General features: G+C 42.3%; 71 protein-coding genes and 1 other annotated feature. Of the genes, 69 read left to right on the top strand and 2 right to left on the bottom strand.

Annotated features, from left to right (window positions below):
- Positions 1–574 precede the first annotated feature (574 nt).
- The 67 genes from secE to salA all read left to right on the top strand — a co-directional run bounded on the left by secE (position 575) and on the right by salA (position 52,629).
- A complete protein-coding gene (secE, locus tag FN960_RS19435) occupies positions 575–763 on the top strand; it encodes a preprotein translocase subunit SecE (RefSeq protein WP_143850539.1) in 189 nt (62 codons plus the stop codon).
- Positions 764–847: 84 nt separating this feature from the next.
- Entirely contained in the window at positions 848–1,381 is a 534-nt protein-coding gene (gene nusG / locus FN960_RS19430) for a transcription termination/antitermination protein NusG (protein ID WP_143850538.1), read from the top strand.
- 157 nt (positions 1,382–1,538) lie between these two features.
- Positions 1,539–1,964 carry a 50S ribosomal protein L11 gene (rplK, locus tag FN960_RS19425; protein ID WP_143850537.1) on the top strand — a complete coding sequence of 142 codons (426 nt, stop codon included), beginning with the start codon at positions 1,539–1,541 and terminating at the stop codon, positions 1,962–1,964.
- Between the two features lie 73 nt (positions 1,965–2,037).
- Entirely contained in the window at positions 2,038–2,778 is a 741-nt protein-coding gene (gene rplA, locus FN960_RS19420; RefSeq protein ID WP_308419957.1) for a 50S ribosomal protein L1, read from the top strand.
- Between the two features lie 54 nt (positions 2,779–2,832).
- Positions 2,833–2,962 (top strand) — a sequence feature (ribosomal protein L10 leader region).
- Between the two features lie 39 nt (positions 2,963–3,001).
- The gene (rplJ, locus tag FN960_RS19415; RefSeq protein ID WP_143850535.1) at positions 3,002–3,502 is read left to right on the top strand and encodes a 50S ribosomal protein L10; all 501 of its coding nucleotides are present in this window, start codon (positions 3,002–3,004) and stop codon (positions 3,500–3,502) included.
- 68 nt (positions 3,503–3,570) lie between these two features.
- On the top strand, positions 3,571–3,939 hold the full coding sequence (gene rplL / locus FN960_RS19410) for a 50S ribosomal protein L7/L12 (RefSeq protein WP_143850534.1): 369 nt from the start codon (positions 3,571–3,573) through the stop codon (positions 3,937–3,939).
- A gap of 74 nt (positions 3,940–4,013) precedes the next feature.
- Positions 4,014–4,616 (top strand): class I SAM-dependent methyltransferase, encoded by a 603-nt coding sequence (locus tag FN960_RS19405; RefSeq protein ID WP_143850533.1) that lies wholly within the window; start codon positions 4,014–4,016, stop codon positions 4,614–4,616.
- A gap of 259 nt (positions 4,617–4,875) precedes the next feature.
- Positions 4,876–8,418 carry a DNA-directed RNA polymerase subunit beta gene (gene rpoB, locus FN960_RS19400; protein WP_143850532.1) on the top strand — a complete coding sequence of 1,181 codons (3,543 nt, stop codon included), beginning with the start codon at positions 4,876–4,878 and terminating at the stop codon, positions 8,416–8,418.
- Positions 8,419–8,536: 118 nt separating this feature from the next.
- Positions 8,537–12,160: a DNA-directed RNA polymerase subunit beta' gene (rpoC, locus tag FN960_RS19395; RefSeq protein WP_143850531.1), complete on the top strand. Its 3,624-nt coding sequence runs from the start codon at positions 8,537–8,539 to the stop codon at positions 12,158–12,160.
- A gap of 87 nt (positions 12,161–12,247) precedes the next feature.
- Complete coding sequence (locus FN960_RS19390) at positions 12,248–12,496, top strand: 50S ribosomal protein L7ae-like protein (protein WP_143850530.1); 249 nt, start codon at positions 12,248–12,250, stop codon at positions 12,494–12,496.
- A 108-nt stretch (positions 12,497–12,604) separates the two neighbouring features.
- Complete coding sequence (rpsL, locus tag FN960_RS19385; protein WP_143850529.1) at positions 12,605–13,024, top strand: 30S ribosomal protein S12; 420 nt, start codon at positions 12,605–12,607, stop codon at positions 13,022–13,024.
- Between the two features lie 36 nt (positions 13,025–13,060).
- Positions 13,061–13,531 (top strand): 30S ribosomal protein S7, encoded by a 471-nt coding sequence (gene rpsG, locus FN960_RS19380; protein WP_143850528.1) that lies wholly within the window; start codon positions 13,061–13,063, stop codon positions 13,529–13,531.
- Between the two features lie 91 nt (positions 13,532–13,622).
- On the top strand, positions 13,623–15,701 hold the full coding sequence (gene fusA / locus FN960_RS19375; RefSeq protein WP_143850527.1) for an elongation factor G: 2,079 nt from the start codon (positions 13,623–13,625) through the stop codon (positions 15,699–15,701).
- A gap of 125 nt (positions 15,702–15,826) precedes the next feature.
- Positions 15,827–17,017, top strand: coding sequence for an elongation factor Tu (gene tuf / locus FN960_RS19370; protein WP_143850526.1), 1,191 nt, complete (start codon positions 15,827–15,829; stop codon positions 17,015–17,017).
- A gap of 1,028 nt (positions 17,018–18,045) precedes the next feature.
- Entirely contained in the window at positions 18,046–18,354 is a 309-nt protein-coding gene (gene rpsJ / locus FN960_RS19365; protein ID WP_143850525.1) for a 30S ribosomal protein S10, read from the top strand.
- 84 nt (positions 18,355–18,438) lie between these two features.
- Positions 18,439–19,068 carry a 50S ribosomal protein L3 gene (gene rplC, locus FN960_RS19360; protein ID WP_143850524.1) on the top strand — a complete coding sequence of 210 codons (630 nt, stop codon included), beginning with the start codon at positions 18,439–18,441 and terminating at the stop codon, positions 19,066–19,068.
- 29 nt (positions 19,069–19,097) lie between these two features.
- Positions 19,098–19,721 carry a 50S ribosomal protein L4 gene (gene rplD / locus FN960_RS19355; protein WP_143850523.1) on the top strand — a complete coding sequence of 208 codons (624 nt, stop codon included), beginning with the start codon at positions 19,098–19,100 and terminating at the stop codon, positions 19,719–19,721.
- Positions 19,721–20,008 carry a 50S ribosomal protein L23 gene (gene rplW / locus FN960_RS19350; protein ID WP_143850522.1) on the top strand — a complete coding sequence of 96 codons (288 nt, stop codon included), beginning with the start codon at positions 19,721–19,723 and terminating at the stop codon, positions 20,006–20,008. The genes rplD and rplW overlap by 1 nt, the downstream gene beginning before the upstream one ends.
- Positions 20,009–20,034: 26 nt before the next feature.
- The gene (gene rplB / locus FN960_RS19345; protein ID WP_143850521.1) at positions 20,035–20,865 is read left to right on the top strand and encodes a 50S ribosomal protein L2; all 831 of its coding nucleotides are present in this window, start codon (positions 20,035–20,037) and stop codon (positions 20,863–20,865) included.
- Positions 20,866–20,928: 63 nt separating this feature from the next.
- Positions 20,929–21,207, top strand: coding sequence for a 30S ribosomal protein S19 (gene rpsS, locus FN960_RS19340; RefSeq protein WP_143850520.1), 279 nt, complete (start codon positions 20,929–20,931; stop codon positions 21,205–21,207).
- A 25-nt stretch (positions 21,208–21,232) separates the two neighbouring features.
- On the top strand, positions 21,233–21,574 hold the full coding sequence (gene rplV, locus FN960_RS19335) for a 50S ribosomal protein L22 (protein ID WP_143850519.1): 342 nt from the start codon (positions 21,233–21,235) through the stop codon (positions 21,572–21,574).
- A gap of 3 nt (positions 21,575–21,577) precedes the next feature.
- Complete coding sequence (gene rpsC / locus FN960_RS19330) at positions 21,578–22,237, top strand: 30S ribosomal protein S3 (RefSeq protein ID WP_143850518.1); 660 nt, start codon at positions 21,578–21,580, stop codon at positions 22,235–22,237.
- 2 nt (positions 22,238–22,239) lie between these two features.
- Positions 22,240–22,674: a 50S ribosomal protein L16 gene (gene rplP, locus FN960_RS19325; protein WP_143850517.1), complete on the top strand. Its 435-nt coding sequence runs from the start codon at positions 22,240–22,242 to the stop codon at positions 22,672–22,674.
- Positions 22,664–22,867 (top strand): 50S ribosomal protein L29, encoded by a 204-nt coding sequence (gene rpmC, locus FN960_RS19320; protein WP_143850516.1) that lies wholly within the window; start codon positions 22,664–22,666, stop codon positions 22,865–22,867. Before rplP ends, rpmC begins: the two co-directional genes overlap by 11 nt.
- Positions 22,868–22,883: 16 nt before the next feature.
- Complete coding sequence (gene rpsQ, locus FN960_RS19315; protein WP_143850515.1) at positions 22,884–23,144, top strand: 30S ribosomal protein S17; 261 nt, start codon at positions 22,884–22,886, stop codon at positions 23,142–23,144.
- Positions 23,145–23,178: 34 nt separating this feature from the next.
- Positions 23,179–23,547, top strand: coding sequence for a 50S ribosomal protein L14 (gene rplN / locus FN960_RS19310; RefSeq protein ID WP_143850514.1), 369 nt, complete (start codon positions 23,179–23,181; stop codon positions 23,545–23,547).
- A gap of 45 nt (positions 23,548–23,592) precedes the next feature.
- Positions 23,593–23,904, top strand: a complete 312-nt coding sequence (gene rplX / locus FN960_RS19305) for a 50S ribosomal protein L24 (RefSeq protein ID WP_143850540.1) — start codon at positions 23,593–23,595, stop codon at positions 23,902–23,904.
- Between the two features lie 28 nt (positions 23,905–23,932).
- Positions 23,933–24,472, top strand: coding sequence for a 50S ribosomal protein L5 (gene rplE / locus FN960_RS19300; protein WP_143850513.1), 540 nt, complete (start codon positions 23,933–23,935; stop codon positions 24,470–24,472).
- Between the two features lie 30 nt (positions 24,473–24,502).
- Complete coding sequence (locus FN960_RS19295) at positions 24,503–24,688, top strand: type Z 30S ribosomal protein S14 (RefSeq protein WP_143850512.1); 186 nt, start codon at positions 24,503–24,505, stop codon at positions 24,686–24,688.
- Between the two features lie 29 nt (positions 24,689–24,717).
- Positions 24,718–25,116, top strand: coding sequence for a 30S ribosomal protein S8 (gene rpsH / locus FN960_RS19290; RefSeq protein ID WP_143850511.1), 399 nt, complete (start codon positions 24,718–24,720; stop codon positions 25,114–25,116).
- A gap of 32 nt (positions 25,117–25,148) precedes the next feature.
- On the top strand, positions 25,149–25,685 hold the full coding sequence (gene rplF / locus FN960_RS19285) for a 50S ribosomal protein L6 (RefSeq protein WP_143850510.1): 537 nt from the start codon (positions 25,149–25,151) through the stop codon (positions 25,683–25,685).
- 30 nt (positions 25,686–25,715) lie between these two features.
- Positions 25,716–26,078, top strand: coding sequence for a 50S ribosomal protein L18 (gene rplR, locus FN960_RS19280; protein WP_143850509.1), 363 nt, complete (start codon positions 25,716–25,718; stop codon positions 26,076–26,078).
- A gap of 23 nt (positions 26,079–26,101) precedes the next feature.
- The gene (gene rpsE, locus FN960_RS19275; protein ID WP_143850508.1) at positions 26,102–26,602 is read left to right on the top strand and encodes a 30S ribosomal protein S5; all 501 of its coding nucleotides are present in this window, start codon (positions 26,102–26,104) and stop codon (positions 26,600–26,602) included.
- A 14-nt stretch (positions 26,603–26,616) separates the two neighbouring features.
- Positions 26,617–26,805, top strand: coding sequence for a 50S ribosomal protein L30 (gene rpmD, locus FN960_RS19270; RefSeq protein WP_143850507.1), 189 nt, complete (start codon positions 26,617–26,619; stop codon positions 26,803–26,805).
- Between the two features lie 31 nt (positions 26,806–26,836).
- Positions 26,837–27,277, top strand: a complete 441-nt coding sequence (gene rplO, locus FN960_RS19265; protein WP_143850506.1) for a 50S ribosomal protein L15 — start codon at positions 26,837–26,839, stop codon at positions 27,275–27,277.
- Positions 27,277–28,572 carry a preprotein translocase subunit SecY gene (gene secY / locus FN960_RS19260; protein ID WP_143850505.1) on the top strand — a complete coding sequence of 432 codons (1,296 nt, stop codon included), beginning with the start codon at positions 27,277–27,279 and terminating at the stop codon, positions 28,570–28,572. The genes rplO and secY overlap by 1 nt, the downstream gene beginning before the upstream one ends.
- A 63-nt stretch (positions 28,573–28,635) precedes the next feature.
- Positions 28,636–29,286 carry an adenylate kinase gene (locus FN960_RS19255; RefSeq protein ID WP_143850504.1) on the top strand — a complete coding sequence of 217 codons (651 nt, stop codon included), beginning with the start codon at positions 28,636–28,638 and terminating at the stop codon, positions 29,284–29,286.
- Positions 29,283–30,029, top strand: coding sequence for a type I methionyl aminopeptidase (map, locus tag FN960_RS19250; RefSeq protein ID WP_143850503.1), 747 nt, complete (start codon positions 29,283–29,285; stop codon positions 30,027–30,029). The genes FN960_RS19255 and map overlap by 4 nt, the downstream gene beginning before the upstream one ends.
- 165 nt (positions 30,030–30,194) lie before the next feature.
- Positions 30,195–30,413 carry a translation initiation factor IF-1 gene (gene infA, locus FN960_RS19245; protein WP_143850502.1) on the top strand — a complete coding sequence of 73 codons (219 nt, stop codon included), beginning with the start codon at positions 30,195–30,197 and terminating at the stop codon, positions 30,411–30,413.
- 68 nt (positions 30,414–30,481) lie between these two features.
- A complete protein-coding gene (gene rpmJ / locus FN960_RS19240) occupies positions 30,482–30,595 on the top strand; it encodes a 50S ribosomal protein L36 (RefSeq protein ID WP_143850501.1) in 114 nt (37 codons plus the stop codon).
- A 22-nt stretch (positions 30,596–30,617) separates the two neighbouring features.
- Positions 30,618–30,983 carry a 30S ribosomal protein S13 gene (rpsM, locus tag FN960_RS19235; RefSeq protein ID WP_143850500.1) on the top strand — a complete coding sequence of 122 codons (366 nt, stop codon included), beginning with the start codon at positions 30,618–30,620 and terminating at the stop codon, positions 30,981–30,983.
- 22 nt (positions 30,984–31,005) lie between these two features.
- Positions 31,006–31,398, top strand: coding sequence for a 30S ribosomal protein S11 (rpsK, locus tag FN960_RS19230; RefSeq protein WP_143850499.1), 393 nt, complete (start codon positions 31,006–31,008; stop codon positions 31,396–31,398).
- A 165-nt stretch (positions 31,399–31,563) separates the two neighbouring features.
- Positions 31,564–32,508 carry a DNA-directed RNA polymerase subunit alpha gene (locus FN960_RS19225; RefSeq protein ID WP_143850498.1) on the top strand — a complete coding sequence of 315 codons (945 nt, stop codon included), beginning with the start codon at positions 31,564–31,566 and terminating at the stop codon, positions 32,506–32,508.
- A gap of 138 nt (positions 32,509–32,646) precedes the next feature.
- Positions 32,647–33,009, top strand: coding sequence for a 50S ribosomal protein L17 (gene rplQ / locus FN960_RS19220; RefSeq protein WP_143850497.1), 363 nt, complete (start codon positions 32,647–32,649; stop codon positions 33,007–33,009).
- 109 nt (positions 33,010–33,118) lie between these two features.
- Entirely contained in the window at positions 33,119–33,937 is an 819-nt protein-coding gene (locus FN960_RS19215; protein WP_143850496.1) for an energy-coupling factor transporter ATPase, read from the top strand.
- Positions 33,913–34,788: an energy-coupling factor transporter ATPase gene (locus FN960_RS19210; RefSeq protein ID WP_143850495.1), complete on the top strand. Its 876-nt coding sequence runs from the start codon at positions 33,913–33,915 to the stop codon at positions 34,786–34,788. The genes FN960_RS19215 and FN960_RS19210 overlap by 25 nt, the downstream gene beginning before the upstream one ends.
- Positions 34,788–35,582, top strand: coding sequence for an energy-coupling factor transporter transmembrane component T family protein (locus tag FN960_RS19205; RefSeq protein ID WP_260682073.1), 795 nt, complete (start codon positions 34,788–34,790; stop codon positions 35,580–35,582). The genes FN960_RS19210 and FN960_RS19205 overlap by 1 nt, the downstream gene beginning before the upstream one ends.
- 10 nt (positions 35,583–35,592) lie before the next feature.
- Complete coding sequence (gene truA / locus FN960_RS19200; RefSeq protein WP_143850493.1) at positions 35,593–36,357, top strand: tRNA pseudouridine(38-40) synthase TruA; 765 nt, start codon at positions 35,593–35,595, stop codon at positions 36,355–36,357.
- A gap of 171 nt (positions 36,358–36,528) precedes the next feature.
- A complete protein-coding gene (gene rplM, locus FN960_RS19195; RefSeq protein WP_143850492.1) occupies positions 36,529–36,966 on the top strand; it encodes a 50S ribosomal protein L13 in 438 nt (145 codons plus the stop codon).
- A gap of 20 nt (positions 36,967–36,986) precedes the next feature.
- Positions 36,987–37,379, top strand: a complete 393-nt coding sequence (gene rpsI / locus FN960_RS19190; protein ID WP_143850491.1) for a 30S ribosomal protein S9 — start codon at positions 36,987–36,989, stop codon at positions 37,377–37,379.
- Positions 37,380–37,701: 322 nt separating this feature from the next.
- Complete coding sequence (locus FN960_RS19185; protein ID WP_143850490.1) at positions 37,702–38,370, top strand: DNA alkylation repair protein; 669 nt, start codon at positions 37,702–37,704, stop codon at positions 38,368–38,370.
- A 216-nt stretch (positions 38,371–38,586) separates the two neighbouring features.
- Positions 38,587–39,480: a hypothetical protein gene (locus FN960_RS19180; protein ID WP_143850489.1), complete on the top strand. Its 894-nt coding sequence runs from the start codon at positions 38,587–38,589 to the stop codon at positions 39,478–39,480.
- A gap of 174 nt (positions 39,481–39,654) precedes the next feature.
- A complete protein-coding gene (locus FN960_RS23380; protein WP_143850488.1) occupies positions 39,655–39,822 on the top strand; it encodes an LPXTG cell wall anchor domain-containing protein in 168 nt (55 codons plus the stop codon).
- Positions 39,823–40,563: 741 nt separating this feature from the next.
- Entirely contained in the window at positions 40,564–42,057 is a 1,494-nt protein-coding gene (locus tag FN960_RS19170; protein ID WP_143850487.1) for a BglG family transcription antiterminator, read from the top strand.
- Positions 42,047–42,481 (top strand): PTS sugar transporter subunit IIA, encoded by a 435-nt coding sequence (locus tag FN960_RS19165; RefSeq protein WP_143850486.1) that lies wholly within the window; start codon positions 42,047–42,049, stop codon positions 42,479–42,481. The genes FN960_RS19170 and FN960_RS19165 overlap by 11 nt, the downstream gene beginning before the upstream one ends.
- A 12-nt stretch (positions 42,482–42,493) precedes the next feature.
- Entirely contained in the window at positions 42,494–42,811 is a 318-nt protein-coding gene (locus FN960_RS19160) for a PTS fructose transporter subunit IIB (protein WP_143850485.1), read from the top strand.
- 22 nt (positions 42,812–42,833) lie between these two features.
- Positions 42,834–43,286, top strand: a complete 453-nt coding sequence (locus FN960_RS19155) for a PTS sugar transporter subunit IIA (RefSeq protein ID WP_143850484.1) — start codon at positions 42,834–42,836, stop codon at positions 43,284–43,286.
- Between the two features lie 26 nt (positions 43,287–43,312).
- Entirely contained in the window at positions 43,313–44,416 is a 1,104-nt protein-coding gene (locus FN960_RS19150; protein WP_143850483.1) for a PTS fructose transporter subunit IIC, read from the top strand.
- 31 nt (positions 44,417–44,447) lie between these two features.
- Complete coding sequence (gene alsE / locus FN960_RS19145; RefSeq protein WP_143850482.1) at positions 44,448–45,137, top strand: D-allulose 6-phosphate 3-epimerase; 690 nt, start codon at positions 44,448–44,450, stop codon at positions 45,135–45,137.
- A 58-nt stretch (positions 45,138–45,195) separates the two neighbouring features.
- Entirely contained in the window at positions 45,196–47,190 is a 1,995-nt protein-coding gene (gene tkt / locus FN960_RS19140; protein WP_143850481.1) for a transketolase, read from the top strand.
- Positions 47,191–48,050: 860 nt separating this feature from the next.
- Positions 48,051–48,530: a DUF2975 domain-containing protein gene (locus tag FN960_RS19135; protein ID WP_143850480.1), complete on the top strand. Its 480-nt coding sequence runs from the start codon at positions 48,051–48,053 to the stop codon at positions 48,528–48,530.
- 11 nt (positions 48,531–48,541) lie between these two features.
- A complete protein-coding gene (locus FN960_RS19130; protein ID WP_143850479.1) occupies positions 48,542–48,757 on the top strand; it encodes a helix-turn-helix domain-containing protein in 216 nt (71 codons plus the stop codon).
- A gap of 19 nt (positions 48,758–48,776) precedes the next feature.
- A complete protein-coding gene (locus tag FN960_RS19125) occupies positions 48,777–49,583 on the top strand; it encodes a DUF817 domain-containing protein (protein ID WP_143850478.1) in 807 nt (268 codons plus the stop codon).
- Between the two features lie 91 nt (positions 49,584–49,674).
- A complete protein-coding gene (locus FN960_RS19120) occupies positions 49,675–50,175 on the top strand; it encodes a hypothetical protein (protein ID WP_143850477.1) in 501 nt (166 codons plus the stop codon).
- 86 nt (positions 50,176–50,261) lie between these two features.
- Complete coding sequence (locus FN960_RS19115; protein ID WP_185971113.1) at positions 50,262–50,699, top strand: DUF2521 family protein; 438 nt, start codon at positions 50,262–50,264, stop codon at positions 50,697–50,699.
- Between the two features lie 78 nt (positions 50,700–50,777).
- On the top strand, positions 50,778–51,491 hold the full coding sequence (gene cwlD / locus FN960_RS19110; RefSeq protein ID WP_143850475.1) for an N-acetylmuramoyl-L-alanine amidase CwlD: 714 nt from the start codon (positions 50,778–50,780) through the stop codon (positions 51,489–51,491).
- 82 nt (positions 51,492–51,573) lie between these two features.
- Positions 51,574–52,629, top strand: a complete 1,056-nt coding sequence (salA, locus tag FN960_RS19105) for an iron-sulfur carrier protein/transcriptional regulator SalA (RefSeq protein ID WP_143850474.1) — start codon at positions 51,574–51,576, stop codon at positions 52,627–52,629.
- 53 nt (positions 52,630–52,682) lie between these two features.
- On the opposite strand, the gene gerD is transcribed toward salA, so the two are convergent.
- A complete protein-coding gene (gene gerD, locus FN960_RS19100; protein WP_143850473.1) occupies positions 52,683–53,291 on the bottom strand; it encodes a spore germination lipoprotein GerD in 609 nt (202 codons plus the stop codon).
- A gap of 144 nt (positions 53,292–53,435) precedes the next feature.
- Between gerD and FN960_RS19095 the strand changes: the two genes are divergently transcribed.
- Positions 53,436–54,050, top strand: coding sequence for a KinB-signaling pathway activation protein (locus tag FN960_RS19095; RefSeq protein ID WP_143850472.1), 615 nt, complete (start codon positions 53,436–53,438; stop codon positions 54,048–54,050).
- Positions 54,051–54,073: 23 nt separating this feature from the next.
- On the opposite strand, the gene pdaB is transcribed toward FN960_RS19095, so the two are convergent.
- Positions 54,074–54,835 (bottom strand): polysaccharide deacetylase family sporulation protein PdaB, encoded by a 762-nt coding sequence (pdaB, locus tag FN960_RS19090; RefSeq protein WP_143850471.1) that lies wholly within the window; start codon positions 54,833–54,835, stop codon positions 54,074–54,076.
- Between the two features lie 119 nt (positions 54,836–54,954).
- Between pdaB and FN960_RS19085 the strand changes: the two genes are divergently transcribed.
- The gene (locus tag FN960_RS19085; protein WP_143850470.1) at positions 54,955–55,182 is read left to right on the top strand and encodes a hypothetical protein; all 228 of its coding nucleotides are present in this window, start codon (positions 54,955–54,957) and stop codon (positions 55,180–55,182) included.
- Positions 55,183–55,505 lie beyond the last annotated feature (323 nt).

The raw sequence follows: 55,505 nt of genomic DNA, 5'->3' as shown, positions 1-55,505 counted from the left end.
AGCGCTTTGGCTCTTAGTAAAACGGTCATGATTCTTGGTAACTCCTCGGAACGTCTTGGAGAAGCGCTTTGGCTCTTAGTAAAACAGTCATGATTTTGGTAACTCCTCGGAACATCTTGGAGAAGCGCTTTGGCTCTTGGTAAAACGGCCATGTTTCTTGGTAACCCTCTGAACCATCTTGGAAAAGCGTCTCGGCACTTAGTAAAACGGACGTGTATCTAAGTAACCCTCGAACCACCTCCGCCCATGATAAAGCAGTCGCCTTTCGTGATAACTCCCCACCCCCCTCTCAATGCTAGAGGAGATTGACACATTTTCCTTGACATGCTAGGATAAAAGAGTATGTGTACCAAAATACGTATTATTGCTAGATCTCATAGGATCTATCAGTAGAATTGCTAGATATAAGACATAGCGAATCCGCACTGAAAAAGAGTATGACGCTTGGTAAGGCGTTCGTCAGGACCATACATAAAGCGGTTCTTTTTTTGTTTGTGGATATGTAAGCATTGACAAGCTGTTGAATAGATAAGCGGTAGGATGACAATAATTGATTGGTGCTGGAGGTGTTTGTATGGCTGAGAAATCAAAGAATTTGGGTAGTTTTTTTCAAAGTGTTGGACAAGAGATGAAGCGTGTTAGCTGGCCTACTCGTAAGGAGCTTACGCGATACACTTTAGTGGTACTTGCAACCGTTGCAATTATGACGGTCTTTTTTGCCATTGTTGATCTTGGAATTTCAGAGCTAGTTCGCCTGCTGTAACAGCCTGATTTGTACAGGCGATTTTAATACCTTGCGCATGGAAGATTGAAAGGAGGCGAATAGGACTAACTAGTCCTAGCCACAATGGAGAAAAATTGGTATGTAGTCCATACGTATTCAGGATACGAAAACAAAGTGAAAGCTAATCTTGAAAAACGTGTAGAGTCCATGGACATGACAGATAAGATCTTCCGTGTACTTGTTCCTGTAGAAGAAGAAACGGAAACGAAAAATGGTAAGACAAAAACAGTAACAAGAAAGGTGTTCCCAGGCTATGTATTGGTTGAACTAATCATGACCGATGACTCATGGTATGTGGTTCGAAATACTCCGGGTGTCACTGGATTTGTTGGATCTGCTGGAGCGGGTTCTAAACCAACTGCGCTGCTTCCTGATGAAGTAGAAAGCATTTTAAAGCAAATGGGTGTAGAGCAGCCTAAGGCGGAGATTGATTTTGATATTAAAGAATCTGTGAAAGTCAAAGCAGGTCCTTTTGCGAATTTCGTTGGTACGATCGAAGAAATTCAGGGCGAGAAACAGAAGCTGAAGGTTCATGTGAACATGTTTGGTCGTGAGACGCCGGTTGAGCTTGATTTTAACCAAGTCGAAAAGATTTAATAAATGACTTGATATCTCACGTCGAAGGTGATAGAATTTTCATGTTTGATATGGTTTGATAACATGAGCCATCGGGTGCGCGAGTGCATCCGTTTTTTGAGTGGGAGGATGAAAATCATCCGGATAACCACATCACGGACTTAAGGAGGTGTGTCACGTGGCTAAAAAGGTAATTAAAATGGTTAAATTGCAAATTCCTGCTGGGAAAGCGAATCCAGCTCCGCCGGTTGGTCCTGCATTAGGTCAAGCAGGTGTGAACATTATGGGATTCTGTAAAGAATTTAATGCTCGTACTTCTGATCAAGCTGGTCTAATTATTCCTGTTGAGATTACGGTGTTTGAGGATCGTTCGTTTACGTTCATCACTAAAACTCCGCCTGCAGCAGTATTGCTTAAGAAAGCAGCTGGAATCGAGTCTGGTTCTGGAGAGCCGAACCGAAATAAAGTTGCAACTGTTAAGCGTGATAAAGTGCGCGAGATTGCTGAGACTAAGATGCCAGATCTTAACGCTGCAAGCGTTGAATCTGCAATGCTTATGGTTGAAGGAACTGCTCGTAGCATGGGAATTACGATCGAAGACTAATTGTTCCGTTTACTGGAGGTTGCGACTAGAGGTTAAGTCCTCTTACCTGTTAGACAGGGCGCAACCTTCTGTAGTGGGAGGACTATCCGTTAAAACCACAATTGAGGAGGAAATATTCATGGCTAAAAAAGGCAAAAAGTATCAAGAAGCGCTGAAGTTGGTTGATAAAGACACGTCTTATTCTCCGGCAGAGGCTATTGAACTTGTTAAGAAAACAGCAACAGCTAAATTTGACGAATCTGTTGAAGTAGCTGTACGTCTTGGAGTAGACCCGAAGAAAGCGGACCAACAAATCCGTGGAGCGGTTGTACTACCAAACGGTACAGGTAAAACACAACGTGTGCTTGTATTTGCTAAAGGTGATAAAGCGAAGGAAGCAGAAGCTGCTGGCGCTGACTATGTTGGAGAAGAGGATTTCATCAACAAGATCAACCAAGGTTGGTTCGAGTTTGACGTAATCGTTGCAACTCCAGACATGATGGCTCAAGTAGGTAAGCTTGGTCGTGTGCTTGGACCTAAAGGTCTTATGCCAAACCCGAAAACAGGTACTGTTACATTTGATGTAACGAAAGCTGTTAACGAAATCAAAGCTGGTAAAGTAGAGTACCGTGTTGAAAAATCCGGTAACGTCCACGTGCCAATTGGTAAAGTGTCATTTGAAGATGACAAGCTTGTTGAGAACTTCAAGACAATCATTGATACATTGCTAAAAGCAAAGCCTAGCGCTGCTAAAGGTACGTATATGCGTAACGTAGCCATTGCATCTACAATGGGTCCTGGAATTCGCGTGAACGTTTCATCTCTTTCTAAATAAACGTTGACAACAAGGGTGTTCATCTGTATACTTCTTGGAGTGTGCAATGAACGCACAAACAAAATGATTATACCGTAGACAGCAGGGGCTTTTGAGCTTAATATCCTGCCGAGGTAAGCGATAGATTCTTCTAAATGGAATCCATACGCCCTCATGTCTGCATGAGGGCTTTTTATATGCTTATGCGCGGTGTAAACAAACATATGATCAGGAGGTGTAATGTATGAGCAAAATCATCGATGCTAAGAAACAGGTTGTTTCTGATATCGCTACTAAGCTACGTGAAAGCCAGTCTACAGTTGTTGTTGACTATCGCGGATTAACGGTAGCTCAGGTAACGGATCTTCGTAAGCAACTGCGTGACGCTGGAGTTGAATTCAAGGTTTACAAGAACTCAATGACTCGTCGTGCAACTGCTGAGACGGAACTTACTGCTCTTGATGAGCAGCTTGTAGGTCCTACTGCAATTGCATTCAGTAAAGAAGACGTTATTGCTCCTGCTAAGATTCTTAACGAATTCGCTAAGAAAAACGAAGCGTTAGAAATCAAAGCTGGTGTAATCGAAGGTCAGGTGGCTTCTCTTGAGCAAATCAAGGCGCTTGCTGAGCTTCCATCTCGTGATGGACTTCTTTCTATGCTTCTTAGTGTGCTTCAAGCACCAGTACGTAACTTTGCACTTGCTACAAAAGCAGTTGCAGACCAAAAGGAAGAGCAAGGTGCTTAATACCGTTGCTTGCTAACCATAATTAAACAACCAAAGGTGAAAACCTATAAAACAAGGAGGATTTACAAATGACTAAAACGCATGAAGAAATCATTGGTGCAATCAAAGAAATGACAGTACTTGAACTTAACGATCTTGTAAAAGCTATTGAAGAAGAATTCGGTGTTACTGCTGCTGCTCCTGTAGCTGCTGCTGGTGCTGGTGGTGGCGAAGCTGCTGCTGAGCAAACTGAATTTGATGTTATTCTTGAATCTGCTGGTGGTTCTAAAATCAACGTAATCAAAGCAGTTCGTGAAGTAACTGGCCTTGGTCTTAAAGAAGCGAAAGCACTAGTTGACGGTGCTCCAGCTCCAATTAAAGAAGGTGTTTCTCAAGACGACGCTAACGAAATCAAAGCTAAGCTTGAAGAAGCAGGAGCTTCTGTAGAAGTTAAGTAATCTAGCTAAATAAGAAAAGGCTCGCGCCGTAGCGAGTCTTTTTTTGTCCATAGGCATAGGAATGGAGGGTCACGATGTCTGAACACTATTATTCAAAGAAGCCAGGCGTGCAAAGTGATCAAAAAACGTGGAAGGCGCAATTGCGTGGTCACACAATGAACCTCACCTCAGATAGTGGGGTCTTTTCTAAGCATGAAGTAGATTTTGGGAGTAAAACGCTGATTGAGCACTTTCGCTTCCCTGAGACAGAGGGAGATCTACTTGATGTGGGCTGTGGCTACGGCCCAATTGGGTTAACGCTTGCTAAAGAGGATTCTGAACGTCTAGTTCATCTGATCGATGTAAATGAGAGGGCTTGTACATTAGCCCGAATGAATGCACGACAGAATCGAATAGAAAATGTTGTTGTGTATGAAAGTGATGAATTTGAGCATGTAACACATCGAGATTACGCGGCCATTGTTACCAATCCGCCGATCCGTGCAGGCAAAAAAGTAGTATTTTCATTATATGAACAGGCACACGCTCATTTAAAAGCCGGTGGCGAGCTTTGGGTTGTTATTCAAAAAAAACAAGGGGCTCCTTCAACACTGGATAAACTGGGTCAACTCTTTGATGAAGTAGAGACCGTAGAAAAAAACAAAGGATATTTTATTATCCGCGCAAGAAAAAATTGACTCATGATTGACCTTGTGGTATTATCATTTAATGCGTACAATTGCCTATTTTTCTAGTTGAGGACTGAAGAAACACTGTTTTAGGAAGAATATAGCCTATTAATTTTGGCTATACTGCTATAATCAGTTTCGTCTAAAAAAGTAGTTTGATTGTAAAGTGAGGTCAGTTTTTTTGAACAATGGTTATTCAAACTTCAAAGTAAGATGTTTGAGTTGCCTTTTTTAGATACTATAACGCGAGATTTAAGGGGTGAATCAGTTGGCAGGACAACTAATTCAGTATGGACGTCACCGCCAGCGTAGAAGCTACGCGAGAATCAATGAGGTATTGGAACTTCCTAACTTAATTGAAATTCAAACGGCTTCCTACCAATGGTTTCTTGATGTAGGGTTGCGTGAAATGTTTCAGGACATTTCTCCGATCCAGGATTTCACAGGTAATTTGGTTTTGGAGTTTATTGACTACAGTCTGGGAGAACCGAAGTACCCTGTAGAGGAGTCAAAAGAACGTGATGTAACGTTTGCTGCTCCACTACGTGTGAAGGTTCGTTTGATTAACAAGGAAACAGGTGAAGTGAAAGAGCAGGAAGTATTTATGGGTGACTTCCCTCTTATGACAGATACCGGTACGTTTGTCATTAATGGGGCAGAGCGGGTTATTGTTTCACAGCTGGTTCGTTCCCCAAGCGTATATTACAGTCAGAAAACTGACAAAAACGGAAAAAAAGGCTTTACCGCCACTGTAATCCCGAACCGTGGAGCATGGCTTGAGCTTGAAACGGATGCGAAAGATATTGTTTACGTCCGGATAGACCGCACAAGAAAGATACCAGTGACGGTTCTTTTGCGTGCCCTTGGATTTGGTTCCGATCAGGAGATGGTTGATCTTCTTGGTGAGAACGAATATCTGCGTAATTCTTTAGAAAAAGACAATACCGACAGTACGGAAAAAGCACTACTTGAAATTTATGAGCGTTTACGCCCTGGTGAGCCGCCAACGGTTGAAAATGCGAAGAGTCTTCTTGATTCTCGTTTCTTTGATCCGAAGCGCTATGATCTAGCGAATGTTGGACGTTACAAAATGAATAAAAAGCTTCACATTAAAAACCGTCTCTTTAATCAACGTTTAGCAGAGACTCTTATAGACCCTGACACAGGTGAAATTTTAGCTGAAGAGGGGACCGTCCTTGACCGTCGTACATTAGACAGAATTATTCCTTACCTTGAGAATAATGTTGGCTTCAAAAAGGTCTATGTATCTGGCGGAGTGATTGATGATGAGGACGTTACAATTCAATCGGTTAAGATTTACGCACCAAGCGACCGTGAAGGTGAGCAAGTGATTGATGTCATCGGAAATGGTATGGTTGAGCGTGATGTGAAGCACATTGCACCGTCTGATATTATTTCAGCCATCAGCTACTTCTTTAACCTACTTCATGGAGTAGGGGACACAGATGATATTGACCACCTTGGTAATCGTCGTTTGCGTTCAGTAGGGGAGCTTCTGCAGAACCAGTTCCGTATTGGTTTATCTCGTATGGAGCGTGTGGTTCGTGAGAGAATGTCAATCCAAGATCCGAATATGATTACGCCACAAGCGCTAATTAATATTCGTCCAGTGATTGCATCTATTAAAGAGTTCTTTGGTAGTTCTCAGCTTTCTCAGTTCATGGACCAAACGAATCCACTAGCTGAGTTAACGCATAAGCGTAGACTCTCTGCATTAGGACCAGGTGGACTTACTCGTGAGCGTGCAGGCTTTGAAGTGCGTGACGTTCACTACTCTCACTACGGTCGTATGTGTCCAATTGAGACGCCAGAGGGACCAAACATTGGATTAATTAACTCATTGTCTTCCTATGCGAAGGTAAATGAATTTGGCTTTATGGAAACTCCATATCGTCGTATAGATCCTGAGACAGGTTTAGTAACTGCTCAGATTGATTATCTAACTGCGGATGAAGAGGACAATTATGTTGTAGCACAGGCAAATGCGAAGCTTACAGACGATGGTGCATTTGTAGATGACAATATTATTGCTCGTTTCCGTGGAGAAAATACAGTGGTTGCTCGCGAACGTTTAGATTATATGGATGTATCACCTAAACAAGTAGTATCAGCAGCGACATCGTGTATTCCTTTCTTAGAAAATGATGACTCCAACCGTGCCCTAATGGGTGCGAACATGCAGCGTCAAGCGGTACCACTACTTGTACCGGAGTCGCCAATTGTTGGAACAGGTATGGAGCATGTATCGGCGAGAGATTCTGGTGCGGCTGTTGTATCTAAGTATCGTGGAGAAGTGGAACGCGTAACAGCAAAAGAAATCTGGGTTCGTCGTATTGAAGAAGTAGATGGTAAGGATGTTAAGGGTGACCTTGATAAGTACCGCCTGCAGAAATTCATTCGTTCAAACCAAGGAACAAGCTATAACCAACGTCCAATTGTTGCTGAAGGTGACATCGTAGACAAACGTGAAATCCTTGCTGATGGACCATCTATGGAAAAAGGCGAAATGGCCCTAGGCCGTAACGTTATGGTTGGTTTCATGACATGGGAAGGATACAACTACGAGGATGCGATTATCCTAAGTGAACGTCTGGTGAAAGATGATGTGTATACATCTATTCATATTGAAGAATATGAATCTGATGCCAGAGATACGAAGCTTGGGCCAGAAGAAATTACACGTGATATTCCAAACGTAGGGGAAGATGCACTACGTAACTTGGATGAGCGTGGAATCATTCGCACGGGTGCTGAAGTTAAGGACGGAGATATTTTAGTTGGTAAGGTTACGCCTAAGGGAGTAACGGAATTAACTGCTGAAGAACGTCTACTTCATGCAATCTTTGGTGAAAAAGCACGTGAAGTACGTGATACTTCTCTACGTGCACCACATGGTGGCGATGGAATTGTCCTTGATGTGAAGATCTTTAATCGTGAAGATGGCGATGAGCTACCTCCAGGTGTGAATCAGCTAGTACGTGTCTATATCGTACAAAAGCGTAAGATTCATGAAGGGGATAAGATGGCTGGACGTCACGGAAACAAAGGTGTTATCTCTCGTATTCTACCTGAGGAAGATATGCCGTTTTTACCAGACGGGACACCAATCGACATTATGTTAAACCCACTTGGGGTACCTTCTCGTATGAACATCGGACAAGTGCTTGAGCTTCATTTAGGAATGGCAGCTCGTAAGCTTGGTATTCATGTAGCATCTCCAGTATTTGATGGTGCTCGTGAGGAAGATGTTTGGGGAACGCTTGAAGAAGCGGGTATGGCTCGTGATGGTAAAACGGTCCTTTACGACGGACGCACAGGTGAACCATTTGATAACCGTATCTCTGTAGGTATTATGTATATGATCAAACTGGCACACATGGTTGATGATAAGCTTCACGCTCGTTCAACCGGACCTTATTCACTTGTAACGCAACAGCCATTGGGTGGTAAAGCCCAATTCGGTGGACAGCGTTTCGGGGAGATGGAGGTTTGGGCACTTGAAGCGTACGGTGCTGCTTACACACTTCAGGAAATCCTGACTGTGAAATCGGATGATGTAGTGGGTCGTGTAAAAACATACGAAGCGATTGTAAAAGGTGAGAATGTTCCTGAACCAGGCGTTCCAGAGTCCTTTAAAGTATTAATTAAAGAGCTTCAATCACTTGGTATGGATGTAAAAATGCTCTCAAGCAACGAAGAAGAGATTGAAATGAGAGAGCTTGATGATGAGGAAGAACAAGGAAACGATAAGCTGAATTTGAACTTTGAGCCTAGTGCCACAAAGGCGTAAAGAATAGCATGAGCAACCGGGAAGGCAGAACCTTCCCTGTTGCTTTCATTTTCTGCTTGATCTGCAGTGATAAAGTGAAAAGATAACAGATACGGAAATCAAAAGGGAGGTTGACCCCTTGCTAGATGTTAATAATTTCGAGTATATGAAAATAGGCCTTGCATCACCTAATAAGATCCGCTCATGGTCTAGAGGTGAAGTGAAAAAGCCCGAAACGATTAATTACCGCACACTAAAGCCTGAGAAGGACGGTTTGTTCTGTGAACGAATTTTTGGTCCAACAAAGGATTGGGAATGTCATTGCGGTAAGTATAAGCGTGTCCGTTATAAAGGCGTAGTGTGTGATCGTTGTGGTGTGGAAGTTACACGTGCAAAGGTCCGTCGTGAGCGTATGGGTCACATCGAGCTTGCTGCTCCTGTGTCGCATATTTGGTACTTTAAAGGTATTCCGAGTCGTATGGGATTAGTTCTTGATATGTCTCCACGTTCTTTGGAGGAAGTCATCTATTTTGCTTCATATGTAGTGACTGATCCAGGTGACACACCTTTAGAAAAGAAACAATTGCTCTCTGAGAAAGAATATAGAGCGTATTACGATAAATACGGTCGTGGTTTCACGGCTCAAATGGGTGCAGAGGCGATTCGTAAACTTTTAGCTGACATTGACCTTCAAAAAGAAGTAGATGCACTAAAAGAAGAGCTTGTTACAGCCCAAGGTCAACGTCGCACACGTGCGATTAAGCGTCTAGAAGTACTTGAAGCTTTCCGCCACTCCGGTAATGAGCCGTCTTGGATGGTGCTTGATGTTCTTCCGGTTATTCCACCGGAGCTTCGTCCGATGGTACAGCTAGATGGTGGTCGTTTTGCAACGTCTGACTTGAACGATTTATATCGTCGAGTGATTAACCGTAACAATCGCTTGAAGCGTCTTCTTGATCTTGGAGCACCAAACATTATCGTTCAAAACGAAAAACGTATGCTTCAGGAAGCGGTAGATGCCTTGATTGATAATGGTCGTCGTGGTCGTCCGGTAACGGGACCAGGTAACCGTCCATTAAAGTCTCTTTCGCACATGCTAAAAGGTAAACAAGGTCGTTTCCGTCAGAACTTACTAGGAAAACGTGTTGACTACTCTGGTCGTTCCGTTATCGTAGTAGGACCTCACTTAAAGATGTATCAGTGTGGTTTACCAAAAGAGATGGCTCTTGAGCTATTTAAGCCTTTTGTTATGAAAGAGCTTGTGAGCAAAGGCTTAGCGCATAATATTAAGAGTGCAAAGCGTAAAGTAGAACGTATTCAACCTGAGGTGTGGGATGTACTTGAAGAAGTCATTCGCGAGCATCCAGTTCTATTAAACCGTGCACCTACGCTTCACCGTCTTGGAATTCAAGCGTTTGAACCAATCCTTGTTGAAGGACGCGCAATTAAGCTACACCCTCTCGTATGTACAGCATACAATGCTGACTTTGATGGTGACCAAATGGCTGTTCACGTTCCGTTATCTGCAGAGGCTCAAGCTGAAGCTCGTATTCTGATGCTTGCAGCACAGAACATCCTGAACCCGAAGGACGGAAAACCAGTTGTTACGCCTTCACAGGATATGGTACTTGGTAACTACTACCTAACTCTTGAGCGTGCTGATGCAAAAGGGCAAGGTTCAACGTTTAAAGATACAAATGAAGCCATTATCGCTTATCAGAATGGGTATGTTCATCTGCACACACGTGTAGCTGTTCCGGTTTCCTCACTAGGAAAATCGAACTTTACTGAAGAGCAAAATAAAATGCTTATGCTAACAACAGTTGGTAAGCTGATTTTTAACGAAATTCTGCCTGATTCGTTCCCGTACATGAACGAACCAACAGATTATAATCTTTCTGTTGCAACACCGGAAAAGTATCTTGTACCAAGCTCAACCGATGTGAAGAAGGAGCTACTTGAACGTGATGTTGTTCTTCCGTTTAAGAAAGGTTTCTTAGGAAACATCATTGCAGAGGTATTTAAGATCTTTAAGATTACAGAAACCTCTAAGATGCTTGACCGTATGAAGGATCTTGGATTTAAGTATTCTACTAAAGCTGGGATTACAGTAGGGGTAGCTGATATCGTTGTTCTTGCAGAGAAAAAAGTGATTCTTGCTGAAGCCGAAGAAAAAGTAGAGCGTATCTTAAAACAATTCCGTCGTGGTCTAATCACAGAGGAAGAGCGTTATGATCGTGTGATCTCCATTTGGAGTGAAGCGAAGGATGTTATCCAAGATAAACTAATGGGTACATTAGATCGCAGTAACCCAATCTTCATGATGAGTGATTCTGGAGCTCGTGGTAACGCATCAAACTTTACACAGCTTGCTGGTATGCGTGGTTTGATGGCGAACCCATCTGGACGTATCATTGAGCTTCCAATCAAATCAAGTTTCCGTGAGGGTCTGACGGTTCTTGAGTACTTTATCTCTACTCACGGTGCACGTAAAGGTCTTGCCGATACCGCACTTAAAACTGCCGATTCAGGTTACCTAACTCGTCGTCTAGTTGATGTAGCACAGGATGTCATCGTTCGTGAAGACGATTGTGGTACAGATCGTGGACTTCAGGTTCAAGCAATTAAAGAAGGTAACGAAGTGATTGAAGGGCTTTACGATCGTCTTGTAGGTCGTGTGGCATTCAAAACCGTTCGTCACCCTGAAACAAATGAAGTTCTTGTTGGTAAGAACGGTCTAATTGGTGAAGATACAGCGAAGGTCATCGTTGATGCTGATATTGAAGCGGTCACGATTCGCTCGGTATTCACATGTAATACACGCCATGGTGTGTGTAAGAAGTGTTACGGTCGTAACCTGGCAACAGGAAGCGATGTTGAAGTAGGGGAAGCAGTAGGAATCATCGCTGCCCAATCTATCGGTGAGCCAGGAACACAGCTTACCATGCGTACCTTCCACACAGGTGGGGTTGCCGGAGACGACATCACACAAGGTCTTCCGCGTATCCAAGAACTATTTGAAGCCCGTAATCCAAAAGGGCAAGCGGTTATTTCTGAAGTCGACGGTGAAGTCATTGACTTCAAGGATGGCGATAAACGTGAAATCACAGTTAAAAGCTCTCTTGAAAGCAAAGCGTATGCCATTCCTTATGGCTCACGTATAAAAGTTTCAGTCGGAGATACCGTTGTAGCTGGAGAACCTCTAACAGAAGGTTCGATTGATCCGAAAGAGCTTCTTAAGGTTAAAGGTATGAATGGAGTACAGGAGTATCTTCTTAAAGAAGTTCAAAAGGTTTATCGTATGCAAGGGGTAGAAATCGGCGACAAACACGTTGAAGTAATGGTACGTCAAATGCTTCGTAAGATCCGTGTGGTTGATTCCGGAGATACCAAAGTTCTACCAGGTGCTTTAATTGAAATCCAGAAGTTTAATGATGAAAACACTAGTGTTCTCATCAACGGTGAAAATCCTGCAACAGGACGTCCGGTACTACTAGGTATTACAAAAGCATCTCTTGAAACGGATTCCTTCCTATCTGCTGCATCCTTCCAGGAGACAACTCGTGTCCTAACTGATGCTGCGATTAAAGGAAAACGTGATGAGCTTCTTGGTCTTAAAGAGAATGTCATCATTGGTAAGCTGATCCCAGCTGGAACGGGTATGCAGCGCTACCGTAATTTAAGCATCCATTCTGAGCATACAAAGCAGACACCTGAAGCACAGGCAGAAGCAATGCTCGAAGAAATGATTTCACAGGAATAAAAAATGGAACTAGTGGTTGACACTCATATATCAGGGTGATAAGATATCAAAGTGTGCCTGAAGCCCTTTTGCTTTGGAGGATAACAAATGTCTTATGAAAAAGTAGAACAGGGATTACATCCATTTATTGGTTTGAAACAGACACTTAAAGCGTTAGATGAGGACTTGGTTAGTGAACTGGTTGTTGCCAGCGATGCTGAAACCCGAGTTGTCAGTCAGGCTGAGCAAAAAGCTCAGGCTAAACGCATTCCGATTGTATATGTCGACTCAATGAGAGAGCTTGGAAAAGCTTGCGGCATTGATGTCGGTGCAGCCACTGTTGCGTTAAGGAAGTAATATAATGTTTTTGCCGATCGGTGTCTTCCGTTTGGCAAAAACATTACTTTTGCCTAAACATGAACCACCAGGATCAGTGGTCTTATTTTAGAGGGAAGGGGGATCATCATGCCTACTATTAATCAGTTAATCCGTAAAGGTCGTGAAGCAAAAGGGAAAAAGTCTGACTCTCCAGCGCTTAACAAAGGATTTAACAGCTTTAAGAAAGCCCAAACAAATGTATCATCACCACAAAAACGTGGGGTGTGCACACGTGTGGGTACAATGACACCGAAGAAGCCGAACTCGGCCCTTCGTAAATATGCTCGTGTACGTTTGACTAATGGAATCGAGGTAACAGCTTACATTCCAGGGATTGGTCACAATCTTCAAGAGCACAGTGTTGTACTAATTCGTGGTGGACGTGTGAAAGACTTACCGGGTGTACGTTATCACATCGTTCGTGGTGCACTTGATACAGCTGGTGTACAAAACCGTATGCAAGGTCGTTCTAAATACGGTACGAAAAAGCCAAAAGAGAAGAAGTAATAGATATTCACTTAATATTTGAAAGGAGGGGAAACTATGCCTCGTAAAGGTCCAGTCCCACGTCGTGATGTATTACCAGATCCGATTTACAATTCTAAGCTTGTAACCCGTCTAATTAACCGTATCATGGTTGACGGAAAGAGAGGAATTGCTCAAACCATTCTTTATAATGCGTTTGATACAGTGAAGGAACGCAGCGGTAACGACCCTATGGAAGTATTCGATCAAGCTCTTAAAAACATCATGCCAGTTCTTGAAGTTAAAGCTCGCCGTGTTGGTGGAACAAACTATCAAGTACCAATTGAAGTTAAGCCTGAGCGTCGTACTACTTTAGGTCTACGCTGGTTGGTAAACTATGCACGTCTTCGCGGAGAGAAAACCATGGAAGAGCGTCTTGCTAATGAAATTCTAGATGCTGCTAACAACACTGGTTCTGCTGTTAAGAAACGCGAAGATACGCATAAGATGGCTGAAGCAAACAAAGCGTTTGCTCACTATCGTTGGTAAGATCTATATAAGAAACTATCAATCAAAAAGCAGGGCGGAAACACTCTTGCTTTTTGATATTATCTAACCGTTGAGGAAGGAGAAATACCCTATGGCAAGAGAGTTCTCCTTAAAAGATACGCGTAATATCGGTATCATGGCTCATATTGATGCTGGTAAAACAACTGCAACTGAGCGTATCCTGTTTTACACAGGTCGTGTTCATAAGATTGGTGAAACTCACGAAGGTGCTTCTCAAATGGACTGGATGGCGCAAGAGCAAGAGCGTGGAATTACAATCACGTCTGCTGCGACAACAGCTCAGTGGAAAGGCCATCGTATTAACATCATCGATACACCAGGACACGTAGACTTCACAGTTGAGGTTGAACGTTCACTTCGCGTATTGGATGGGGCTGTTGCGGTTCTAGATGCCCAGTCGGGTGTTGAACCACAAACAGAAACTGTATGGCGTCAAGCAACAACATATGGTGTTCCTCGTGTTGTATTCGTCAATAAGATGGATAAAACAGGTGCGGACTTCATGTATTCTGTTGGAACACTTCGTGACCGTTTGCAAGCAAATGCACATCCAATTCAGCTACCAATTGGTGCTGAAGATGATTTCACAGGAATCATTGACCTAATTGAAATGGAAGCACATATCTACAAAGATGACCTTGGTAAGGAATGGGAAACAACTGAAATTCCTGCTGAGTATAAAGAACAAGCTGAGAAGCTTAACGAATCATTAATCGAAGCAGTAGCTGAGCTTGATGAAGAGTTAACGCTTAAATATCTTGAAGGTGAAGAGATTTCTAAGGAAGAATTAAAGGCGGCTATCCGTACTGCAACATGTAATGTTGAATTCTACCCTGTAATCTGTGGATCTGCATTTAAGAACAAAGGGGTTCAGCTTATGCTGGATGCTGTTCTTGCATACCTACCATCACCTCTTGATGTACGTGCGATCACAGGACACATTCCTGATTCTGAAGAAGAAGTGACTCGTGAGCCTGGTGACGATCAGCCGTTCTCTGCACTAGCATTTAAAGTAATGACGGATCCTTATGTTGGTAAGCTAACATTCTTCCGTGTTTACTCTGGTACGCTTGATTCTGGTTCTTATGTTAAGAACTCAACAAAAGACAAGCGTGAGCGTGTAGGTCGTATCCTACAAATGCACGCAAACTCACGTGAGGAAATCTCTACGGTTTACTCTGGTGATATTGCTGCTGCTGTAGGTCTTAAAGATACGACAACTGGTGATACACTTTGTGATGAGAAGAACCTTGTTATTTTAGAATCAATGGACTTCCCTGAGCCAGTTATTCACCTTTCTGTTGAGCCAAAGTCTAAAGCTGACCAAGATAAGATGGGTATGGCATTAGCTAAGCTTGCAGAAGAAGATCCAACATTCAAAACGCACACAGATGAAGAAACGGGTCAAACAATCATCGGTGGTATGGGTGAACTTCACCTTGATATCATTGTTGACCGTATGAGACGTGAATTCAAAGTTGAAGCGAATGTTGGTGCACCTCAAGTTTCATATCGTGAAACGATTCGTCAATCTGCTCAGGTTGAAGGAAAGTTTGTTCGTCAGTCTGGTGGACGCGGACAGTTTGGTCACGTATGGGTTGAGTTCTCTCCTAACGAAGAGGGCGCAGGCTTTGAATTTGAGAATGGAATTGTTGGTGGGGTAGTTCCTCGTGAATACGTACCAGCCGTTCAAGCAGGTATTGAAGAAGCACTTGATAACGGTATGATTGCTGGCTTCCCGGTTATCGATATTAAAGCTCGTCTTTATGACGGTTCTTACCATGATGTCGATTCCAACGAGATGGCCTTTAAGATTGCTGCATCAATGGCTTTGAAAAATGCTAAAACCAAGTGTAACCCGGTTCTACTTGAGCCACTTATGAAGGTAGAGATTGTTGTACCTGAAGAGTACATGGGTGACATTATGGGTGACGTTACAGCTCGTCGTGGCCGTGTAGAAGGTATGGAAGCTCGTGGTAATGCTCAGACTGTTAAAGCATTTGTTCCACTTGCTGAAATGTTTGGATATGCGACTTCGCTTCGTTCTCGTACACAAGGTCGCGGAACATATTCTATGTTCTTTGATCACTACGAAGAAGTTCCTAAGAGCGTAGCTGCAGAAATTATTAAGAAACAAACAGGAGAGTAATCATTCTGGATTGTTTCTGAAACTGTTTTGTTGTAAGCTAAGATTGGTGTATAACCCTAATAGGGAGTTCCATCTATTTTAGTGAAAAATAAATGAATTGTTCAATTAAAGGGAGGAAATGAATCATGGGTAAAGAAAAATTCGATCGTTCCAAAACACATGCCAATATTGGTACTATTGGACACGTTGACCATGGTAAAACGACATTAACTGCTGCAATTACAACTGTACTTGCAAAGCGTTCTGGTAAAGGTCAAGCAATGGCGTATGACGCTATTGATGGTGCTCCAGAAGAGCGTGAGCGTGGAATCACAATTTCTACTGCACACGTTGAGTATGAAACTGATTCTCGTCACTATGCACACGTTGACTGCCCAGGACACGCTGACTATGTTAAAAACATGATCACTGGTGCTGCACAAATGGACGGAGGAATCCTAGTAGTATCTGCTGCTGACGGTCCAATGCCACAAACTCGTGAGCACATCCTACTTTCTCGTAACGTAGGTGTACCTGCACTTGTTGTATTCCTAAACAAATGTGACATGGTAGACGACGAAGAGCTTCTTGAGCTTGTAGAAATGGAAGTACGTGATCTTCTTTCTGAGTATGACTTCCCTGGTGATGACGTTCCAGTTATCCAAGGTTCTGCTCTTAAAGCCCTTCAAGGTGATGCAGATTACGAAGAAAAAATCGTTGAGCTTATGAACGCTGTAGATGAGTACATTCCTACTCCTCCGCGTGACACTGAAAAGCCATTCATGATGCCTGTTGAGGACGTATTCTCAATCACTGGTCGTGGTACAGTTGCGACTGGTCGTGTAGAGCGTGGTCAACTTAACGTTGGTGACGAAATCGAAATCATCGGTATTGCTGAAGAAGCTAAGAAAACAACTGTTACAGGAGTTGAGATGTTCCGTAAGCTTCTTGACTATGCTGAAGCTGGTGACAACATTGGAGCACTACTTCGTGGTGTATCTCGTGATGATATCCAACGTGGACAAGTACTTGCTAAGCCAGGTACAATCACTCCACACACAAACTTCACTGCAGAAGTTTATGTACTATCTAAAGATGAGGGTGGACGTCACACTCCATTCTTCACAAACTACCGTCCGCAGTTCTACTTCCGTACAACTGACGTAACTGGTGTTGTTCATCTTCCAGAAGGTACTGAAATGGTTATGCCTGGTGATAACACTGAAATGACTGTAGAGCTTATCTCTCCAATCGCGATTGAAGAGGGAACTCGTTTCTCTATCCGTGAGGGTGGACGTACAGTTGGATCTGGTGTTGTAGCTACAATCCAGAAGTAATTGTTGATTAAAAGCACTCCATTAATGGGGTGCTTTTTTTGATGTGCTATGAGTCTTCGTTGGAAAGAGTCATAAGAACAAAGAAGCGATTAAGATGAAAGTGATAGATTTCATTTTTAGGTGAAAATGATAATGTCGTAAAGCGATAGTGGAAGAATCTTGTGTTGTTTCTTCGGCTGCCGCTCCCGAAAATGGGGGCATGTTTACAGTGGGAAGGTAATGAGATAAATCGATGGAGTCGATTTATCTTAATGAACCCTTTCATTTCGCAGGTGTCGCTCACCGTTTTCGTCCGCTTGTTTGGATAGGTACTAGCATCAGTGTTTTTAGTATCTCTTGAGAGTATGTTTTCTCACGCCGCGCATGGAAAATGCGCGATAATAGGTAGGGTATGCGCGAAAAAAAGTAGAATGCGCGAAAAACATTACGTCATGCGCGGAAAGATCAAGCTAGTGCGCAAAAAAAACGAAAATGCGCTTAATTCATCATGTGAAGCGCGAAAAAGCAAAGTGCGTGCGCGGAAGCCAATCAATTTAAATAGGAATATTGATTGTCAAAATCAATTGTCTGATTGGGAACATACATGGAAGGAGAAAACGAAGCTCCATCGGGACAGCATATCCAGACCTACCAGTATGAATCTCATCATTCTACCTCACTCTCAAAACATACTAATCGCAGTCCATTCACCCAAATCTATCTCCCACAAAAAAACAATTCATCTCCCTACCATTTACCCGCACTAACACTCTAACCAAAAAAACTCAAAAAACCTTTGTCTATCAACAAATTTCTTTTTAAAAAACCTTGCAATTCATCGTCTGGGTCATTATAATAGTAGAAGTGTGCCCGAAGTGTATCTATATATTTATAGGTATAACAATCACTTAGTTGATGATGAGGGTCAGCAATGACATCGATGATGCGGAAGGTTGCTGATACACCCGGCCCCTTTGCCATGGCAGGGTGTAGGAAATTTTCGCGGAGTATGTCTGTTTATCAAAATGGACGAAAAAGGAGGGGCTATAATGGCAAAGCAAAAGATTCGCATTCGTTTAAAAGCGTATGACCACCGTGTGTTAGACCAGTCAGCAGAGAAAATCGTAGAAACGGCAAAACGTTCAGGTGCAAGTGTATCAGGACCGATTCCGCTTCCGACTGAAAGATCAGTGTACACGGTTCTTCGTGCTGTGCATAAGTACAAGGATTCTCGTGAGCAGTTCGAGATGCGTACTCACAAACGTTTGATTGATATTGTGAATCCAACACCACAAACTGTTGATGCACTTATGCGTTTAGACTTACCGTCTGGCGTTGATATCGAAATCAAGCTTTAATTTTTACCTGCTTTTAAGCAGCAATAGCTGCTCTTGATAAAATGGCAAACAATAAATTAACTATTAATATAGGAGGTGTCACGGATGACCAAAGGAATCTTAGGTAGAAAAATCGGTATGACTCAGGTATTTGCTGAGAATGGCGAAGTCATCCCAGTAACAGTAATTGAAGCTGAACCAAACGTGGTTCTGCAAAAGAAAACAGTTGACTCTGATGGTTACGAAGCAATCCAACTTGGATTCGCTGACCAGAAGAAGAACAACACTACAAAACCGTCGGAAGGGCATGCAGCAAAAGCTCAAACGACTCCTAAGCGCTACATCAAGGAAATCCGTAACGTTACTCTAGATGACTATGAAGTCGGACAAGAGCTTAGCGTAACAACTTTTGCAGAAGGCGATATTGTTGATGTAACCGGTACTTCAAAAGGGAAAGGGTTCCAAGGTGCTATTAAGCGTCATAACCAATCCCGCGGACCAATGTCACACGGTTCACGTTATCACCGTCGCCCGGGTTCAATGGGTCCAGTTGCTCCAAACCGTGTATTCAAAGGAAAACTTCTTCCTGGACGTATGGGTGGAGAAACAAAAACGATTCAGAACCTTGAAATCGTAAAAGTAGACGCTGAACGTAATCTTCTTCTTGTAAAAGGAAATGTTCCTGGAGCTAAGAAAAGCTACGTATCTATTCAGTCCGGAGTAAAAGCTAACTAATCGATCTATAGAAGAAAGGAGGCCACATCATGCCGAAAGTTACAGTATTTAACCAAACTGGTTCAGAAGTTGGCGATATTGAGCTAGCTGATTCCGTTTTTGGAATTGAGCCAAATGAGAGTGTGTTACATGACGCTGTTGTGATGCAGCAAGCATCGCTACGTCAAGGTACTCATAAAACTAAAGGACGTTCTGAAGTACGCGGAGGCGGACGTAAACCATGGCGCCAAAAGGGTACAGGTCGTGCCCGTCAAGGTTCAATCCGTTCACCACAATGGGTAGGCGGTGGAGTTGTCTTTGGACCAACACCACGCAGCTACAGCTTCAAGCTTCCTAAAAAAGTTCGTCGCCTAGCAATCAAATCTGCACTATCTAGCAAAGTACAGGCAGCTGAAGTTGTTGTACTTGAGGATCTGCAATTTGATGCAGCAAAAACAAAAGAAATGGCAGCTGTACTATCTGGACTTTCTATCGCTTCTAAAGCGCTTGTTGTAGTTTCTGATTACAACGAGAATGTAGAACTGTCTAGCCGTAACCTGCCTAACGTCACTGTTTTAACTGCTGATTCTGTCAACGTTCTTGATGTGCTTAAGCACGACAAGCTTGTTTTGACTAAAGCGGCTGTTGAAAAGGTAGAGGAGGTGCTTGCATAATGTCAAACGCTCGCGATATCATTAAGCGCCCTATTATTACAGAACGTTCAACTGATCTGATGGAAGATAAGAAATACACGTTTGAAGTAGATGTTCGTGCGAACAAAACTCAAATTAAATCAGCTGTTGAAGAGATTTTTGAAGTAAAGGTATCAAACGTAAATACTATTAACTCCAAAGGGAAGTCAAAACGCTTCGGACGTTATACTGGCTATACGGCACGCCGTAAGAAAGCCATCGTAACTCTAACGTCTGAAAGCAAAGAAATCGACTTCTTTGAAGAGTAAGATCAACAAAGAAGGAGGGAACTAAGATGGCCATTAAAAAGTACAAACCAACCAGTGCCGGTCGCCGTGGAATGTCTGTATCAGACTTCGCTGAGCTGACCACTGATAAGCCTGAAAAGTCATTACTTGCCCCTTTACACAAAAAAGGCGGACGTAATAACCAAGGTAAATTGACTGTACGTCATCAAGGTGGCGGACACAAACGTCAATACCGTATTATTGATTTCAAACGTAACAAAGATGGAATTCCAGGACGCGTTGCTACAATCGAGTACGATCCAAACCGTTCTGCTAACATCGCACTACTTCATTATGCTGATGGTGAAAAACGCTACATTTTAGCTCCAAAAGGACTAAAAGTTGGAACAGTTGTAGAGTCTGGTACAGAGGCTGACATCAAAGTTGGTAACACTCTTCCACTTAGCAACATTCCAGTAGGTACAATCATTCACAACATCGAGCTTCGTCCTGGTAAAGGCGGACAGCTTGTTCGTTCAGCTGGTGCAGAAGCACAGCTTTTAGGTAAAGAAGGACAATATGTTCTTGTTCGCTTAAATTCTGGTGAAACTCGTTACATCCTATCTACTTGCCGCGCTACAATCGGTCAAGTTGGAAACCTAGAGCACGAGCTTGTGAACATTGGTAAAGCTGGTCGTTCACGCTGGTTAGGTAAACGTCCTACGGTTCGTGGATCTGTAATGAACCCGAACGATCACCCACACGGTGGTGGTGAAGGTAGATCTCCAATCGGACGTAAGTCTCCAATGTCTCCATGGGGTAAACCAACTCTTGGATACAAAACTCGTAAAAAGAACAATCCTACTGACAAGTACATCGTACGTCGTCGTAAAAAATAACGAGATATGGCTTCGGTTCTCAAGCCTGAGGGCCGGTCGCCAATCGCGGAGGGAGGTAATCCAATGAGCCGTAGTTTAAAAAAGGGACCTTTCGTTGATGGTCACCTAATGAAAAAAGTAGAAGCGCAAAACGAAACGAATGATAAGAAGGTTATCAAGACATGGTCTCGTCGTTCTACGATCTTTCCTGATTTCGTCGGTCATACGTTTGCAATCTATGATGGTCGTAAGCACGTACCGGTATACGTTTCTGAAGATATGGTAGGTCACAAACTTGGTGAATTCGCACCAAGCCGTACTTACAAAGGTCACGCTGCTGACGACAAAAAAACAAGACGTTAAGGATTGAAGAGAGGAGGTTAAGACCATGCAAGCTAAAGCTGTTGCAAAACAAATTCGTATTGCTCCTCGTAAAGTGCGTTTGGTTATAGATTTGATTCGTGGCAAAGATGTTGGAGAAGCAGTGGCGATTCTTCGTCACACTCCAAAAGCTGCCTCGCCGGTAGTTGAAAAGCTTCTGAATTCAGCTATTGCTAACGCAGAACACAATTACGAGATGGAGCCTAATAATTTAGTTATTAGTGAAGCCTTTGTTGATGAAGGTGTAACTCTTAAACGTTTCCGCCCACGTGCAATGGGACGTGCAAGCAAAATTAACAAGCGTAGTAGTCATATTACGATTGTAGTTACTGAAAAGAAGGAGGGATAACGCATGGGTCAAAAAATTAATCCAATCGGTCTTCGTGTTGGTGTTATTCGTGACTGGGAGTCTAAATGGTACGCTGAAAAAGACTATGCAAACCTACTTCACGAAGATATCGAGATCCGTAAATATGTAGAAAACCGTTTGAAAGAAGCATCCGTTTCTAAAGTTGAAATTGAGCGTGCTGCGAATCGTGTAAACATTACGATCTCAACTGCTAAGCCAGGAATGGTTATTGGTAAGGGTGGATCTGAGGTTGAAGCACTTCGTAAAGCTCTTAATGATATCACTGGAAAACGTGTGCACATTAACATCTTTGAAATCAAGCAAGCTGATCTTGATGCGAAGCTTGTAGCTGAAAACATTGCTCGTCAATTAGAAAACCGTATTTCTTTCCGTCGTGCGATGAAACAATCTATCCAACGCACTATGCGTTCTGGAGCAAAAGGAATTAAAACGCAAGTATCTGGCCGTCTAGGTGGAGCAGATATCGCGCGTGCTGAGCATTACAACGAAGGAACAGTTCCACTTCATACTCTTCGTGCTGATATCGATTATGGAACAGCAGAAGCAGATACTACTTATGGTAAAATCGGTGTGAAAATCTGGATTTACCGTGGTGAAGTCCTTCCAACGAAAGGAACTAAAAAAGAGGAAGGAGGCAACTAATCATGTTATTACCTAAACGTGTGAAATATCGTCGCGAACATCGCGGAAAAATGCGCGGTCGTGCTAAAGGCGGTACGGAAGTTCATTTTGGGGAGTACGGCTTACAAGCTACTGAAGCTTCATGGGTGACTAACCGTCAAATCGAAGCAGCTCGTATTGCAATGACTCGTTACATGAAACGTGGTGGTAAGGTTTGGATTAAGATTTTCCCTTCTAAGCCATACACTGCAAAGCCTTTAGAAGTTCGAATGGGTTCTGGTAAAGGGGCACCTGAAGGATGGGTTGCTGTTGTGAAACCAGGTAAGATTATGTTTGAGATTTCTGGAGTATCTGAAGAAGTAGCTCGGGAAGCGTTACGTCTTGCCTCTCACAAATTACCGCTTAAATGTAAGTTTGTAAAACGTGAAGAACTGGGTGGTGACGCAAATGAAAGCTAATGATATCCGTAACTTAACCACTGCTGAAATTGAACAACAGACGCAAACATTGAAAGAGGAGCTTTTTAACCTTCGCTTTCAACTAGCAACTGGTCAACTTGACAATCCAGCCCGTATCCGTGAGGTACGTAAAGGTATTGCTCGTACAAAGACCGTTTTGCGTGAGCGTGAGCTTGGAATTAATAACGGCTAAAGAGGAGGTTTGCTTAATGGAACGCAACCAGCGTAAAGTATATCAAGGTCGCGTTGTTTCCGACAAAATGGATAAAACCATTACGGTCCTTGTTGAAACATACAAAAAAGATCGTTTGTACGGAAAACGTGTGAAATACTCTAAGAAATTTAAAGCCCATGATGAAGAAAACACTGCTAAAATCGGTGATGTTGTAAAGATCATGGAAACTCGTCCACTTTCTAAGGACAAACGTTTTCGTCTAATTGAAATCGTAGAAGAAGCGGTAATCATCTAATAGAAGCTCTTGATTTGAAGGGAGGTAAACTCATATGATTCAACAGGAATCCCGTTTAAAGGTTGCAGATAACTCTGGTGCTCGTGAAGTGCTTTGCATTAAAGTACTAGGCGGATCAGGACGCAAAACAGCTAACATTGGTGATGTCATTGTTTGTTCAGTAAAACAAGCAACACCAGGTGGCGTTGTCAAAAAAGGTGAAGTAGTTAAAGCCGTTATCGTACGTTCTAAAACAGGTGCTCGTCGTTCTGATGGTTCATACATCAAATTTGATGAGAACGCAGCTGTTATTGTACGTGATGATAAAAGCCCACGCGGAACTCGTATCTTTGGACCAGTTGCTCGTGAACTTCGTGATAATCAATTCATGAAGATCGTTTCTCTTGCTCCAGAAGTTCTGTAAGTAACGATTGAAGGTAAGATCCAAGGAGGTGCAAATATGTCAAACATGCATGTCAAAAAAGGTGATACAGTCATTGTGATCGCTGGTAAAGACAAAGGTAAGCAAGGAGTTGTGCTTGAAGCTTTTCCTAAGAAGAGTCGTGTGCTTGTTGAAGGTGTAAACCTAGTAAAGAAGCATGCGAAACCATCTCAGGATAATCCGCAAGGCGGCATCCTTAACCAGGAAGCATCTATTCACTCATCGAACGTGATGCACGTAGATCCTAAATCAGGAGAGCGCACACGAATCGGATATAAAGAAGAGAATGGCAAAAAAGTACGGGTTGCAAAACGCTCTGGTGAAGTGCTAGATAAGTAATCAACACGTTTGAAAGGAGGCCCTTTAAATGAGTCGTTTAAAAGAAAAATACTCTCAGGAAATTGCTCCATCACTAGTTGAGAAGTTCAAATACAGCTCAACGATGGCGGTTCCGAAACTAGATAAAATCGTTATTAACATGGGTGTTGGTGAAGCCGTATCAAATGCAAAAGCACTTGATAAAGCAGTTGAAGAATTAACTGAAATTGCTGGTCAAAAGCCAGTCATCACAAAAGCTAAGAAATCAATCGCAGGCTTTAAGCTTCGTGAAGGTATGCCGATCGGTGCTAAAGTAACACTTCGTGGTCAGCGTATGTACGATTTCCTTGATAAATTAGTTAGTGTTTCACTTCCACGTGTTCGTGATTTCCGCGGAATTTCAAAGAAAGCCTTTGATGGTCGCGGTAACTACACTCTTGGTGTTAAAGAACAACTAATTTTCCCTGAAATTAACTACGATAAAGTAGATAAAGTACGCGGAATGGATATTGTTATCGTTACGACTGCTCAGTCAGATGAGGAAGCACGTGAATTGCTAACTCAAATGGGTATGCCGTTTCAAAAGTAAGATAAGTCTTCTTGAATAGGAGGGAACACATTGGCAAAAAAATCAATGATTGCAAAGCAAAAGCGTACTCCTAAGTACAAAGTGCAGGAGTATACTCGTTGTAAAAATTGCGGACGTCCTCACTCAGTGTATAAGAAATTTAAACTTTGCCGTATTTGCTTTAAAGAATACGCTTATAAAGGTCAAATTCCTGGCGTCAAAAAAGCAAGCTGGTAATACCAAGAACGGGAAGGAGGTAATTAAACATGGTTATGACAGATCCTATCGCAGATATGCTTACTCGTATTCGTAATGCTAATCTAGTACGTCACGAGAAGCTTGAGCTGCCTGCATCAACTATTAAAAAAGAGATTGCCGACATTTTAAAGCGTGAAGGTTTCATTCGCGACTTTGAATATATCGAAGACAACAAACAAGGTGTGATTCGTATTTTCCTTAAATACGGTTCGACTAACGAGCGTGTAATCACTGGCCTTAAACGTATCAGCAAACCAGGACTTCGTGTCTACGCTAAATCAGGGGAGCTTCCTCGTGTACTTGGCGGACTTGGTATTGCGCTTGTATCAACATCAAAAGGTGTTATGACAGACAAAGACGCTCGTCAGCAACAAGTCGGTGGAGAAGTACTGGCTTACGTTTGGTAAGAGTGGATTTGAATCGAATGGAGGTGTAATGTATGTCCCGAGTTGGTAGAAAACCAATTGAAGTTCCTGGTGATGTTACAGTTACACTAGAAGGTACTTTTATTAAAGTTAAAGGTCCTAAAGGTGAACTGAGCCGTGATTTGCACCCGGACATTAAAGTAAATATTGAAGAAAAAGAAATTACGGTTGAGCGTCCTTCTGATCACAAAGAGCACCGCGCTCTTCATGGTACAACACGCAGCTTGATCAACAACATGGTTGAAGGTGTTACAAAAGGCTTCGAACGTGGACTTGAGCTTGTAGGTGTTGGTTACCGTGCATCTAAATCAGGACAAAAACTAGTTCTTAATGTTGGGTACTCTCACCCGGTTGAGATCGTACCAGCTGATGGTATTGAAATTGATGTTCCTTCAAATACAAAAGTAGTTATTAAAGGAATCGATAAGCAGGCAGTTGGAGCACTTGCTTCTAACATCCGTGCTGTTCGCCTACCTGAGCCGTACAAAGGTAAAGGAATTCGCTACGAAGGTGAAAATGTTCGCCGCAAAGAAGGAAAAACTGGTAAATAATTAATTAGCTAGCGAAAGGAATGACGTTCAATGATTACGAAGCCGAATAAGAATCAGGCACGTAAGAAAAGACATGCTCATGTTCGTCGTGCCATCACTGGTACTGCAGAGCGTCCACGTCTTAACGTTTTCCGTTCTTCTAAACACATTTATGCTCAATTGATTGATGATGTAAATGGTGTTACTTTAGCTCAAGCTTCTTCACTAGATAAAGAGCTTGGTCTTGAGAACGGTGCGAACAAAGAAGCAGCTGAAAAAGTTGGTTCCCTAGTAGCAAAACGTGCAGTGGATAAAGGACATGAAACAATCGTTTTTGACCGTGGTGGATACATTTATCACGGACGTGTAGCAACACTTGCAGATGCAGCGCGCGAGGCTGGTCTGAAATTCTAAGAACAGATAAGGAGGGAAAATAAATGCGTCGTATTGACCCTAATACGTTAGAACTTGAAGAAAAAGTCGTTACGGTTAACCGTGTAGCGAAAGTAGTAAAAGGCGGACGTCGTTTTCGTTTTGCTGCATTGGTTGTAGTTGGCGATAAAAACGGACACGTAGGTTTTGGAATGGGTAAAGCTCAGGAGGTTCCTGAAGCAATCCGTAAAGCTGTTGAGGACGCAAAAAAGAACCTTATTGAGGTTCCGATTGTAGGTACAACACTTCCTCACCAAATTCTAGGACACTTCGGAGCAGGTCGCGTACTTCTTAAACCAGCATCTGAGGGTACTGGAGTTATCGCTGGTGGTCCTGTTCGTGCAGTACTTGACCTTGCTGGTGTAGGCGATATCCTATCTAAATCATTGGGATCTAACAACCCAATCAATATGGTACGTGCTACAATCCAAGGCTTGTCAAACCTAAAACGTGCTGAAGAAGTTGCAAAGCTTCGTGGCAAATCCGTAGAAGAACTCTTAGGATAAGGAGGGATATTTAAATGGCTAAGAAATTAGAAATTACCCTCACGCGTAGTTTGATTGGTCGCCCTGAGAATCAGCGCGTTACTGTTAAAACGCTTGGTTTGCGCAAAATGCACCAAACCGTTGTACAAGAGGACAATGTAGCTATCCGTGGGATGGTTAACAAAGTAAGTCACTTGGTAACTGTTACTGAAATAGAAGCATAATTGAAGATTTTTGAATAAGGAGGTGTCGACATTGAAACTTCATGAGTTGAAGCCTGCAGAAGGTTCTCGTAAAGTTCGTAATCGCGTGGGTCGTGGTATTGGTTCTGGTAATGGGAAAACATCTGGTAAGGGACATAAAGGTCAAAATGCTCGTTCTGGCGGAGGAGTTCGTCCAGGATTTGAGGGGGGTCAAAACCCACTTTATCGTCGTTTGCCTAAACGCGGTTTTACAAATCGTACTCGTAAAGAGTATACGGTCATTAACCTTGATACACTTAACCGTTTTGACACTGGTACTGAGGTTACACCTGAACTTCTTATTGAGTCTAAGGCGATTAAGAATGTTAAAACTGGTGTAAAAGTACTTGGAAACGGTACGCTAGAGAAAAAGCTAACTGTGAAAGCAAACAAGTTTTCAGCATCAGCAGTAGAAGCTATTGAGGCAGCTGGCGGAAAAACCGAGGTGGTTTAATGTTCCGGACGATCTCCAACATTTTCCGAGTGGGTGATTTGCGCCGTAAGGTCATATTCACCCTTCTTATGCTCATTGTTTTTCGGATCGGAAGCTTTATCCCAATTCCAGGTTCAAATAGTGAAGTGCTTACGTTCTTTGATGAGGCGAATGCATTTGGCTTTTTGAACACGTTTGGGGGAGGGGCTCTTGGTAACTTCTCGATTTTTGCAATGGGTATTATGCCATATATTACAGCTTCCATTGTTGTTCAATTGCTTCAAATGGACGTGGTGCCAAAGTTCACCGAGTGGGCAAAGCAAGGTGAAGCTGGGCGTCGTAAGCTGGCACAGGTAACTCGTTATGGAACGATCGTTTTAGGTTTTGTTCAAGCACTAGGGATGTCAATTGGTTTCAACTCTTTGGCACCAGGGCTGATTCAGAATCCTGGCGTAATGACGTATTTGTTTATTGCGTTGGTTTTGACAGCTGGTACAGCTTTTCTTATGTGGCTGGGTGAGCAAATCACCGCTAATGGTGTTGGTAATGGTATCTCTATTATTATATTTGCAGGTATTGCAGCCGGTATTCCAAACGGTCTGAATCAGATCTACTCATCACAGATCGAGGGCGCAGGCGATCAGCTGTTCTTAAGCATTGTAACAGTGTTGGTACTTGCAATAGCCGTTCTTTTGATTGTAGTAGGAGTAATTTTTGTACAACAGGCCTTACGTAAGGTCCCTGTACAATATGCAAAACGACAAGTGAACCATCGTGCAACCTCGGGTGGTCAATCGACCCACTTACCATTAAAGGTAAATGCAGCTGGGGTTATTCCAGTTATTTTCGCTTCGGCCCTGTTCTACTTTCCAGCAACGATTGCCGGATTCTTTGGAACAGATAATGCCACTGCGCGAGTGATTGTGGATATTTTTACTCCAAGTAACCCATACGGTGCGGTGATCTTTGTTGCGCTAATTATTGCTTTTACGTATTTCTATACATTTATTCAGGTTAACCCTGAGAAAATGGCAGAGAATCTTAAGAAACAAGGTGGATATATCCCTGGAATCCGTCCTGGAAAAACCACACAGACTTACTTAACACGCATTTTATACCGTTTGACCTTTGTTGGTTCTATCTTTCTTGCGACAGTTGCTATTATTCCTGTTATTTTCATTCAAATTATGAACTTACCAGAAGCTATTCAAATTGGTGGTACTGGACTGCTAATTGTAGTAGGTGTAGCACTTGATACAATGAAACAGATTGAGGGACAATTAATCAAACGTTCGTATAAAGGCTTTATTAAGTAACATGCTTCGGGGTTTATACCCCGTTCGCTTGTTGTCGGGAGAACGGATGAGAGGGGACTCGTAATGAATCTAATGTTAATGGGACTGCCGGGTGCCGGTAAAGGTACTCAGGCAGAAAAGATCTCCAAGAAATATGATATACCTCATATTTCGACAGGAGACATGTTCCGTGCTGCAATCAAAAATCAAACGGAGTTGGGGAAGGAAGCTAAATCCTATATGGATGCTGGTAACCTGGTTCCCGATGAAGTAACAATCGGTATCGTTCGCGAACGATTGTCTGAGGATGATTGTGCAAAAGGTTTTCTATTAGACGGCTTTCCGAGAACAGTTGCTCAAGCCGAGGCTTTAGAAGAGATTCTAGCTGAACAAGGTCGTACGCTTGATTACGTACTCTATGTTCATGTTCCTGAGCAGCTACTGATGGATCGCTTAACCGGTAGAAGAGTATCTTCTTCTGGTCGTACGTATCATGTGCTATTTAACCCACCAAAGGTTGAAGGCAAAGATGATGTGGACGGAAGTGACCTGATTCAACGGGAAGACGACAAACCAGAAACCGTTAAAAAGCGTCTAGAAGTTAATATTGCACAAACACAGCCGCTTATTGACTTCTACACTGAGAAAGAGTATCTTCAGACGATAGAAGGAGATCAAGAGATTGGTCAAGTGTTTGAAGAAATTGATTCCCTGTTAAAGAGACTGCATGCATGATTATCATTAAGACCGATCGGGAAATTGAAATTATGCGCGAAGCTGGAAGAATTGTGGCTTTAACTCATCAAGAGCTTAAACCTCATATGAAGCCAGGTGTCACTACAGGTGAACTCGATCAAATTGCTGAGAGATTTATCCGATCTCACGGAGCAGTTCCTTCTTTCAAAGATTATAACGGATTTACAGGCAGTGTATGTGCTTCAGTAAATGAGGAGCTGGTGCACGGTATTCCGGGTAAGCGGGTTCTGAAGGATGGCGATATCATCAGTGTTGATATTGGTGCCTATTATAATGGTTATCATGGTGACTCAGCTTGGTCGTATGCCATTGGCTCAGTCAGTGAAGATGATAAACGGTTATGCGAGGTCACGGAAGCAGCGCTGTACAGTGGTTTGGAGAAGGCAAAGCCTGGTGCCAGACTATCAGATATTTCCCATGCGATTCAGAGCTATGCCGAGCCTCTTGGATTCTCGATTGTAAGAGAGTATGTCGGGCATGGTGTCGGGCAAGACTTACATGAAGGTCCACAAATTCCGAACTACGGCCCACCTGGAAAAGGGATTCGCCTTAAAAAAGGAATGGTTCTCGCAATTGAGCCAATGATTAATGCTGGTTCAAGGTATGTGAAAACCCTTGAAGACAACTGGACCGTTGTTACCGTAGATGGCAAGAAGTGTGCTCATTATGAACATACAATTGCAATAACAGATTCAGGCTATGAAATTTTGACAAAACCATAATTTTCTAAGGTGATTAGTCGATTCTAAGCTCGTTTAATGTTATTATAGGAATGTTAGGGGTTTTTTGTTTTAAGTGGCTATGCCTCTTAACACGAAACTTGCTTAAATGAGGAGAACGTACCAGTTTTTATAGACAAGATTTACTGAAGGGAGGAACCTTAGTACATGGCTAAAGAGGATGTTATTGAAGTAGAAGGAACGGTTATTGAACCTCTTCCGAATGCGATGTTCCGTGTAGAACTCGAAAATGGTCATAAAATCCTCGCTCACGTATCAGGGAAGATTCGAATGAACTTCATTCGTATTCTGCCAGGAGATAAAGTCACCATTGAACTTTCTCCATACGATCTGACACGTGGACGAATCACTTATAGGTATAAATAACATCAAACAAGCATAGGCGTAACCTTGGTTACTGCTGTGCGCTTCCTTACAGGAGGGGGTTATCTGTTATGAAGGTCAGTCCATCCGTAAAACCAATTTGCGAAAAATGCAAAGTCATTAAACGCAAAGGTGTCGTAATGGTCATTTGTGAAAATCCGAAACACAAGCAAAAACAAGGTTAATTTCTAAGGAGGTGCAAAACGTATGGCACGTGTTGCAGGTATTGATATTCCGCGTGATAAGCGAGTAGTCATTTCTCTTACTTACGTATTTGGAATCGGTAAAGCTAAAGCTTCTCAAATTCTTGCACAGGCTGGTGTATCTGAAAATACACGAGTTCGTGATCTAACAGAAGAAGAGCTTGGTAAAATCCGTGAAGCATTAGAAGCTCATCAAGTTGAAGGGGATCTTCGTCGTGAGGTTTCACTAAACATCAAACGTTTAATTGAAATTGGTTCATACCGAGGCATTCGCCACCGTCGTAGTTTGCCAGTACGTGGGCAAAACTCTAAAAACAACGCTCGTACACGCAAAGGTCCACGTCGGACTGTAGCGAACAAGAAGAAATAAGTAAAGGAGGTCGAGGATAACTATGGCTAAGAAAACGAATACTCGTCCAAAGCGCCGGCAGAAGAAAAATATTGAATCTGGTGTGGCTCACATCCGCTCTACATTCAATAACACGATTGTGACAATCACAGATACACAAGGGAACGCGATCTCTTGGGCTAGCTCTGGAGCTCTTGGTTTCAAAGGGTCTCGTAAGTCAACTCCATTTGCTGCACAAATGGCTGCTGAAGCAGCTGGTAAAACAGCAATGGAGCACGGAATGAAAAGCATTGAGGTTTCTGTTAAAGGTCCTGGAGCTGGTCGAGAAGCTGCAATTCGTTCTTTACAGGCAATTGGGCTTGAAGTTAACATGATTAAAGATGTTACTCCTGTTCCACACAACGGCTGCCGTCCACCAAAACGTCGCAGAGTGTAACGGAATCACTCATTTGTATAGATTTCCTGTAAGTGTCAATAATGGATGAGACAATCACAATCCGATTGACCTGAAGGTGAAAGTTTGGATTGACCTAAAGGATGAAGGTTTTAGGCAATCCTAGCGGTCTACCTTAGTTCGACGTTTTGAAGGAGGGTTTGTTTAATGATCGAGATTGAAAAGCCAAATATTGAAACGGTTGAAGTTAGTGAAGACGCAAAGTACGGGAAATTTGTAGTAGAGCCACTTGAAAGAGGATATGGAACAACACTGGGTAACTCGTTACGCCGTATTCTATTATCCTCTCTTCCAGGTGCTGCAGTAACTGCTGTTCAAATTGATGGAGTACTACATGAATTCTCAACGATTGAAGGCGTTGTGGAGGATGTAACCACGATTATCCTAAACCTAAAGAAGCTAGCTCTTAAGATCTACTCTGAAGAAGAGAAGACACTTGAGATCGACATTCAAGGTGAAGGTGTTGTAACAGCTGGTGACTTAACACATGACAGTGATGTTGAAGTACTTAACCCTGATCTACACATTGCAACGCTGACTAAAGGTGCTAACCTGCACATGCGTCTTCTAGCAAAACGTGGTCGTGGCTATGTATTGGCTGATGGGAATAAGAATGACGATCAACCGATTGGTGTTCTTCCTATTGACTCTATTTACACTCCTGTTGCACGTGTAAACTATCAAGTTGAGAATACGCGTGTCGGTCAAGTGACTAACTATGATAAACTAACCCTTGATGTTTGGACAGATGGAAGCACTCGTCCCGAAGAAGCTGTTGCTCTTGGTGCTAAAATCCTAAACGAACATCTCAATATTTTTGTTGGTTTAACAGACCAAGCACAAAATGCTGAAATCATGGTTGAAAAAGAAGAAGATCAGAAGGAAAAAGTACTCGAGATGACGATCGAAGAGTTAGACCTTTCTGTTCGCTCTTATAACTGTTTGAAGCGTGCTGGTATTAATACCGTTCAAGAGCTTACGCACAAAACAGAAGAAGACATGATGAAGGTTCGTAACCTTGGTCGTAAATCATTAGAAGAAGTTCAAGAGAAATTGGGCGAGCTTGGTTTAGGTCTTCGTAACGAAGAATAAACCAGCCCGGACCGTTTTTTGAAGTATCTTCTTTGCCCATAGCAACCTTTTACAAAGCAGAACCATGTTTTGTTAGGTGATTTTTTTCATGTTAAGGACTTCTGCTGCATGCAGCAGGTTTAAAGGAGGGGAAACATAATGGCATACGCAAAACTTGGTCGTGATAGTGCTGGTCGTAAAGCATTATTCCGTGATCTAGCTACAGATCTAATCATCAACGAACGTATCGAAACAACGGAAGCAAAAGCGAAGGAGCTTCGTTCAATCGTTGAGAAAATGATTACTCTTGGTAAGCGTGGAGACTTACATGCTCGTCGTCAGGCAGCTGCATTCATCCGTCGTGAAGTAGCAGACGCTGAGACAAACCAGGATGCAATTCAGAAGTTATTCTCTGATATCGCACCACGCTATGAAGAGCGTCAAGGTGGATACACTCGTATTCTTAAAATTGGACCTCGTCGTGGAGACGGCGCACCAATGGTTTACATCGAGCTTGTTTAAACCAAAGAATCGATCATAAAGCGACTAAGGGCAGAAGAGACTGTGAGCATGAATGCTCTGACTCTATTGCCCTTTTTTGTATACAAAAAAACGGGGGGTGGCTGATGTCATGCTGCTCAACATGAAAGATGTGAGTTTTACCTATAATCAGACGACTGCTCCCGTCTTAACAAACGTGTCACTGACTCTTTCAAAGGGGGAGTGGGTAGCCGTAGCAGGGCAAAATGGTTCTGGTAAGTCAACCCTTGCCAAACTACTAAGTGGTCAGCTTCTCCCTTCTTCAGGCTCACTTACGCTAGATGGAGAAGCCCTTGGTCAGCTAGAACTTCGCAGGCGATGTGGATACGTATTTCAGAATCCAGATCATCAATTTGTGGGCGCAACGATTTGGGATGACTTAGCGTTTGGACTTGAAAATTATACAGTGTCACGCGAGGATATGCTCGAGAAGATAAACACCTATGCGACACTCTTTGATTTGCAAGATTTACTGGATAAAGCACCCCACCAATTATCAGGCGGGCAGAAACAGCGTGCTGCTCTTGCTGGAATGATGGTGCTTGAACCAGAAGTTATTATTCTAGATGAAGCGACAAGCATGCTTGATCCAAAAGGCAGAGAAGATGTTTGGCAGGCCCTCCAGCTAGTAAGAAAACAAGGGGTCACCATTGTTATGATTACGCATGACATGGAGGAAGCATGTTTGGCAGACCGGCTTGTCGTCATACATCAGGGTTCAATTAAGGTGGATGGTAGACCCGCTGATGTGTTTGATTTACGAGAATTGATGCAGGAAACAGCGCTAACGCCGCCATTTTCAGTAGAAATTCAACATGGTCTTGCCGATGAAGGTCTTCTCCTAAAGGATCGATGTCACAATGAAGAGGAACTGGTAGAGCAGCTATGCAACTATCATTTAACCACGTAACACATACCTATATGCCCAGCACCCCCTTCGAGCAACATGCTTTACAGGACGTGACCCTATCGATCCCTTCTGGAAGCTTCTGTGCTATCATTGGACCGACCGGGTCTGGTAAATCAACATTGGTTCAGCATGTGAACGGTCTCTTACGACCGAGCTCGGGTCATGTTCAAGTTGGGCCATTTACGCTCACAGCTCAAAAGCGAAAGACCGCACTTAATGAACTCAGACGTACAGTTGGTTATCTTTTTCAATATCCCGAGCATCAGCTGTTTGAAGAGACTGTCGAAAAAGAAATGATATTTGGACCGTTGAATTTTGGCGTGCCAAAAGCAGAAGCAATCGAGCGTGCCCAACAGCTTCTTCCGGCTGTGGGACTGTCTGAGGAGCTATTGTCAGTCTCTCCATTCCAGCTATCCGGTGGGCAAATGCGAAGAGTAGCCATCGCGTCCATTCTCGCCCAGCAGCCAGAAGTTTTGATACTCGATGAGCCAGCAGCTGGACTCGATCCACTAGGTAGAAGATCCATGCTTCAGCTTCTGTATGAACACCATCAGAAGCGAAAACAAACAACCTTGCTGATAACGCATCATATGGAGGATGCGCTTCAATATGCGGACCACATCATTGTGATGAATAAAGGTACCATCTGGAAGTCGGGCCGTCCTGAAGACGTATTTGCTGAACCAGAAGAGCTAATGAAGGTTGGTCTCCAGCTTCCTGAGACCATTCGTTTTATGCAAACGTTTATGCAATCGACTGGAGTGGCATCTGTTCCGATGCTAAAGACAAGAGCTGAGGTTATTGCTTATCTTACAAGCTATTTACAGAGAGCAGAAAAGGGTGGGGTATAGTGGCTTATTCTATCATTGGGCAGTATGTGCCTACGAATTCCATCATCCATCGCCTTGACCCACGATCCAAAACCATTGCGGTGTTTGTCCTAGCGATTGTTGTTTTTATGGCTGGGAATTTCCCCGCGTTACTAGCAATGCTAGGTGGAGCCTTTGTACTGGCTGCTATTACACGTATTCCTGCTCGTTTTTTTGTGAGGAGCCTGAAGCCGGTCCTCATTCTCGTAGGATTCTTTTTTATCTTTCATCTATTCTTTACGCAAGAAGGGACAGAGCTTGTTTCACTTGGTGCTCTGACACTATATTCAGGGGGAGTCACAAAGGGATTATTTGTTTCTTTACGGATCTTAACATTGGTCTTATTTGCCTCATTTCTTACTCTTACTACAAGAACCGTTGATTTAACGAATGGTTTAGAGAAACTGCTTTCCCCTTTAAAACGTATCAAGATCCCAACGTCAGAGTTTGTCTTAATGATGATGATTGCGATGCGCTATATTCCGATCCTGATGGAGGAAACAAAAAGACTCAGCATGGCCCAGGCCGCGCGAGGTGCAGATATAACAAGCGGCACCATCCTTTCACGTATGAAGGCTTTAAACCCTCTGTTACTGCCACTTATTGTTCAAAGCTTTAAACAGGCTGAAACGATGGCTCAAGCAATGGAAGCCAGAGGCTATCGTATGGGAGCGGAGAGGACTCAGATTCGGTTGCTAACATGGAAAAAAGCAGATACATGGACACTTGTTTTTACAGGAATGATAGCAGCTATCATTCTAATCACTAGGAGTTAGGAGGGATCTTATGCAGAGAGTGGCATGCAGGATAGAGTATATCGGTACCGGTTTTTCTGGCTACCAAGTACAGCCTAATGGACGAACAGTGCAAGAAGAGCTTGAAGCAGCACTGAAGAAGCTGCACAAGGGACAGCCTGTACATGTCTCTGCCTCTGGCCGAACAGATGCAGGAGTGCATGCCAAAGGACAGGTCATTCATTTTGATAGCCCGCTGACGATCCCTTCGCTCCGGTGGTCAAAGGCTGTAAACCCATTACTACCTGCTGATATTCGAGTAAGTGCCAGCCAGCATGTGGCTACTAACTTTCACGCTAGATATTCAGCTGTAGGTAAGCAATATCGCTACAAAGTAACAAAGCGGGAGGATATCTTTCTCAGAAATCGTGCTAGTTTTGTTCCAACATCTCTTAATGTGACTCACATGAGGGCAGCGGCAGAACATATTCTGGGTACCCATGATTTCAGCTCCTTTTGTGCAGCTAATACCTCTGTCGTTGATAAGGTGCGAACGGTGACCCAGTGTGACATTGTTGAGGATGATGAAGAACTAACATTTATTCTAGCTGGTAATGGCTTTTTGTATAACATGGTCCGCATTGCTGTGGGCACATTACTTGAGATTGGAGCTGGAAAGCGTGCCCCTGAAGACATGCAGCATATTATCGCTGCCGAAGATAGAGGAGCGGCAGGCAAAACAGCTCCTGCTCATGGCTTATATCTATGGTCTGTAGGCTATGCTCAGCCTATGTTTACCAGTGCAGAAAAAAGATGAAACACCCGGCAGAGTTTTTATTATATTGTGTTGACTTTGCTAGCTAATTATTATATGATGTTAAATGGTAATTCTTAAGACCCACAAGCCCCGGGTTACGGAATGGTCATGTAACTTAACATTTTATTGTAAGAGTACTGAATAGAATCATGTTCTTAGGAGGGACAATCCATGCGTACAACATATATGGCTAAGCCAGGTCAAGTAGACCGTAAATGGCTAATTGTTGATGCTGAAGGTCAAACACTTGGTCGTTTGGCTTCTGAAGTTGCGTCAATTCTTCGTGGTAAAAACAAACCAACGTTCACACCTCACATCGATACTGGTGACCACGTGATCGTTATCAACGCTTCAAAGATTGAACTAACAGGTAACAAATTAAACGGTAAGATCTACTACCGTCACACAAATCACCCAGGTGGTCTTAAGCAAACAACTGCTAACGACATGCGTAACAACAAGCCTGAGCGTATGATTGAACTAGCTGTAAAAGGAATGCTTCCAAAGAATACTCTTGGCCGTGCTCAAGGTATGAAGCTTCACGTATATGCAGGTAGCGAACACAAACATCAAGCACAGAAACCAGAAGTTTACACACTTCGCGGTTAATCGATTAGGAGGGTATTACTTTGGCTCAAGTACAATATTACGGCACAGGTCGTCGCAAGCACTCAACTGCACGTGTACGCCTTGTTCCCGGTGATGGAAATATCGTAGTAAACGGTCGTTCTCTAGATGAGTATTTTGGTCTTGAAACACTAAAGCTTATCGTTAAACAACCACTTGTTGAGATCGATGTTGTTGGACAATATGATGTACACGTAAACGTAGACGGCGGTGGATTCACTGGTCAAGCTGGTGCTATTCGTCACGGTATCTCACGTGCACTTCTTAAAGTAGATCCAGAAAACCGTCCAGCTCTTAAATCTGCTGGATTCCTGACTCGTGACGCACGTATGAAAGAGCGTAAAAAATACGGTCTTAAAGCAGCACGTCGCGCACCTCAGTTCTCAAAACGTTAATATACTGGTTATATCAATGTTTCCCCTCTTTGCTCTTGGAGCAGGGAGGGTTTTTTGGTTCATGTTGGTTCAAATCGGCTTGAAGTTTATGAAAGACTTAACAGATTTAAAGCATCTGCATTTTGCTGGTGCTTTTTTCTGGCATAAATTCTAGATAGTCATTTCCACAAATGCAATTGTTCTGTGAATCAGTTCGTTACCATCTTCTTTTACATTGTTATGTTAAAATTGATTGTAATAAGACTTTTATCGAATTGTAGTTATAGATAGATTCCGCCTATGACATATTATAAATAGCGTATTAATGAGGAGGGTTATCAAAATGGATAAAAATAAAAGCATAGAAATACAACGTTCTTCAAAAGCAGAAAACATTCTATCTCAGATCAATAGTAAAACGAAGCTAGGAGACTTACGAAAAATCGCGAAAGAAGTAAAAAAAAATCATGAACTAGCGATGGAGCTTTGGTCCACGGAAGAATTTTTGCCCAGGCTATTAGCCATTTTAATTATGGATAAGACGCTTCTTACACAAGATGAGCTAGATGAGCTTGATAAGGATATGCAGACTCACACATTGGATGAGCGAAATAACTTAATGGATTGGTTAATGGCTAATCAGCTCACCAAAACTAAGAAGAATATTGCATTGATAGAGTCATGGCACAACAGTCCTTCTGCTCTTCAAAGGCGGGTTTTCTGGTATTATCAAGCGAGATTAAGATGGACTGGACAAACACCACCCGATAACACTGAAGAATTGCTAGCTGCAATAGAAGCTACTATTACGCAGGAAGAACCGGAAGTTCAATGGGCTATGAATTTCACCGCAGGCTGGATCGGCGTGTATGGTGAAGAGTTTCGTGCACGTTGTATGAAAATAGGGGAGAATACAGGTCTTTACAAAGGTGACATGGTATCAAAAGGATGTACTCCTGATTACTTGCCGGAGTTCATTACGATTGAAGTGAACAAACGAATGAATAAGTAGGTACCACTAAAAAAATTCATCAGGGTTTGATTTGAAATCATATCAAAATCCTTGAAACAATTAGTACTCATGTAATTGTTTCAGGGATTTTTTATATTCAGATAAGACCCTTCTATCTGGAAATTGGTGGTATCTTAAGTTAGTATAAATAAATAGAATGGTTCTAGATGTTAGGAATAAAACATCAACTTGTTCAATTGATTAAAAATTTGGAGAGTGAAGAAAACGATGAGGTTAAGATTCATATTATTTTTAACGACATTTATATTACTAGTGGGGTGCAGTTCAGAAGGCACATCCAATCATGCTACTAGCAATAATGATGAAGAGCAAAGTGATGTTTTAACGGAGAAAGACCTATTTGAAAGTTTGTTAGTAGAAGCAAATAAGTATACAGACAGAATGTTAAAAGACGGGAGTTTTATAATAGGTATTGATAAATCAGGTGATTATGATCTTAGATCAGAAGAAGATGAAGTTGAGATACATATGTTGGAGACATCAGTAGAAACAGAGTTTGAAAAAGATGAACAGGATTATGAGTTACCTAATGGCATGAAAGGAACATTGGGTGATATGGGATATAATTACAAAAGCTTTGTACATTACGATGATGGTATGAAAACAGAGATACGATTGGGTGAAATGGAAATAGAAGATGCGAAGAAAAAATTAGATGCTTTGGAATTTAGGGATGAAGATTTAACAGAGGATGAATTAAAAGAAGCGTTGGGTTTTTCTTATGAGGATGTTAAATTTTTTGATAATCATGAATCAGCTTACAATGTCTCAGAATTATGGATTAGCCATGGAAGCTTAAACACATTTTCAGTGAGATATCGCAATCCGGATGCGGGCGAATATGATGCGATTGATATAAGTGTAACTGCGGAAGAATTTGAAATACGAGATTATATAGATATAGAAAATAAAACGACTAACCAGGGTAAAGATGTAAAGATGATAGATGACGGATTATATGTAGAATGGTTATGGGAAGACGATGATTATTTCTATGGAATAGCTGGTAATTATGACGAAGATGATGTGGAAAAAAAAGAATATAACTTAGAGGTTATCGATCAAATGATCAAGAAGTATGGTGAATAATTATATGCTTTACCGAACAGTCATGGCATCAGAGTTAGCTTTCAAGCACTGTATGCTTGAAAGCTTTATTAGATTACAGTAAGAGAAGACCCAGTCATTCCTGAAGACCCTAAGGACACAAAAGAACCTACCGATCCCAAAGATCCTAAGGACATAAAAAAGAACCCAATCAATGTGACCGATGGCGGAGCATCCGAACAACCACCTGTTAAAAAAGGCGGACAAAAACTACCAGAAACTGCGATGAATCTCTATGTGTATTTATTGGCAGGAGTTTTACTTATCATAAGTGGTGTGGTCTTCCTCTTCATAAAAAGAAGAAAAGCTAAATCGTTATCGTAGAGAGTTACATGAAAATATTTAAATTAAACGACTCTCACCTATTTAGGATGAGAGTCTCTTTTTGTGTGTGGACAGAGCAAAGCAAAATCTACAGAGTTAAATTCTATATCATCAGTAGTCATTTAGATGACCATCAACATACAAGCTGACGAAAATTGAGTGCCAACACCTGCGGGATGAAAAGGAGGTCACTGAAAAACGATCTTTATAAAACTGCGAACGTTCTTCAATTGTTTAAGTCAGAGCATTAGCGGAAGGAGAACCCGTAGACTCCTGCGGAACAGAACGCGTCTGAAGACATCGAAGTGGTGGTTTTCCACTTTGAGGGCTGAGGCCGTTCTTGCGGGTGCTAGGGTTCTCCTGTAGCGGCGCCATTCAGATCGCTCTTACATGACTTTTTCAGTGGCCTCGATAAAAAGGTTCATTGAGATAGATCGACGTAGTCGTGATAGCTCAGGTACTCCCGCGGTAAGCATGCCCCCATTTTCGGGAGCGGCAGCAAAGAAACCGCATAAAATAGCCGAACAATGTGTCTAACCACGTTGTTCGGCATTTTTGTGGTCGTTTGTCCTAGCCACTTTGCCCGTGTCTTGATAAAACTTGGCCACCTTCACATACTAACCATATTCCTCATACCAACGCTCATTTCCACCCACCAACAAAATGACCGTTGCAACGGTCATTTTTAAAGGAAGCGTTTTCTAAATGGTCAGTTACTATAAACACAAGGGAGGCGTAGCTGTGAGTTCAAAGAATAACCGTGAACAAGATCTTCTATTGTTCCTTTCGAAAAGTCAAAGTTACGTTACCTCGGAGGAATTAGTAGAAGAACTAAAGATTTCTCAAAAAACCGTCTATCGTTTAATCAAAAAAATTAACGATGAGTATATGGACAAACCCTTAATTATCTCAGAGAGAGGGAGAGGATATACATTAGATTACGAAAACTTTATCAGCTATAAAAAAAGCAATAACACATACAAGGAAAATTATCGCTCTCCTAGCGAGAGACGTAATCGCATTATGGAAGAGCTATTGCTGTCTTCTCCTAAGCCGATCAATATTTACGACTTATTTAGCGAATATTATGTAGGCGATTCGGTCATTTCTAATGACGAACAAATCATGGGCGAGGAATTGAAAGCGTTCAATTTAGTCTTAGAGCGAAAAGACAGGAAGCTAGCCATTTTAGGGGAAGAAGCAGATATTCGGAAAGCCATCAAACAAACCAACAAAATTTTTCATGCAATTGATCTCGATGATTTAAAAAACAATCAAGAGCTTAACTTCAATAAATATGACGTGTTGTTTATTCTGGGTCAATTAAGAAACATCGAAAAAGAGTTAGATATCACGATTCCGTACCCGTATAACGTAAATATCTTCTCACATCTCTATATATTGCTAAGTCGCTCAAGAAAAGTGCCTGCCATGTTGTTTAAGGATAAGGTTTCCGATGATGAGATGGATAGTATGACAAGAGACGTTATTTTGTATCCGGTTGCTAAGGATGTGGTTCATAATATTGAAATCTATCTGAACAGCTCCTTGCCGAAGATTGAGATCTACTTTCTTTATCAGTATCTGGTCTCATCGCGAATGCAGGGGTCACTTGCTATAACGACCACATTTACACCAAAGGTCGTAGAAGTGACGAACGCTTATATTGAGGGCATGAGTCAATATCTCGGAATCGAGATCGAAAGTCAGTCGATTTTTATTGATTTAGCAAATCATATCAAACCGATGCTAAACAGATTAGATTATAACATTCGAGTGAAAAATAGCTTGTTGAGTCAGATCAAGGTGACGTACGGAGATGTATTCACAGGTGTCACTCATGTATCTGAGTCAGTAAGTAACACGTGTGACCTACCCTCAATAAATGACGATGAGAATGGATTTATTACGCTCTATTTTGCCAAAGTCATGGTTACAGGGCAGCACCAACGACCGATTAAAACGCTCATCATGTGTACGACTGGAATTGGAACATCAGAGCTATTAAAAGCAAAGGTATCAAAGAAATTTCCTGAGCTAGACATTGTGGACTTAGTTGCTTCTCAAAACATGCAAATGGTGAAGGAGAAATACCCAGGTGCTGACTTGATCCTAAGTACCGTTCATCTTAAAGGTGATATTTCTATGCATCATTTATTAGTAAGTGCAATGTTTACGCTGGATGACCAGAAGAGACTTCAGAGCAAGATAGAGGAGATCTACCATGGACAATAACTCTTTCTATCACGTGTATGTTGATATGGATCTAAAGACAAAAGAAGATGTGTACTCGTTTATCTCCAGTCTTGTCTCGAATGATGAAGCTTCACAAAAAGAAACCATCCAGCAGCTCAATCAACGAGAGCAAGCAGGCAGCACATTAATCGCTGAGCATGTGATGCTACCTCATCTTGAAAGCACTCACATCAAGAAGAGTGAGATCGTGTTTATTCGCTTAGCTGAACCCATCCAAACGTGGGATGCCGAGACAGAAGATATTCGATTATTGATTGTCATTCTTTTAAAGGAAAATGAAAGCGCACAAATAAAGAAAGACATCGCCGCATTCACACGAACATTAGCGGATGATGATTATGTAAATCAATTAGTAACGATTCAAGATAAGGACATGCTTTATAAAGTAATCAAAAAATACTAGGAGGAATTTTTAATGAAAATCGTAGGAGTAGCAGCATGTACAGTAGGAATCGCCCACACATATATCGCACAGGAAAAATTACAGAACGCTGGTAAGAAAGCGGGACATGATATTGCGATTGAAACGCAAGGAACCATTGGAACAGAAAGTGAGCTAACAGAACAGCAAATCGCTGAGGCAGACATCGTCATTATCGCTGCAGATGTCAAGATCTCAGGAAGAGAGCGTTTTGATGGGAAACGAATCATCGAAGTCCCAACAGAAATTGCTGTGAAATCACCAAATAAATTAGTTGAGAAAGCGGTAGAAGTCGTAAATCAACAAAAATAACGGATGGATGGGGAGAAATCAGATGGAAGTCAAAGACATTGTCGATTTAAACACAATCAAAGCTGATTTAAAAGCTAAAAGCAAAGAAGATGCCATACAAGAGTTAGCCGAGGTATTACTGCAAAATGAATATATTTCTGATGTGGATACATTTCTGAAAGATATTTATGCAAGAGAAGCAGTAGGCCAGACAGGAATCGGTAATTACATTGCGATTCCTCATGGAAATAGTGAGGCTGTTCATAAGATTGGAGTAGCCATTGGCATTACTCAGGAAGAAATCGAATGGGAAACACTTGATGGTAAAGGTGTAAAAGGAATTATCCTATTTGCTGTTGGAAAAGAGAATGACGGCGCACAAACCCATCTGAAATTATTATCGATGTTTGCAAGGAAGTTAGGTAACGATGAAGTGATAGAGAGCATGCTTCAGTCAAAAAGTGCTGAAGAAGTGCAAGAGGCTTTATGTAATTAAAACAGATCATCCTAGGGGGATAGAAGATGAAGCAATTTTTAAGAAGTTTAAATCTTAAAGGTCATTTATTAACAGCCATTTCATACTTAATTCCAATTGTATGTGGTGCCGGTTTCTTAATTGCGATCGGAATGGCATTTGGAGGGACAAGCCAAGGCGAGCTTGTTCAAGGTCAGTTCTCCATTTGGGATGCGCTTGCCACAATGGGTGGGGCAGGACTCGGGCTACTACCTGTCGTAATCGCAACGGGGATTTCTTATTCAATTGCCGGAAAGCCAGGAATTGCTCCAGGATTTGTTGTAGGTTTAACAGCTAATGCAATTGGTGCTGGATTCATTGGTGGTATTTTAGGTGGATATGTAGCAGGTTTTCTTGCTTTAGCTATTTTAAAACGTGTCAAAGTTCCAAAATGGGCGAGAGGGTTAATGCCAACGTTAATCGTTCCGTTTTTAACCTCGTTTCTCGGTGGGTTAATCATGGTCTACATTATCGGTATTCCGATTTCTGGTTTTACAGCCCTATTAACGGGTGCGCTAAACAGCTTAGGTTCGTCCTCGTTACTCGTATTTGGTGGAATTGTTGGGATCCTGAGTGGCGTTGACTTTGGGGGCCCAATTAACAAAACCGTCTTTGCCTTTGTATTAACGATGCAAGCGGAAGGGATTAATGGACCGATTACAGCGTTGCAATTAGTAAACACAGCGACTCCAATTGGATTTGGGTTAGCTTACTTCTTAGCGAAAGTATTTGGTAAAAATATTTATACAACTGCAGAAACGGAAACGTTAAAATCTGCTGTGCCAATGGGTGTTGTCAATATTGTTGAAGGTGTCATCCCTATTGTGATGAACGATATCGTGCGCTGTATCATTGCCGTTGCGATTGGTGGAGCAGCAGGTGGAGCCACGTCTATGGTTCTTGGAGCCGATGCAACTGTGCCATTTGGTGGGGTCTTGATGTTGCCAACGATGACACAGCCTTGGACAGGTGCGGTAGCCATACTGGTGAACGTCCTTGTAACTGGTATCGCTTTAGCTCTTATTAAGAGAAACGTGTCGGCAGAAGATGCAGTTACAGAGAAAGTACTGGAAGAAGAAGACATTAGTCTCGATGATATTAAGATTACCTAATGGAAACAAGTTTTGAGGAGGAAGTATGAACATGAAGAAAGTAGAATTTTCGCCATCACTCATGACGATGGATTTAGATAAATTTAAAGAGCAAATTACGTTTCTGAATGATCATGTTGATTCGTATCATATTGATATCATGGACGGGCATTATGTACCGAACATTACGCTGTCTCCATGGTTTATTGATGAGGTACGTAAGATTAGTGACTTACCCATGTCTGTTCATCTTATGGTGACAGAGCCAAGCTTTTGGGTGCAACAGCTAATTGATATGAAGTGCGAGTGGATTTGCATGCATGCGGAAGTACTGGATGGTTTAGCTTTTCGCCTAATTGATCAAATTCAGGACGCAGGCTTAAAAGCAGGGATCGTTCTAAATCCAGAAACGCCGATTGAGACCATCTTTCCTTATATTGAGTTAGTTGATAAGATCACGATTATGACCGTGGATCCTGGGTTTGCTGGTCAGCGTTTTATTGATAATACACTTGAGAAGATTGTGGCGTTAAGAAAATTACGTGAAGAAAAAGGCTATAAGTACGTGATTGAGATGGATGGTTCGTCTAACCGAAAATCATTTAAAAAGATTGATGCAGCCGGCCCTGATATCTATATCGTAGGCCGTAGCGGGTTATTCGGCTTAGATGATGATATCGCAAAGTCTTGGGAAATCATGAGTAAAGATTATGAAGACATGACTGGAAAAGCAATCGTATAAAAATTTTAAAGAGGCTGGCATGTAAACAGCCTCTTTTCTTAGATTAGAGGGATAAAATATGTTTGATAACATTGACCAACTCGGCGTAGATACGCTACGTACACTAAGTATAGATGCCATCGATAAAGCAAATTCTGGCCACCCGGGCTTGCCAATGGGAGCAGCCCCCATGACGTATGCCTTATGGACCAAGCACTTAAAAATAAATCCAGCTACCTCACGTAGCTGGGTGGATCGTGATCGCTTTGTTTTATCAGCGGGGCACGGATCTGCCTTGTTATATAGCATGCTGCATTGTGCAGGGTACCAAGTCACCAAGGATGACTTAAAAAGCTTTCGCCAATGGGACAGTAAAACGCCAGGACATCCAGAGGTAGGGCATACGGATGGAGTGGAAGCAACAACGGGTCCGCTTGGACAAGGCATCGCGATGGCAGTTGGCATGGCAATGGCAGAAGCCCATTTAGCGGCAACCTATAATCGCGATCATTATAATGTTGTGGATCATTACACATACGCCTTATGTGGGGATGGGGATTTAATGGAGGGTGTGTCACAGGAAGCGGCATCCCTTGCAGGCCACCTAAAATTAGGCAAAATGATTGTTCTATATGATTCGAATGATATTTCATTGGATGGACCTACCTCTAAGGCGTTCACTGAACAAGTTGGGAAACGTTTTGAAGCGAATGGCTGGCAGCATATCTTAGTTGAAGAAGGTACAGATTTAGAGGCCATTTCTAAAGCGATTGAAGACGCAAAAGCTGAAACAAATAAACCAACCTTAATTGAGGTCAAAACAGTCATCGGTTTTGGTGCACCAAACGCAGGTACGTCATCGGTTCACGGCGCACCACTCGGCGTAGAGGGAATGGAAGCAGCGAAAAAAGCATACGGGTGGGAGTATCCGGAATTTACGGTTCCGGATGAAGCGGCTGCTCGTTTTAAAGAAACGATTCAAGACCGTGGTCAAGAAGCAGAGGAAGCATGGAACAACATGTTTGACGAGTATGCAGAGGCACATCCTGAATTAGCTAAGCAGTTCAAACAAGCATTTGCTGGTGAGTTACCTGAAGGCTGGGACAGTGAGCTTCCGACTTATGAGGTAGGTGAAAGCCAAGCAAGTCGTGTATCAAGTAAGGACATGCTTCAAGCTTTATCTAAAACGGTACCAAGCCTATGGGGCGGTTCTGCGGACCTATCTGCCTCTAACAATACGATGGTGGCGGCAGAGACAGACTTTCAAGCGGATCATTATGAAGGACGTAACATCTGGTTCGGTGTACGAGAATTTACGATGGCGTGTGCTATGAACGGCATTCAGCTTCATGGAGGAACCTTTATCTATGGTGGCACGTTCTTTGTGTTTGTTGATTACTTACGACCAGCAGTGCGGTTGTCATCGATCCAAAAGGCTCCTGTAACCTATGTGCTGACGCATGATTCGGTCGCAGTAGGAGAAGATGGACCTACACACGAACCAGTAGAACAATTGGCGAGCTTACGTGCGATGCCAAATGTTCATGTCATTCGCCCAGCTGATGGGAATGAAACACGTGCCGCATGGAAAATCGCGATGACATCAAAGGAAACACCAACGATATTAGTGCTTAGTCGTCAAAATCTACCTGTTATTGAAGGGACTAAAGAGCACGCAGATGAGAATGTAGCAAAAGGCGGCTATGTGATTTCCCCTCAAAAAGGTGGTGCGCCGGAAGGAATATTGATTGCCACTGGGTCAGAAGTAAGCTTAGCGATTAATGCGCAGAAAGCATTAGCGGAAGAAGGAATCGATGTATCTGTTGTTTCCTTACCAAGCTTTGATTTATTTGAAGCTCAATCAGCGGAATACAAAGAATCTGTCTTACCAAAAACAGTGACAAAACGTATCTCCATAGAAATGGGCTCTAAGTTTGGTTGGAAAGAGTATGTCGGTGATCAAGGCACTTCATTGTCTATTGATCGTTTTGGAGCGAGTGCTCCTGGAAATAGAATCGTTCGTGAATTTGGTTTCACAAGTGAAGCAATTCAAGATGCTTTTAAAAAGCTGTAAGAATGAATTAAAGGGTTAGGACAAAAGAATTATAACTAATCTAAAAGCTGAAGAATGTTGGAGTCTCTCCATTCATTTTTCGGCTTTTTTATTGTACATAGAGGATTGGAGGTTATCTGAGTGTAGGTGTATCGCTGCCGCTCCCGAAAATGGGGGCACGCTTACCGCGGGAAGGTAATGAGCTAACTCGACTCCGTCGATTTATCTCATTGAACCTTTTCATCCCGCAGGTGTCGGCCCTCCATTTTCGTCCGCTTGCTGAGTGGCGGACATCAAGGATATGAGAGGTGACTTACGTGGAGTCCAGATAGCTTTTCAACTTATTTACTTGCAGATGTACATAAGGGAATTGGAGCATGTCTGAGTATGGGTTCTTCGATCTTCGCTCCCAAAAATGAGGCACACTTACCGAGGAAGTACCTGAGCTAACTGGCTCTGCCGTCTTATATCAATTGAACCTTTTTACCAAGGCTACTGAAAAAGAAGCTTTATATGATAGTGAACCTTCTATTAAACAAAAAAACAGCCCTCCTTTCTTTGGTCAGGAATGTTGGTCATTTGTCTGACCGGGAACAAGAGCGGAAGGAGAAACCGGAGACTCCTACGGAACAGAACGCGTCTGAAGACATTGAAGTGGCGCCCTTTCACTTCAAGGGCTGAGGCCGTTCCCGTGGAAAGCGTAGGTTTCTCCTGTAGCGGATTTGTTGCAATGTACGTGTTATAAGTTGGATTAACAGTTTTCCCCAGTTGCTTTTTTTGTATATTTCAATAAAAAAATCTTATATATCGTTAAAAATTTATTGTTTATCGATAAATGAAATGATATATTCTAATTGATCTAATGTAAATGAGGTGTATATATGAAGAGGGAAACTCTATTTTTGAAGGTAGCTGTGTTTTTAATTGGTGCCCCTGTCCTGGCGTTATGTATATTTTGGGTGCCGCTCATTGCCAGCCAAGCCTCCATCTTTTATCCGACGCTTGCGCATTGGCGCTTTTTGGTTATGGCCGGGTTATACATAACGGCTGTCGCATTTTTTATTGCGTTATATCAAGCAATAAAGCTTCTTCGTTATATTGATAAGAATGAAACCTTCACTAATGGAGCCATTCAAGCACTGACACATATCACAACATGTGCTGTCGTGATAAGTGGCTGTTATGTGTTGTCACTACCAATTTTTTATCTAGTGGCCGAAGCGGACGATGCACCAGGAATTATTGTTCTTGGACTCGTTATTCTATTTGCTTCCACAGTCATAGCGGTGTTTGCTGCTGTATTAAAGAAGCTCTTGAAAAATGCTATTGAAATCAAGTCAGAAAACGACTTAACGGTCTGAGGTGATCGACTATGACCATGATTATAAATATTGATGTCATGCTAGCGAAACGAAAGATGAGTGTTACCGAATTATCAGAGAAGGTCGGGATTACGATGGCGAACCTTTCCATATTAAAAAACGGGAAAGCTAAAGCTATCCGGTTCTCGACACTTGAGGCGATATGCGAAGCGCTGCAATGTCAGCCTGGGGATATTTTAGAATACAAAAGTGATAAGCAGTCCTGATCATAAGGGAGGTTAATCCATGAACGTACTTATTCAGAGGATGGAAACGCGAATACTTGGTGGAATTCTGCAGCTTGTTCGGTTTGGCTGGGAGCAGGCGATGTCCTGCCTCTTTCCTGTTGTCATTTTCGCATCGCTCGCACTAACGCAAGTCATTCCTCTTCCCTTTTTGCCGAGATATGATTGGTTGCTTTTGATCTGCCTAGGAATGCAGTGGTGGATGTTGCGCTCTGGACTCGAGACAAAGGATGAGCTAAAAGTAATTACGCTATTTCACATCATTGGGCTAGCCCTTGAGATATTTAAAGTACAGATGGGGTCTTGGGCGTATCCGGAGGAAGGATTCTTCAAGATCTTAGGAGTACCATTATACAGCGGGTTCATGTATGCGAGTGTAGCCAGTTATTTATGCCAGGCGTGGAGGAGATTAGACATTCAACTGATTAAGTGGCCTCCCTTTTTACTTGTTGTTCCACTTGCAGCAGCGATTTACTTGAATTTCTTTACCCATCACTTTTGGATTGATGTACGTTGGTGGCTCTCCGGCCTTGTAATCATCGTTTTCTGGAAATCATGGGTTTCCTATAAGGTAGGAGAAGAGCGCTACCGAATGCCGATTGCTCTTTCGTTTATATTGATTGGCTTTTTTATCTGGGTTGCCGAAAACATCGCCACCTTCTTCGGCGCCTGGCAATACCCAAACCAAACAGACGTATGGAGCCTCGTCCACCTAAGCAAAATTAGTTCATGGTTATTGCTTGTTATCGTGAGCTTTTTAATTGTGGCAACATTAAAGTTAGTAAAAGGCAAAGATGCGGGAGCATGATTTAACTTTAAAGCATGTCAATTAGCATTTGGTTACGGGCTAATAAATGGAAAGCCATTAAGTGAGTCCCGAAAGCGTAGGTGAAGAATAAATGCCACGTAAGAGAATTCTTTTAGGTTTATCCCTTATTACTTTGGTAGGTATAGTTACACTTAGTATTTTATTCTTTTCATTTTTCTTCCCTGTTGGAAAAATGTTAACAGCATCAACGAATTTAGATAGAGAAGCGCTAGGACCATTTTTAATACATGAACCCTTAAATAAGTCAGATCTTGATTTATTTGACTCTTATGAAAAGAGAAAAGAGTCAAGTGGATACAGCTATTCAAGTGAGGATGCTTTTATATCTACGAATGATCAACAAGAGATTATCTCTATTTCTTCAGGAGAACAATTACGCTTAACTTCTACTATCACAACAGGTAATACAAAAGAAAAAGTGTTACAAACCTACGGTCAAAATTATTACACATATAAGGAAATGGGACTCGGGGACGCAGTAGTCTACATTGATCGCAAAAATAAAATAGAGCTGACACTGTGGATGAGAGAAGAGAAAGTCTGGAATATATGGATTTCATCCTATAAATAAATGTAACCTAACCTTACTGGAATGATTTCCATTGCATGTGACACACCACTCCATCAAATACTACACATATGAGAGGAGTGGTTAGGATGGACGTCATTAAGACATTAGCAGATAAAAGACGCGAAAAACGTTGGAATTTTGAGCGGAAGTTGCTGCAAGACATCACATTAAAAGATATTGAACATCAATACAAACAAACCTTTGCAAGTAGTCTTTCCAAGCAATTCATTGATAGCCCGATGCTTGTAGACCCTAGCCTAGACATCGGCATAGATGCTTATTTACTTGGCGCCGGGTATAGCCGATTTTATCAATACGGAGAGAATGAACAGCAGGCCAAATCTCGAGCGGAAGATGAACTCACAGACCTTTCCTTCGATATGTTTAACCTGTTAATGTGCTGGACAGAGTCGGGGGAGCATTATGGGGACCAGCTGGGGATTGCTTGTGATGTCTACGTGGATCAATTATGGCAAAAGGGCTTTCAGATGGGGGCCAAGCGCTATCGAATGAAGCTTCACTAAATTACTAAAAACTCGTGTTCATAATCTCGACCTTGTCCCAATATACTGTGTTAGGGAATGGGATAAGGGGGATGGGACATGCGTTTAAAATGGATGAAGGTTATTATAGGTTCGCTCTGCGCAGCGGCTTTATTTTATATCATACAGGATCAGCTTCAGAGTGATAAATCAATTGGTTGGCATTTGCCTTTGTCACAGCGTGTCATTGTAATTGATGCAGGGCATGGTGGCATGGATGGAGGCGCAACATCAAATACAGGCTACCTTGAAAAGGATGCCACGCTTGAAATTGCCAAGAAGGTACGTGATTATTTACAGGAAGCTGGCGCCATTGTGCTTTTAACTAGAGAAACAGATGCGGATCTTGCGAATGAGGATACTAAACGAATTCGAACACGAAAAACCGAAGACCTTAAGCGTCGAGCAGAACTCGTAAATGAATCGGATGCTGATATGTTTATCAGCATTCATTTAAATGCCATACCCTCACCGAGATGGCGTGGCGCGCAAACATTTTATCATTTAAATGATCCGCAGAACCAAGTGGTGGCCAAGTTAATCCAAGATGAATTAGTGCGGAATTTGGCTAATACCAATCGGGTGGCTAAGCCGATTCAGCACGTGTACCTGCTAAAAGAAGCCAAGATCCCAGGTGCGTTAATTGAAGCTGGTTTTTTATCGAATCCAGATGAAGCTCAGCTACTAGAAACAGATGAATACCAGGAAAGTGTGGCAGCCTCTATTTATCAAGGAATCCTTCGTTATTATTCCGGCGAGGAGGCTCCTAACTAGTCTCCAGCCTTATTGGTTTAAGCCGCTTCGGGTCTTGTGCTATACTTGAGACACAAGAAGCTTGATGAAGGAAGGGATATATGTGTTAACAGAAGCTGCCATTGTGGAAGCGCTCACCCGCGTGAAAGATCGCGATCTAAATAAAAGCATTACCGAAACAGGAGGAGTCCGCGAGATTAGTCTTGATGGTGATAATGTCAGACTACAAATTGCCTTAGCTCGAACAGGCACCTCTGATCAAATGGAAATTCAACAAGAAGTTGTCAACATTCTCAAGGGAGAAGGGGCTGACTCTGTGGGTCTTCGTTTTACAGAGTTAAGCAGTGAAGAAATCGAAGCACTTGGTGGATTAGGCGAAGAGCCATTTGAAGGACCAGCTATTCTTTCTCCAGAGAGTAAAACGGTCTTTCTCTCAGTGACAAGTGGTAAGGGAGGCGTTGGGAAATCAACGGTTTCTGTTAACCTTGCTGTTGCATTAAGACGACTTGGGAAAAAAGTTGGTATTATTGACGCGGATATTTATGGCTTTAGTGTCCCGGATATGATGGGGATTGAAGAGCGCCCTGTGGTACATAACGAACGCATTTATCCAGTTGAACGTTTTGGCGTGAAGGTTATTTCTATGGGCTTTTTTGTGGAAGACAATGCACCGGTGATTTGGCGTGGTCCAATGCTTGGAAAAATGATTAACCAATTCTTCTCTGAAGTAGAATGGGGAGAGCTTGATTATCTGATTATGGATCTGCCGCCTGGTACCGGGGATGTTGCGCTTGATTTGCATACGATGATTCCGGAATCTAAAGAGATTCTTGTCACGACGCCTCATGCAACAGCTGCATTTGTTGCAGCTCGTGCGGGTACAATGGCGATTAAGACCAATCATCAGATCTTTGGTGTAGTCGAGAACATGTCTTATTTTGAAAGTAAATCTACAGGGGAACGTGAATACGTGTTTGGTACCGGTGGAGGCACTAGGCTTGCTGAGGAGCTAAAAACAGAGGTACTAGGACATATTCCGCTTGGTCAACCCGAGATTGATGAGGATGATTTTGCCCCATCTATCTACGGACCGGAGCATCCTATTGGAATCATCTATACGGAAGTCGCTAAGAAGGTTTTGAACAAACCAATACGGTAAAAATGCAAAGAAGTGGACCCCATATGGATGTGGCCACTTCTTTTTTGTCATCATTAAGGGTTACTCGATTCATTAGAGTTATCGTTTCCGCCCTCATCCTTACCCGAATCAGACTTGTTAGACTCTTCAGCTACCTTTTTTAACATTTCATTAAGCTTCTCCTGAAAATAAGGACTCTCAAAATTTTCTTTCATCACATTGTTTAGCTGCTCGCGATATTCTTTTGTTTTCATCAACTCAAGCGCGGCTTTTTCCATTTCGGGATCCTTTAACACGTCGATTAACATTCCCTGGTATTCTGGGTCCTTCATAAGGGTCTTTAGCATTTTCTCGTTTTCCTGCTGCATGCTTTCGGCAAAGGTTTTCGCAAACTGGGGATCCTTCATAATCTCCTGCCAGTAGGCTTTACCTTTTTCGGAGGTAAGTGTTTGTTCAATGGTTGCTTTAACCATGTCAGTATCCATCACAAATTCCTCGCGCATATCTTCCTCGGTCATTAATTCGTGAATGGCTTCTTTTCCCTCATCTGTTTTTAACATGTCCACCATCATTTTTTTGGTTCCATCGTAGCTTGTATTTGAATGATTGCTTGTATCATTATTTGCACAGCCGGTTAAGAGCAACGCAATCCCCAAGCCAACCGCCCAACAACCTTTACCCATTTTAGAATCCTCCCTTATCATTTCTTCTCTTCTTAATTTGAGATGAAATAGACAAGAATATTCATGGCTTTCATATTAGTTGTGGAAACCTGTCCGCCTCGTTGGTACAATTAAGATAGTTACATACACATTGGGGGATACATCGTGAACAGCCGTAAAGTTGTATTTTTATTTTGGAGCACTCTGCTAGTCGGTAGTATTAGTGGAGGCATTGTAGGAGTTGCTTTAAATTACTCTCTTTACCTTAACGAAGGATTAGCGAATCTTTTCTGGGGAGTCATTTGGGCGCTTGGAATTAGCGCAGCCTTTAGCTTGATTGCGCAGATGGGTTTTTTCGCTTATCTGACCTTACACCGTTTTGGATTAGGGATATTTAAATCCGTTCGATTATGGAATCGCATTCAAGTAATCATTATTGCCTTTGTCCTCTTTGATTTATTTTACTTGCGGTATGCTGCGTTTGCCGAAAGTGGAGAGAGCATGTGGTCCTATCTCATCATTCCAGTCCTTTTGTTTATATATGGCTTAATTGTCGCAGCATTAAAAGCAAAAGCGACAAACCGCCAAGCCTTTATTCCAGCATTATTTTTTATTATTGTAGTAACCTCCATCGAATGGGTACCTGCCCTTACGGCGAATGACCCTAAATGGCTTTGGATCTATTTTGCGCCGCTACTTGCTGCTAATACGTGGCAGCTGTTAGTTCTACATAGGCTAACGGGCACCGGTGCAGACCCATCAATTCAAAAAAAGTCCTGAGTGATCTCAGGACTTTTTTTTATTTATTGAACCTCGCTGCTTTCAGAGTCTGCACCCGTCATCATTTCTTCAATAGAAGAGAAGGTGTATCCTTTGTCCCGGAGCCCCTTAATGATTTCTGGTAAGGCTTTATCTGTTTGCTTCACTGTATCAGATGCATGAAAAAGAATGACATCCCCAGGCTGGGTTTGATCAAGCACGTTGTGAACAATCGCTTCGGTGCCCGGGTTTTGATAATCCTTTGAATCCACACTCCAGTGAATAATACTTAGCCCTTGTTTATCAGCTATGCTTAGAACCTCTTGATTAAAAGCCCCATTCGGTGGACGGAGTAGGGCAGGCTTCTCTTCTGCTAGCTCAGTTAGAATTTGTTGGGACCGGACGATATCTTGGCTTACTTTGTCTTGCTCCCACGTATCATAGTTCTTATATTGATAGCCGTGATTTCCTATCGTAAACCCACGCTTATGAATATCGGCAGCTAATTCAGGATAACGCTCTGCCCACGAAGCGGAGATGAAAAAAGTTGCTTGTTCCACACCTTCTAACTCCAGTGCATCTAAAATAGGCGTTAATCTTTCTTCGCCCCAGCTTACATTAAAGGTTAACGCAATATTTTTAGTATCTGTTTCCGCTCGATAGAAAGCTTGTGGCCCACTTTCAGTCGTAAATACACTCATCGTATTACGTTCTAAATAAATCCAGCCCGCGGCAAAAAAAGCTGCTACTAAGATAATGGTAATGGCTCTCCAATTCTTTGCGTTAATAACCCAGATTCCATTCACCTTCCTCGCCCCTTCATATGGTTTGTACTCAATTTATGCAGAAGCGGACAAGATATGAATAAAAAGATGAAAACAAGAAAAGACTGAGAGCTATGCTGTTTGAATGAAGAGGTGAATGGATGCTTGGGATGATGTTGACTACAAAAGAGGCCAGAGAAGTGGAGTATATGTTAAAGAGAGAGATGGAGGAAATCCTGCTAGATTTGTCGGATCCGCGTATCGATCAAGTAGTAAAAAATGTGATGGATGAGAAGTATGAGATTCTCTATGGATTATATAAACGATTTGGGACGCCAAGGGATCAGATGAAATATGCTCTTGCAAAAAATAATTCCAAAATAAAATGAAAATTATTTTTCGAAAATAATGATTGACGTCTTTTATCGAAGCGTGGTATATTCTTAATTACCGCCGAGGAGTCAAAACGGTGGTCAATAATTTTTTCTAAAAAAAAGAATTGACTTTCGAGTTGCTCTAAGGTAGAGTAGTAAAGGTCGCCACAGCGATCAGAAGTTCTTTGAAAACTGAACAGAAGCCAAGCGTACGAAGAGATACACGATATCTCATAGTAATAGAAAGTCGTAGTTTTACTACGCAAAGCAAGTCAGCAATGAGCAATCAGCTCATCCACTTTTATGGAGAGTTTGATCCTGGCTCAGGACGAACGCTG

The organism is Alkalicoccobacillus porphyridii, from assembly GCF_007293315.1.
Classification (GTDB): domain Bacteria; phylum Bacillota; class Bacilli; order Bacillales; family Bacillaceae_D; genus Alkalicoccobacillus; species Alkalicoccobacillus porphyridii.
Note: the sequence above shows the minus strand (reverse complement) of the source record. Positions and strands in the feature narration are given on the sequence as shown.

Coding starts and splice junctions, on each gene's coding strand:
- secE (WP_143850539.1), top strand. CDS start 575: ATGGCTGAGAAATCAAAGAATTTGGGTAGTTTTTTTCAAAGTGTTGGA.
- nusG (WP_143850538.1), top strand. CDS start 848: ATGGAGAAAAATTGGTATGTAGTCCATACGTATTCAGGATACGAAAAC.
- rplJ (WP_143850535.1), top strand. CDS start 3,002: ATGAGCAAAATCATCGATGCTAAGAAACAGGTTGTTTCTGATATCGCT.
- rplL (WP_143850534.1), top strand. CDS start 3,571: ATGACTAAAACGCATGAAGAAATCATTGGTGCAATCAAAGAAATGACA.
- FN960_RS19405 (WP_143850533.1), top strand. CDS start 4,014: ATGTCTGAACACTATTATTCAAAGAAGCCAGGCGTGCAAAGTGATCAA.
- FN960_RS19390 (WP_143850530.1), top strand. CDS start 12,248: ATGTCTTATGAAAAAGTAGAACAGGGATTACATCCATTTATTGGTTTG.
- rpsL (WP_143850529.1), top strand. CDS start 12,605: ATGCCTACTATTAATCAGTTAATCCGTAAAGGTCGTGAAGCAAAAGGG.
- rpsG (WP_143850528.1), top strand. CDS start 13,061: ATGCCTCGTAAAGGTCCAGTCCCACGTCGTGATGTATTACCAGATCCG.
- fusA (WP_143850527.1), top strand. CDS start 13,623: ATGGCAAGAGAGTTCTCCTTAAAAGATACGCGTAATATCGGTATCATG.
- tuf (WP_143850526.1), top strand. CDS start 15,827: ATGGGTAAAGAAAAATTCGATCGTTCCAAAACACATGCCAATATTGGT.
- rpsJ (WP_143850525.1), top strand. CDS start 18,046: ATGGCAAAGCAAAAGATTCGCATTCGTTTAAAAGCGTATGACCACCGT.
- rplC (WP_143850524.1), top strand. CDS start 18,439: ATGACCAAAGGAATCTTAGGTAGAAAAATCGGTATGACTCAGGTATTT.
- rplD (WP_143850523.1), top strand. CDS start 19,098: ATGCCGAAAGTTACAGTATTTAACCAAACTGGTTCAGAAGTTGGCGAT.
- rplW (WP_143850522.1), top strand. CDS start 19,721: ATGTCAAACGCTCGCGATATCATTAAGCGCCCTATTATTACAGAACGT.
- rplB (WP_143850521.1), top strand. CDS start 20,035: ATGGCCATTAAAAAGTACAAACCAACCAGTGCCGGTCGCCGTGGAATG.
- rpsS (WP_143850520.1), top strand. CDS start 20,929: ATGAGCCGTAGTTTAAAAAAGGGACCTTTCGTTGATGGTCACCTAATG.
- rplV (WP_143850519.1), top strand. CDS start 21,233: ATGCAAGCTAAAGCTGTTGCAAAACAAATTCGTATTGCTCCTCGTAAA.
- rpsC (WP_143850518.1), top strand. CDS start 21,578: ATGGGTCAAAAAATTAATCCAATCGGTCTTCGTGTTGGTGTTATTCGT.
- rplP (WP_143850517.1), top strand. CDS start 22,240: ATGTTATTACCTAAACGTGTGAAATATCGTCGCGAACATCGCGGAAAA.
- rpmC (WP_143850516.1), top strand. CDS start 22,664: ATGAAAGCTAATGATATCCGTAACTTAACCACTGCTGAAATTGAACAA.
- rpsQ (WP_143850515.1), top strand. CDS start 22,884: ATGGAACGCAACCAGCGTAAAGTATATCAAGGTCGCGTTGTTTCCGAC.
- rplN (WP_143850514.1), top strand. CDS start 23,179: ATGATTCAACAGGAATCCCGTTTAAAGGTTGCAGATAACTCTGGTGCT.
- rplX (WP_143850540.1), top strand. CDS start 23,593: ATGCATGTCAAAAAAGGTGATACAGTCATTGTGATCGCTGGTAAAGAC.
- rplE (WP_143850513.1), top strand. CDS start 23,933: ATGAGTCGTTTAAAAGAAAAATACTCTCAGGAAATTGCTCCATCACTA.
- rpsH (WP_143850511.1), top strand. CDS start 24,718: ATGGTTATGACAGATCCTATCGCAGATATGCTTACTCGTATTCGTAAT.
- rplF (WP_143850510.1), top strand. CDS start 25,149: ATGTCCCGAGTTGGTAGAAAACCAATTGAAGTTCCTGGTGATGTTACA.
- rplR (WP_143850509.1), top strand. CDS start 25,716: ATGATTACGAAGCCGAATAAGAATCAGGCACGTAAGAAAAGACATGCT.
- rpsE (WP_143850508.1), top strand. CDS start 26,102: ATGCGTCGTATTGACCCTAATACGTTAGAACTTGAAGAAAAAGTCGTT.
- rpmD (WP_143850507.1), top strand. CDS start 26,617: ATGGCTAAGAAATTAGAAATTACCCTCACGCGTAGTTTGATTGGTCGC.
- secY (WP_143850505.1), top strand. CDS start 27,277: ATGTTCCGGACGATCTCCAACATTTTCCGAGTGGGTGATTTGCGCCGT.
- FN960_RS19255 (WP_143850504.1), top strand. CDS start 28,636: ATGAATCTAATGTTAATGGGACTGCCGGGTGCCGGTAAAGGTACTCAG.
- map (WP_143850503.1), top strand. CDS start 29,283: ATGATTATCATTAAGACCGATCGGGAAATTGAAATTATGCGCGAAGCT.
- infA (WP_143850502.1), top strand. CDS start 30,195: ATGGCTAAAGAGGATGTTATTGAAGTAGAAGGAACGGTTATTGAACCT.
- rpmJ (WP_143850501.1), top strand. CDS start 30,482: ATGAAGGTCAGTCCATCCGTAAAACCAATTTGCGAAAAATGCAAAGTC.
- rpsM (WP_143850500.1), top strand. CDS start 30,618: ATGGCACGTGTTGCAGGTATTGATATTCCGCGTGATAAGCGAGTAGTC.
- rpsK (WP_143850499.1), top strand. CDS start 31,006: ATGGCTAAGAAAACGAATACTCGTCCAAAGCGCCGGCAGAAGAAAAAT.
- FN960_RS19225 (WP_143850498.1), top strand. CDS start 31,564: ATGATCGAGATTGAAAAGCCAAATATTGAAACGGTTGAAGTTAGTGAA.
- rplQ (WP_143850497.1), top strand. CDS start 32,647: ATGGCATACGCAAAACTTGGTCGTGATAGTGCTGGTCGTAAAGCATTA.
- FN960_RS19215 (WP_143850496.1), top strand. CDS start 33,119: ATGCTGCTCAACATGAAAGATGTGAGTTTTACCTATAATCAGACGACT.
- FN960_RS19210 (WP_143850495.1), top strand. CDS start 33,913: ATGCAACTATCATTTAACCACGTAACACATACCTATATGCCCAGCACC.
- truA (WP_143850493.1), top strand. CDS start 35,593: ATGCAGAGAGTGGCATGCAGGATAGAGTATATCGGTACCGGTTTTTCT.
- rplM (WP_143850492.1), top strand. CDS start 36,529: ATGCGTACAACATATATGGCTAAGCCAGGTCAAGTAGACCGTAAATGG.
- FN960_RS19185 (WP_143850490.1), top strand. CDS start 37,702: ATGGATAAAAATAAAAGCATAGAAATACAACGTTCTTCAAAAGCAGAA.
- FN960_RS19165 (WP_143850486.1), top strand. CDS start 42,047: ATGGACAATAACTCTTTCTATCACGTGTATGTTGATATGGATCTAAAG.
- FN960_RS19160 (WP_143850485.1), top strand. CDS start 42,494: ATGAAAATCGTAGGAGTAGCAGCATGTACAGTAGGAATCGCCCACACA.
- FN960_RS19155 (WP_143850484.1), top strand. CDS start 42,834: ATGGAAGTCAAAGACATTGTCGATTTAAACACAATCAAAGCTGATTTA.
- FN960_RS19150 (WP_143850483.1), top strand. CDS start 43,313: ATGAAGCAATTTTTAAGAAGTTTAAATCTTAAAGGTCATTTATTAACA.
- alsE (WP_143850482.1), top strand. CDS start 44,448: ATGAAGAAAGTAGAATTTTCGCCATCACTCATGACGATGGATTTAGAT.
- tkt (WP_143850481.1), top strand. CDS start 45,196: ATGTTTGATAACATTGACCAACTCGGCGTAGATACGCTACGTACACTA.
- FN960_RS19135 (WP_143850480.1), top strand. CDS start 48,051: ATGAAGAGGGAAACTCTATTTTTGAAGGTAGCTGTGTTTTTAATTGGT.
- FN960_RS19130 (WP_143850479.1), top strand. CDS start 48,542: ATGACCATGATTATAAATATTGATGTCATGCTAGCGAAACGAAAGATG.
- FN960_RS19125 (WP_143850478.1), top strand. CDS start 48,777: ATGAACGTACTTATTCAGAGGATGGAAACGCGAATACTTGGTGGAATT.
- FN960_RS19120 (WP_143850477.1), top strand. CDS start 49,675: ATGCCACGTAAGAGAATTCTTTTAGGTTTATCCCTTATTACTTTGGTA.
- FN960_RS19115 (WP_185971113.1), top strand. CDS start 50,262: ATGGACGTCATTAAGACATTAGCAGATAAAAGACGCGAAAAACGTTGG.
- cwlD (WP_143850475.1), top strand. CDS start 50,778: ATGCGTTTAAAATGGATGAAGGTTATTATAGGTTCGCTCTGCGCAGCG.
- gerD (WP_143850473.1), bottom strand. CDS start 53,291: ATGGGTAAAGGTTGTTGGGCGGTTGGCTTGGGGATTGCGTTGCTCTTA.
- FN960_RS19085 (WP_143850470.1), top strand. CDS start 54,955: ATGCTTGGGATGATGTTGACTACAAAAGAGGCCAGAGAAGTGGAGTAT.